53 protein-coding genes and 1 pseudogene (1 of these 54 running past the window's edge) are annotated in these 55,775 nt (G+C 43.2%); 10 read left to right on the top strand and 44 right to left on the bottom strand.

Annotation, left to right across the window (positions count from 1 at the left end; translation table 11 throughout):
- The coding region (locus M3180_RS10850; RefSeq protein ID WP_251667467.1) for a cadherin-like domain-containing protein at nucleotides 1-1,688 on the bottom strand (1,688 nt) is incomplete at its 3' end.
- Nucleotides 1,689-2,112: 424 nt separating this feature from the next.
- Here M3180_RS10850 and M3180_RS10845 point away from each other — a divergent pair.
- Nucleotides 2,113-2,352: pseudogene (locus M3180_RS10845) on the top strand (DNA cytosine methyltransferase); the annotation flags it as partial.
- Between the two features lie 413 nt (nucleotides 2,353-2,765).
- Here the strand turns inward: M3180_RS10845 and groL are convergent.
- The 16 genes from groL to M3180_RS10765 form a co-directional block, all read right to left on the bottom strand.
- On the bottom strand, nucleotides 2,766-4,394 hold the full coding sequence (groL, locus tag M3180_RS10840) for a chaperonin GroEL (protein WP_251667466.1): 1,629 nt from the start codon (nucleotides 4,392-4,394) through the stop codon (nucleotides 2,766-2,768).
- 64 nt (nucleotides 4,395-4,458) lie between these two features.
- Nucleotides 4,459-4,740, bottom strand: a complete 282-nt coding sequence (gene groES, locus M3180_RS10835) for a co-chaperone GroES (protein ID WP_251667465.1) — start codon at nucleotides 4,738-4,740, stop codon at nucleotides 4,459-4,461.
- A gap of 124 nt (nucleotides 4,741-4,864) precedes the next feature.
- Nucleotides 4,865-5,641, bottom strand: a complete 777-nt coding sequence (locus M3180_RS10830; RefSeq protein WP_251667464.1) for an ABC transporter ATP-binding protein — start codon at nucleotides 5,639-5,641, stop codon at nucleotides 4,865-4,867.
- Nucleotides 5,631-6,611 (bottom strand): FecCD family ABC transporter permease, encoded by a 981-nt coding sequence (locus M3180_RS10825; protein ID WP_251667463.1) that lies wholly within the window; start codon nucleotides 6,609-6,611, stop codon nucleotides 5,631-5,633. Before M3180_RS10825 ends, M3180_RS10830 begins: the two co-directional genes overlap by 11 nt.
- Nucleotides 6,612-6,623: 12 nt before the next feature.
- On the bottom strand, nucleotides 6,624-7,595 hold the full coding sequence (isdE, locus tag M3180_RS10820) for a heme ABC transporter substrate-binding protein IsdE (protein ID WP_251667462.1): 972 nt from the start codon (nucleotides 7,593-7,595) through the stop codon (nucleotides 6,624-6,626).
- An 82-nt stretch (nucleotides 7,596-7,677) separates the two neighbouring features.
- Entirely contained in the window at nucleotides 7,678-9,405 is a 1,728-nt protein-coding gene (locus M3180_RS10815) for an S-layer homology domain-containing protein (protein ID WP_251667461.1), read from the bottom strand.
- Nucleotides 9,406-9,450: 45 nt separating this feature from the next.
- Entirely contained in the window at nucleotides 9,451-10,644 is a 1,194-nt protein-coding gene (locus tag M3180_RS10810) for an NEAT domain-containing protein (RefSeq protein WP_251667460.1), read from the bottom strand.
- Between the two features lie 318 nt (nucleotides 10,645-10,962).
- Nucleotides 10,963-12,099 carry a zinc-dependent alcohol dehydrogenase gene (locus tag M3180_RS10805; RefSeq protein WP_251667459.1) on the bottom strand — a complete coding sequence of 379 codons (1,137 nt, stop codon included), beginning with the start codon at nucleotides 12,097-12,099 and terminating at the stop codon, nucleotides 10,963-10,965.
- Nucleotides 12,100-12,212: 113 nt separating this feature from the next.
- Complete coding sequence (locus M3180_RS10800) at nucleotides 12,213-13,220, bottom strand: HAAS signaling domain-containing protein (protein ID WP_251667458.1); 1,008 nt, start codon at nucleotides 13,218-13,220, stop codon at nucleotides 12,213-12,215.
- The gene (locus tag M3180_RS10795) at nucleotides 13,220-13,564 is read right to left on the bottom strand and encodes a PadR family transcriptional regulator (RefSeq protein WP_251667457.1); all 345 of its coding nucleotides are present in this window, start codon (nucleotides 13,562-13,564) and stop codon (nucleotides 13,220-13,222) included. The genes M3180_RS10800 and M3180_RS10795 overlap by 1 nt, the downstream gene beginning before the upstream one ends.
- 316 nt (nucleotides 13,565-13,880) lie before the next feature.
- Entirely contained in the window at nucleotides 13,881-14,696 is an 816-nt protein-coding gene (gene tatC, locus M3180_RS10790) for a twin-arginine translocase subunit TatC (RefSeq protein WP_251667456.1), read from the bottom strand.
- Nucleotides 14,697-14,754: 58 nt separating this feature from the next.
- The gene (gene tatA / locus M3180_RS10785; RefSeq protein ID WP_251667455.1) at nucleotides 14,755-14,988 is read right to left on the bottom strand and encodes a twin-arginine translocase TatA/TatE family subunit; all 234 of its coding nucleotides are present in this window, start codon (nucleotides 14,986-14,988) and stop codon (nucleotides 14,755-14,757) included.
- 33 nt (nucleotides 14,989-15,021) lie between these two features.
- Nucleotides 15,022-16,092: a molybdopterin-binding protein gene (locus M3180_RS10780; protein ID WP_251667454.1), complete on the bottom strand. Its 1,071-nt coding sequence runs from the start codon at nucleotides 16,090-16,092 to the stop codon at nucleotides 15,022-15,024.
- 15 nt (nucleotides 16,093-16,107) lie between these two features.
- A complete protein-coding gene (locus M3180_RS10775; RefSeq protein WP_251667453.1) occupies nucleotides 16,108-16,596 on the bottom strand; it encodes a MogA/MoaB family molybdenum cofactor biosynthesis protein in 489 nt (162 codons plus the stop codon).
- A gap of 29 nt (nucleotides 16,597-16,625) precedes the next feature.
- A complete protein-coding gene (moaC, locus tag M3180_RS10770; RefSeq protein ID WP_251667452.1) occupies nucleotides 16,626-17,099 on the bottom strand; it encodes a cyclic pyranopterin monophosphate synthase MoaC in 474 nt (157 codons plus the stop codon).
- A 21-nt stretch (nucleotides 17,100-17,120) separates the two neighbouring features.
- Nucleotides 17,121-17,702, bottom strand: coding sequence for a 5-formyltetrahydrofolate cyclo-ligase (locus M3180_RS10765; RefSeq protein ID WP_251667451.1), 582 nt, complete (start codon nucleotides 17,700-17,702; stop codon nucleotides 17,121-17,123).
- Between the two features lie 139 nt (nucleotides 17,703-17,841).
- Here M3180_RS10765 and M3180_RS10760 point away from each other — a divergent pair, with 139 nt between their 5' ends.
- Entirely contained in the window at nucleotides 17,842-19,782 is a 1,941-nt protein-coding gene (locus M3180_RS10760) for an ABC-F family ATP-binding cassette domain-containing protein (RefSeq protein WP_251667450.1), read from the top strand.
- Nucleotides 19,783-20,003: 221 nt separating this feature from the next.
- Here M3180_RS10760 and M3180_RS10755 read toward each other — a convergent pair whose 3' ends face one another.
- From M3180_RS10755 to yyaC, 10 genes are all read right to left on the bottom strand, one after another.
- Nucleotides 20,004-20,684 (bottom strand): response regulator transcription factor, encoded by a 681-nt coding sequence (locus M3180_RS10755; RefSeq protein WP_251667449.1) that lies wholly within the window; start codon nucleotides 20,682-20,684, stop codon nucleotides 20,004-20,006.
- A 788-nt stretch (nucleotides 20,685-21,472) separates the two neighbouring features.
- A complete protein-coding gene (gene tsaD, locus M3180_RS10750; RefSeq protein WP_251667448.1) occupies nucleotides 21,473-22,498 on the bottom strand; it encodes a tRNA (adenosine(37)-N6)-threonylcarbamoyltransferase complex transferase subunit TsaD in 1,026 nt (341 codons plus the stop codon).
- Complete coding sequence (gene rimI, locus M3180_RS10745; protein ID WP_251667484.1) at nucleotides 22,491-22,943, bottom strand: ribosomal protein S18-alanine N-acetyltransferase; 453 nt, start codon at nucleotides 22,941-22,943, stop codon at nucleotides 22,491-22,493. The genes tsaD and rimI overlap by 8 nt, the downstream gene beginning before the upstream one ends.
- Before the next feature lie 32 nt (nucleotides 22,944-22,975).
- Nucleotides 22,976-23,764, bottom strand: a complete 789-nt coding sequence (gene tsaB / locus M3180_RS10740; RefSeq protein WP_251667447.1) for a tRNA (adenosine(37)-N6)-threonylcarbamoyltransferase complex dimerization subunit type 1 TsaB — start codon at nucleotides 23,762-23,764, stop codon at nucleotides 22,976-22,978.
- Nucleotides 23,764-24,240 (bottom strand): tRNA (adenosine(37)-N6)-threonylcarbamoyltransferase complex ATPase subunit type 1 TsaE, encoded by a 477-nt coding sequence (tsaE, locus tag M3180_RS10735; protein ID WP_251667446.1) that lies wholly within the window; start codon nucleotides 24,238-24,240, stop codon nucleotides 23,764-23,766. The genes tsaB and tsaE overlap by 1 nt, the downstream gene beginning before the upstream one ends.
- Before the next feature lie 179 nt (nucleotides 24,241-24,419).
- A complete protein-coding gene (locus M3180_RS10730) occupies nucleotides 24,420-25,502 on the bottom strand; it encodes an HD-GYP domain-containing protein (protein WP_251667445.1) in 1,083 nt (360 codons plus the stop codon).
- Between the two features lie 76 nt (nucleotides 25,503-25,578).
- On the bottom strand, nucleotides 25,579-27,273 hold the full coding sequence (locus tag M3180_RS10725; RefSeq protein WP_251667444.1) for a histidine kinase N-terminal 7TM domain-containing diguanylate cyclase: 1,695 nt from the start codon (nucleotides 27,271-27,273) through the stop codon (nucleotides 25,579-25,581).
- An 87-nt stretch (nucleotides 27,274-27,360) separates the two neighbouring features.
- The gene (locus tag M3180_RS10720; protein ID WP_251667443.1) at nucleotides 27,361-28,563 is read right to left on the bottom strand and encodes a class I SAM-dependent methyltransferase; all 1,203 of its coding nucleotides are present in this window, start codon (nucleotides 28,561-28,563) and stop codon (nucleotides 27,361-27,363) included.
- A complete protein-coding gene (locus tag M3180_RS10715; RefSeq protein ID WP_251667442.1) occupies nucleotides 28,560-29,393 on the bottom strand; it encodes an alpha/beta fold hydrolase in 834 nt (277 codons plus the stop codon). The genes M3180_RS10720 and M3180_RS10715 overlap by 4 nt, the downstream gene beginning before the upstream one ends.
- A complete protein-coding gene (yyaC, locus tag M3180_RS10710) occupies nucleotides 29,390-29,947 on the bottom strand; it encodes a spore protease YyaC (protein ID WP_251667441.1) in 558 nt (185 codons plus the stop codon). The genes M3180_RS10715 and yyaC overlap by 4 nt, the downstream gene beginning before the upstream one ends.
- 133 nt (nucleotides 29,948-30,080) lie before the next feature.
- Between yyaC and M3180_RS10705 the strand changes: the two genes are divergently transcribed.
- Nucleotides 30,081-30,302: a DUF1128 family protein gene (locus M3180_RS10705; protein ID WP_251667440.1), complete on the top strand. Its 222-nt coding sequence runs from the start codon at nucleotides 30,081-30,083 to the stop codon at nucleotides 30,300-30,302.
- 83 nt (nucleotides 30,303-30,385) lie between these two features.
- Here M3180_RS10705 and M3180_RS10700 read toward each other — a convergent pair whose 3' ends face one another.
- The 4 genes from M3180_RS10700 to M3180_RS10685 form a co-directional block, all read right to left on the bottom strand.
- Nucleotides 30,386-30,823 carry a hypothetical protein gene (locus tag M3180_RS10700; protein ID WP_251667439.1) on the bottom strand — a complete coding sequence of 146 codons (438 nt, stop codon included), beginning with the start codon at nucleotides 30,821-30,823 and terminating at the stop codon, nucleotides 30,386-30,388.
- A gap of 117 nt (nucleotides 30,824-30,940) precedes the next feature.
- On the bottom strand, nucleotides 30,941-32,521 hold the full coding sequence (locus M3180_RS10695; RefSeq protein ID WP_251667438.1) for a UDP-glucose--hexose-1-phosphate uridylyltransferase: 1,581 nt from the start codon (nucleotides 32,519-32,521) through the stop codon (nucleotides 30,941-30,943).
- A 30-nt stretch (nucleotides 32,522-32,551) separates the two neighbouring features.
- Nucleotides 32,552-33,538 carry a UDP-glucose 4-epimerase GalE gene (gene galE / locus M3180_RS10690; protein ID WP_251667437.1) on the bottom strand — a complete coding sequence of 329 codons (987 nt, stop codon included), beginning with the start codon at nucleotides 33,536-33,538 and terminating at the stop codon, nucleotides 32,552-32,554.
- 514 nt (nucleotides 33,539-34,052) lie between these two features.
- Nucleotides 34,053-35,225, bottom strand: a complete 1,173-nt coding sequence (locus M3180_RS10685) for a galactokinase (RefSeq protein ID WP_251667436.1) — start codon at nucleotides 35,223-35,225, stop codon at nucleotides 34,053-34,055.
- 159 nt (nucleotides 35,226-35,384) lie between these two features.
- On the opposite strand from M3180_RS10685, the gene M3180_RS10680 reads away from it, so the two are divergent.
- Together M3180_RS10680 and M3180_RS10675 are read left to right on the top strand one after the other, a co-directional pair.
- A complete protein-coding gene (locus tag M3180_RS10680) occupies nucleotides 35,385-36,296 on the top strand; it encodes an AraC family transcriptional regulator (RefSeq protein ID WP_251667435.1) in 912 nt (303 codons plus the stop codon).
- 35 nt (nucleotides 36,297-36,331) lie between these two features.
- Nucleotides 36,332-37,573: an NAD(P)/FAD-dependent oxidoreductase gene (locus tag M3180_RS10675; protein ID WP_251667434.1), complete on the top strand. Its 1,242-nt coding sequence runs from the start codon at nucleotides 36,332-36,334 to the stop codon at nucleotides 37,571-37,573.
- Between the two features lie 55 nt (nucleotides 37,574-37,628).
- Here the strand turns inward: M3180_RS10675 and M3180_RS10670 are convergent, their stop codons facing one another.
- Nucleotides 37,629-38,153: a hypothetical protein gene (locus M3180_RS10670; RefSeq protein ID WP_251667433.1), complete on the bottom strand. Its 525-nt coding sequence runs from the start codon at nucleotides 38,151-38,153 to the stop codon at nucleotides 37,629-37,631.
- Between the two features lie 210 nt (nucleotides 38,154-38,363).
- On the opposite strand from M3180_RS10670, the gene M3180_RS10665 reads away from it, so the two are divergent.
- Nucleotides 38,364-39,545 (top strand): magnesium transporter CorA family protein, encoded by a 1,182-nt coding sequence (locus tag M3180_RS10665; RefSeq protein ID WP_251667432.1) that lies wholly within the window; start codon nucleotides 38,364-38,366, stop codon nucleotides 39,543-39,545.
- 351 nt (nucleotides 39,546-39,896) lie between these two features.
- Here the strand turns inward: M3180_RS10665 and M3180_RS10660 are convergent, their stop codons facing one another.
- Complete coding sequence (locus M3180_RS10660; RefSeq protein ID WP_349774478.1) at nucleotides 39,897-40,868, bottom strand: Gfo/Idh/MocA family protein; 972 nt, start codon at nucleotides 40,866-40,868, stop codon at nucleotides 39,897-39,899.
- A gap of 200 nt (nucleotides 40,869-41,068) precedes the next feature.
- On the opposite strand from M3180_RS10660, the gene M3180_RS10655 reads away from it, so the two are divergent.
- Nucleotides 41,069-41,887 carry a lipase family protein gene (locus M3180_RS10655; RefSeq protein WP_251667431.1) on the top strand — a complete coding sequence of 273 codons (819 nt, stop codon included), beginning with the start codon at nucleotides 41,069-41,071 and terminating at the stop codon, nucleotides 41,885-41,887.
- On the opposite strand, the gene trhA is transcribed toward M3180_RS10655, so the two are convergent.
- The 9 genes from trhA to M3180_RS10610 all read right to left on the bottom strand — a co-directional run bounded on the left by trhA (nucleotide 41,884) and on the right by M3180_RS10610 (nucleotide 49,476).
- Nucleotides 41,884-42,528, bottom strand: a complete 645-nt coding sequence (trhA, locus tag M3180_RS10650) for a PAQR family membrane homeostasis protein TrhA (protein WP_251667430.1) — start codon at nucleotides 42,526-42,528, stop codon at nucleotides 41,884-41,886. The two genes, M3180_RS10655 and trhA, sit on opposite strands and share 4 nt — an antisense overlap.
- A 32-nt stretch (nucleotides 42,529-42,560) precedes the next feature.
- The gene (locus M3180_RS10645) at nucleotides 42,561-43,274 is read right to left on the bottom strand and encodes a hypothetical protein (RefSeq protein WP_251667429.1); all 714 of its coding nucleotides are present in this window, start codon (nucleotides 43,272-43,274) and stop codon (nucleotides 42,561-42,563) included.
- 181 nt (nucleotides 43,275-43,455) lie between these two features.
- Nucleotides 43,456-43,647, bottom strand: a complete 192-nt coding sequence (locus M3180_RS10640) for a hypothetical protein (RefSeq protein ID WP_251667428.1) — start codon at nucleotides 43,645-43,647, stop codon at nucleotides 43,456-43,458.
- 92 nt (nucleotides 43,648-43,739) lie between these two features.
- Nucleotides 43,740-44,078: a LapA family protein gene (locus M3180_RS10635; RefSeq protein ID WP_251667427.1), complete on the bottom strand. Its 339-nt coding sequence runs from the start codon at nucleotides 44,076-44,078 to the stop codon at nucleotides 43,740-43,742.
- Between the two features lie 105 nt (nucleotides 44,079-44,183).
- Nucleotides 44,184-44,693 (bottom strand): VanZ family protein, encoded by a 510-nt coding sequence (locus tag M3180_RS10630; RefSeq protein ID WP_251667426.1) that lies wholly within the window; start codon nucleotides 44,691-44,693, stop codon nucleotides 44,184-44,186.
- Nucleotides 44,690-45,547, bottom strand: a complete 858-nt coding sequence (locus M3180_RS10625; protein ID WP_251667425.1) for a M15 family metallopeptidase — start codon at nucleotides 45,545-45,547, stop codon at nucleotides 44,690-44,692. The genes M3180_RS10630 and M3180_RS10625 overlap by 4 nt, the downstream gene beginning before the upstream one ends.
- Nucleotides 45,548-47,026: 1,479 nt before the next feature.
- Entirely contained in the window at nucleotides 47,027-48,160 is a 1,134-nt protein-coding gene (locus M3180_RS10620; protein ID WP_251667424.1) for a HAMP domain-containing sensor histidine kinase, read from the bottom strand.
- Complete coding sequence (locus tag M3180_RS10615; RefSeq protein ID WP_251667423.1) at nucleotides 48,153-48,836, bottom strand: response regulator transcription factor; 684 nt, start codon at nucleotides 48,834-48,836, stop codon at nucleotides 48,153-48,155. Before M3180_RS10615 ends, M3180_RS10620 begins: the two co-directional genes overlap by 8 nt.
- Before the next feature lie 79 nt (nucleotides 48,837-48,915).
- On the bottom strand, nucleotides 48,916-49,476 hold the full coding sequence (locus M3180_RS10610) for a hypothetical protein (RefSeq protein WP_251667422.1): 561 nt from the start codon (nucleotides 49,474-49,476) through the stop codon (nucleotides 48,916-48,918).
- A gap of 295 nt (nucleotides 49,477-49,771) precedes the next feature.
- Here M3180_RS10610 and M3180_RS10605 point away from each other — a divergent pair, with 295 nt between their 5' ends.
- On the top strand, nucleotides 49,772-50,740 hold the full coding sequence (locus tag M3180_RS10605) for an acetylxylan esterase (protein WP_251667421.1): 969 nt from the start codon (nucleotides 49,772-49,774) through the stop codon (nucleotides 50,738-50,740).
- Nucleotides 50,741-50,802: 62 nt separating this feature from the next.
- Here M3180_RS10605 and M3180_RS10600 read toward each other — a convergent pair whose 3' ends face one another.
- Nucleotides 50,803-52,302 (bottom strand): ABC transporter substrate-binding protein, encoded by a 1,500-nt coding sequence (locus M3180_RS10600; protein WP_251667420.1) that lies wholly within the window; start codon nucleotides 52,300-52,302, stop codon nucleotides 50,803-50,805.
- A 119-nt stretch (nucleotides 52,303-52,421) separates the two neighbouring features.
- Complete coding sequence (locus tag M3180_RS10595) at nucleotides 52,422-54,299, bottom strand: LTA synthase family protein (protein ID WP_251667419.1); 1,878 nt, start codon at nucleotides 54,297-54,299, stop codon at nucleotides 52,422-52,424.
- Nucleotides 54,300-54,484: 185 nt separating this feature from the next.
- Here M3180_RS10595 and M3180_RS10590 point away from each other — a divergent pair, with 185 nt between their 5' ends.
- Both M3180_RS10590 and M3180_RS10585 read left to right on the top strand, forming a co-directional pair.
- Nucleotides 54,485-55,168, top strand: a complete 684-nt coding sequence (locus tag M3180_RS10590; protein ID WP_251667418.1) for a DUF4190 domain-containing protein — start codon at nucleotides 54,485-54,487, stop codon at nucleotides 55,166-55,168.
- Between the two features lie 54 nt (nucleotides 55,169-55,222).
- On the top strand, nucleotides 55,223-55,775 hold the 5' portion of the coding sequence (locus M3180_RS10585; protein ID WP_251667417.1) for an exodeoxyribonuclease III. It continues 227 nt past the right edge of the window; the window shows 553 of its 780 coding nt (coding positions 1-553); it begins with the start codon at nucleotides 55,223-55,225; its stop codon lies beyond the right edge, outside the window.

Here is a 55,775-nt window from a genome sequence, read left to right as displayed (position 1 = left end):
ATTGTTGCATCTGCTGGTGCATCCTTCAGACGATATGTCAACGTATTTGCTGGTAAATCTGCATCCGTCGCACTTGCTGTAAATGTTAATGCTTCTCCTTCATTTACGGTCTTAGCTCCAATTGTATGTAACACTGGGGCAACATTTACCTTGTTGATCGTGACTTCGATCTCTTCCTCATCTTCTAGCTCTCCATCACTAACGATCACCGTAAATTTGATCGTGTCTGGACCATCCAATTCACCCGGTGTCCAACTGAATACACCGTCTGTTTCTCCGATTGTTGCATCTGCTGGTGCATCCTTCAGACGATATGTCAACGTATTTGCTGGTAAATCTGCATCCGTCGCACTTGCTGTAAATGTTAATGCTTCTCCTTCATTTACGGTCTTAGCTCCAATTGTATTTAACACTGGGGCAACATTTACTTCATTTACTTCAATCGTAATTTCCTCAATAGTTTTAACTAATCCATCTGAAACTTCAAATGTTACCACAAATGACCCCGGTCCTTGAGATTCTGATGGTGTCCACTGAAAAACACCATTTGAAAAGGTGGAACCTTCAGGAGCATTTTGAATGGAACAGATCAAAGACTGTACAGGTATATCCGTATCCGTAGCACTTAATACAATCTGTAACTCTGTAAGTTCATCAACCGTTTTATCCCCTATAGAAGCTAGTATAGGAGGTTTGTTTTTATCATTTACTTGAACGGTGTCCGATTTTTCTGTGTAGAGCTCCCCATCTGAAACTCTAGCCTTAAAGCTGTGACTCGTCAACACAAGTGCTTGATTCGTTGGTGTCGGTGTCGGCGTTGGTGTTGGTGTTGGTGTTGGTGTTGGTGTCGGTGTCGGTGTCGGTGTCGGTGTCGGTGTCGGTGTCGGTGTCGGTGTCGGCGTCGGCGTTGGTGTCGGCGTCGGCGTTGGTGTCGGCGTTGGTGTCGGCGTCGGCGTTGGTGTCGGCGTTGGTGTTGGTGTCGGCGTTGGTGTCGGCGTCGGCGTTGGTGTCGGCGTTGGTGTCGGCGTCGGCGTTGGTGTCGGCGTTGGTGTTGGTGTCGGCGTCGGCGTTGGTGTCGGCGTCGGCGTCGGCGTTGGTGTCGGCGATCCGAACTCAACCTCTAGCTTAAAGTCTTCAAGCAATAAAACGGATACATCTTCTACTTGTATATAAAATGAGATTTTATTCGCTTGATCTAATACAATATTAGCTTGATTTACAAGAGCTGAAACATCTATAGAGTATTTATCAATACCTGGTTCAACATTGGCACCTTTTACATGTTGATAGTAATCCCTTGGAACTAACTCAGTAAGATTTTGTAAACTCGATATAGTAATATTTGATAAATCATCTTCTATTAATCCTATCTTGAATTTGGCGTTTGGATTAATAGTCCCACAACTTTCTCCACCTAAAAATTTCAAAACAGCACTACTGATTGGTTTTGTATCATTAATTGTAAATTGTAAAGCTGCACGATCACTAATTCCATAACTTACTTCAAACATTAGTTGTTGTTCATATTCGTCATTTGTATTATACACTTCGTATAATTGATATGGATCGTACTTCGCATTCCACATATACTCTACAGTTTCAGCTTTTACATGACTAGAGTTCATTATAAATACAGATAACACCATTACAACTGCTAATATCAAATACAAATACTTTTTCGTTCTCAATTATTCTGAGCCTCCATTGATTTGAATGAAACATAATATAATACTTCTATAAGACCATCTGTCATATCAATATGCTACTATCTTTTCTATTAACGCTATGTAGATTATCCTCCTATCCTTACTCAAGTAAGCTAGGAACTACTATAAAGAAATAAGTATATCCTAAGCACATGATAGATATATCAGTCATAAATAAATCATACCAATAAATAAAAAAATGTAAATAAATAATAAAAATAATAATTGTAACGGATTAACCCCTCAAAATTGGACACATACTCACTCTTAGTCAATTAATCTCAATATTTCACTATACACGAATTTCTTTAATCTTAATGTTTTCTTGTTTACTACGTTCATAGAATTCAAGTGGTGAACGATCACCAATGCTGGAGTGAATTTTTCTTCCATTATAAAACGACATGTTACAGGAAGCGGAGGAGGAGGTACTCATATGTATCACTGGAAGGAACCTAGAGCACTTACAAACAGATAAAAAGCAAGCTTACAAAGTTTTCCTGATAATTTTGAGTTTAGTGGTTCTAAGGAAAACGTGCGTCAACAAATCGGCATGGCCGTTCCACCCACAGGAGCAAAAATAATCTTTGAAGCGGTATTAAAAAGTTATGCCCGAGTAAATTATGATTCTGTACCCTCAAAATGAAATATCAACGAATTATTAAATCAAGAAAAACTAGAATTAGTTAGTATTTAGAATATGATTTATACTAAACAAGTGCATATTAATAAGAAGCTTCTACTGTCCATTGGATTTTAGAAGCTTTTTTATATAGTTCAATAAATAACTTTTTCTAAACAAAAAACTACCACCTCTCTAAGATTTTTGAAATCATGAGAAGTGGTAGTTTCTATACATACTAATTGTGAATCACACTACTTCACAAAGTGAAAAGTGAGAACATAGTTTTTGGATGATTCAAGGGTTGATGTCAGACACCGTCAAAGCCCGAAAGCCTTGTCAGTCCTACCGCATGGAGCGTATCTCAGCTCCATCGGCATCCAACTCTCCCACAATAAGTGGTCCAGCATCATCGACTTACGTCAATGATGAGTTGGTTACATCATGCCGCCCATTCCGCCCATGCCGCCCATGTCAGGCATAGCAGGAGCTTTTGGTTCTGGCTTGTCAGCAACTACAGCTTCTGTCGTTAAGAACATAGCTGCAACAGATGCTGCGTTTTGAAGTGCAGAACGAGTTACTTTAGCAGGGTCAACGATACCCGCATCGAACATGTTTACCCACTCGCCAGTAGCAGCGTTGTAGCCAATACCTACTTTTTCATTTTTCAAGCGCTCAACGATAACAGAGCCTTCTTGACCAGCGTTAGCTGCAATGGTACGAACTGGCTCTTCAAGCGCACGAAGTACGATGTTAACACCAGTTTTTTCGTCGCCTTCTGCATCTACAGCAGCTACAGCACTATATACGTTCACAAGTGCAGTACCACCACCAGAAACGATACCTTCTTCTACTGCTGCACGAGTAGCGTTCAATGCGTCCTCGATGCGAAGCTTGCGCTCTTTCAATTCTGTTTCAGTAGCCGCACCAACTTTGATTACCGCTACACCGCCAGCAAGCTTAGCTAGGCGCTCTTGAAGCTTCTCTTTATCGAATTCGGAAGTTGTTTCTTCCAATTGAACACGGATTTGGTTCACGCGTGCTTGGATGTCATCCTTGTTACCAGCACCATCAACGACAATCGTGTTTTCTTTCGTAATACGAACTTGACGAGCAGAACCTAGAGAATCTACATCTGTAGATTTCAAGTCAAGACCTAGCTCTTCTGTAATCACTTGACCACCAGTTAGAGCTGCGATATCTTGAAGCATCGCTTTACGGCGGTCACCAAAGCCAGGAGCTTTAACCGCTACGCAAGTGAACGTACCGCGAAGCTTGTTCACAACTAGAGTTGCTTGAGCTTCACCTTCAACATCCTCAGCGATAATAAGAAGTTGTTTACCAGATTGAACAACTTTCTCAAGCACTGGAAGGATTTCTTGAATGTTCGTAATTTTTTTATCAGTGATCAAGATATATGGATTGTCTAGGACAGCTTCCATTTTATCTGTATCTGTAACCATGTATGGAGAGATGTAACCACGGTCGAATTGCATACCTTCAACAACTTCTAACTCAGTAACGAAGCCTTTAGACTCTTCTACTGTAATTACGCCGTCGTTGCCTACTTTTTGCATCGCTTCAGCAATCAATTGACCTACTTCTTCATCAGCAGAGGAAATAGCACCAACTTGTGCGATATCTTGGTTGGATTCAACCTTTTTAGAAATATTGCTAAGCTCAACAACTGCAGCTTTAACCGCTTTGTCGATTCCTTTACGGATAACCATTGGGTTAGCACCAGCCGTTACGTTTTTCAAGCCTTCGCGAATCATTGCTTGAGCTAGAACCGTAGCTGTTGTTGTACCGTCACCAGCGATATCGTTAGTTTTTGTAGCAACTTCTTTAACAAGCTGCGCACCCATGTTTTCGAATGCATCCTCAAGCTCAATTTCCTTCGCAATGGATACACCGTCATTAGTAATTAGCGGGCTACCGAATTTTTTCTCAAGAACGACGTTACGTCCTTTTGGTCCTAGTGTAACTTTAACAGCATCTGCAAGCTGATCTACACCGCGCAGCATCGCGCGACGAGCATCTTCACTAAATTTAATATCTTTAGCCATTATTTAGTTCCCTCCAATTAAGTATTTTTCAATTCATATGCATGTATATGTGTGAACGTCGATCCTATTCAAAGATCGCGTGGATGTCGCTTTCCTTCATGATCAAATATTCTTTGCCATCATATTTGATTTCTGTACCAGCATATTTAGAGAACAAAACGCGGTCGCCTGGTTTCACTTCCAATGCAACTCGAGCGCCGTCTTTTAACACTCCGCTACCTACAGCTACAACCTTACCCTCTTGTGGTTTTTCCTTTGCTGTATCTGGCAGCACGATACCACTAGCTGTTGTCACTTCTTGTGCGATTGGTTCAACCAATACACGTTCACCTAAAGGTTTAATCATTTGATAAAAGCCTCCTTATATGAATAGTTCTCCGAATTGTTAGCACTCGATAGTGCTTAGTGCTAACAATTCATATTTTACCTATTTTAATGGTTGATTTCAAGTATTTATACAAAAAAAATGCCTATGCTTTTACAGCGATAGGCACAATATACATTCCTGTTTCTTCATCTCTTCGGATAATCGCTTTCACATCGTACACTTGCTTCATTAATTCGACGGTCATAACGTCCTCTGGTGCACCCTCAGCTATGATAGAGCCATCTTTAACTACTTTTATCTCATCACTATAGCGTACAGCCTGATTAACATCGTGCAGCACCATTACAATCGTTAATCCATATGTCTCATTTAATTCCTTCACGAGTTCAAGCAGCTCAATCTGATAAAAGATATCTAGATACGTTGTCGGTTCATCAAGAAACAGCACCGACGTTTTCTGAGCCAATGCCATAGCGATCCAGGCACGCTGCTTCTGTCCGCCCGACAGCTCATGGAGTCGCTGACGACGCAGCTTAGCAAGCTTCGTTACTTCTAATGCCCAATCGATCGCCTCGCGATCCTCTTCCGTTTCTTGAGAGAACATATGACGGTATGGCAGTCGTCCATAAGCGACAAGTCGTTCTACCGTTAAGTCGTAAGGTGCTTCATTCTGCTGGTGGACGACGGCGAGCAGCTTAGCAAGCTCCTTCGCCTTCAGCTGTTGCAGCTGGCGACCCTCGACAATAATTTTTCCTGCCTGGGGTATGTAGTTGCGCGCCATGAGACCGAGCAAAGTTGATTTCCCACTGCCATTAGGACCGATGATCGTCGTAATCTTCCCTTTTTGAAATTCGGTCGTTATACCGTTGATGATCGGTGCACGATGCTTATAAGCAAAGCTAAGCTCCTTAATTTCCATGTACACGATCACTCCTCATCAGCATAAAGATTAAGAATGGGCCGCCGATTATCGTCATAATGACAGAGGCCGGAATTTCGGTTTGCGTAAGCAATGTCCTACCAACTGTATCTGCGATAAGGATAAGTAATCCGCCCATAATTGCCGAGAATGGAATAAGCAATCGATGATCGGTGCCAATAAGCTGCCTAGAAATATGCGGCACAAGCAAGCCTACAAAGGCGATAAGTCCCCCGATTGCTGTTGCTACGGAAGCAAGCAGCACCGCTACAAAGGAAACGATCACACGAGCACGCATCACATTCAGTCCAAGATTGCCAGCTGTTCGATCCTGAAGTGCAAGCAAATTACACCATGTGCTTAGTGCAAATGCAGCAATCAGTCCGATTACACCGTATAGGACGATCACCTTTACATCATCCCATGTTTTCAGCGCAAACATAGAGCTGGACGCTTGATTCGCCGTGCTCATTGCGATCCCCCCGCGAAAACCGAGGAGCTGATTCAACCCGGTAAACAATGCATTAATCGCAACACCAACCAATATTAGGCGCAGCGGCTGTAATCCAGAACGCCATGAGAAGGTATAGACAAGGAAGCACGCAATTAAACCACCGATAACCGAAAATAATGGCATCCAAAAAAATAGCATTGGCCATATCATGACCGTCAACACACTAACAAAGCCCGCTCCCGCTGAGATGCCTATGACCCCAGCATCCGCAAGCGGATTGCGCATAACCGACTGTAGCAGCACACCAGATACCGCAAGTGCAGCACCGCTCATTATCGCAACTATGATACGCGGAAATCTAAGATCACGGATCACATCTACATTATCGTTACCGCCAAAGAGCAAGCCAGAGATAAGCTCGGCCAAGCCCACCTTGATGCTGCCCGTTCTGATCGCGTACAAGGTAACACCGATTAATAGCACGATGGCAGCGATATAGGTCATCGTTTTTCTCATCGTTATTATGACCTACCCCTTCCGGTCGGGATATAGGAAGTCAGCCATAATGTCTAGCGCTTCATCTGCGGCCAAATTACCTGTTGTGCCAAAGAAATCCTCTGGCAAATCATAAACACGACCGTTTTTTACTGCATTAAAATGCTTCCATATATCATTGGATCGAAATTCCTCATCAAACATCTCAATAACTTCATCCGGCATGCCATGCGCCGCACGAAGTATGACGTCAGGATTACCTTGATGCAAATATTCTGTATTCGATGCGACAAATTCAACCGTAGAATCCGTCACAATGTTGTTTCCGCCAAGCTGCTTAACAAGATCTCCGATATAGGAGTTCTCTGTTGCCACTAAGTAGCTGCCTGGAATCCCCATCAATATTAAAACCGTTGGAGCTGGCTGTCCATCTACCTCAGCTTTAATATTTGAGATTTTCTCATCATAGCTTGCAATTAGCGCTTCTGCCTGCGACTGACGATCGAACATCTCGCCAAGCTTTCTAATTTCTTCCTTCATCGCATCCAGACTCGTAAAATCGAGATAGCTGGCGTCAATATTTACCCGCTCAAACAACTTTTCTAGATCATATTCTAATGTCGTTACCGACAACACATGTGTTGGCTTTAAGCTTTTTACAAGCTCCATATCAGGGCTCATCGGATTTCCAACCTCAACAGCCTCCTCGTAACGCTCGGGCAGCTCTTTAACCGTCGTTGGTACACCTACTACATCCAGCTCCAGCGCATCTAACACTTCCGTAATTGCTACCGTCGTTGAAACGATCCGGTGCTGAGGTGCTTCTGCTTGCTCTTCATCAAGCCCCTGCTCAGTGCTTGCTGTAACGGATTGATTCGTAGAGCTTGCACCGTTATTGTTGCTTGGCTGAGCAGATGAGCTACTCGTTCCATTGCTGCCACAGCCAGCAAGCAGCAGTAGTATGAGCAGCAAGCTGCTTGCAAAGGTAATTCTCTGTCTGACCATTATCCAATCCTCCTAAAAAACATGCGAGGACACTCGAAACCGAGGTCCTCTGTACGTTGTGGATCTATCGAATATTGATGATTTATTGCTGTTCTGCAGCTCGTAGAATAATCGAAACCGCCTGTGCACGAGTTGCTTTTTCATTTGCTCCGAAACGTTCTTGCGATAGGCCTTGGATAAGTCCGTGCTTCACTGCCGTTGCAACACGCTCCTTCGCATAGCTAGGAATGCTGTCAGCGTCGTTAAAGGTCAACGCCTCAGCTGCCTCTAGCTCTAGATCAAGCGCCTTCGTAATCATTACAGCCATCTCAGCACGCGTAAGGTGACCGTCGCTGCGGAAGCTGCCGTCTTGATAGCCTGTAATAACTTCTGCACTTACTGCAGCTTGAACAAAGGATTGCGCCCACTGTGGAATCGATTCTGCGTCAGTAAAGTCTAATGCTTGTGCAGATGCTGCTAGCTCAAGTCCTTCAACAAGCAGTTTTGTAAACTCAGCTCGTGTAATATATTGATCAGGCTTGAAGCTTCCATCTGGATAGCCACTAGCAATACCTGTAGCTACTGCATTAGTGATTGCATTTTTAGCCCAGTGGCTAGACAAATCCGTGAAGCTAAGCTCTGCTTTTGTTTGCTCGATTAGCGCTTTTGCTGCTGCTGCCAGCTCAGCATTAGAACGAAGATAGCTATTATTGCTGTTAGCTTCTGCGATTGCTGCCTTCAGTGACTCGGATGGCTCAGCAACGGTTTCTGCTGCTGCAATTGCCTTCAACAGCTTTGCCTTGCTAGCCTCTACGTCCTCACCGATGACAAGCTTAATATCATGTGATTGTGGCTCCTCAAATACACCTGGCACAAAGTAGGAAGCGGATGCTTCAAGCACCTCATTAATATTAGACAATGCGTAATCGAAGGTAAAGTACGTTACCTGCTGAGGACCTGTACGGCCATTAATCGTTGTCTCATACTCTGCAACCTTCGTACCTTCCTTACCTTCTACAAGCACTTTAACATCATAGCTTTGCTGAACATCTACACGTAGATATGCTGCGCCGTCCTTTTTATACGTTTTAGCGTTATCTAAATAATTGCCCATAACAGACAGCTTGCTTGGATCAGACTCGTTCACATAATGAACAGGAGTTGCGATCGGCTCTTCAGCAAAAGCTGTACGTAATTGTTCAACTGCTTTCTCAAGCTCCGCCTTCTCCGTTAAGTAGCTGTTCGCAGCTTCTGCTTTCGCAATTGCTGCTGCTAAACCTTTGGATGGCTCAGCGACTGCTTGCGCTTGCGGCAGTAGAACAGCTAGTTCCTTCAAAGCAGCTTCTACATCATTATTGATCATTATGTAGATATCGTGCGACTGTGGCTCTGTGAAAAAGCTTGGTACGAAGTAGGATGCCTCTGCCTCAATTGCTTTGGATGCATCGCTTAATGCATAATCAAGTGTAAAATAAGTCACCTGCTGCTCTTTACCGCTGCGGTCAATTACTGTCGTATCATATTGTGCTGCTTTTACGCCTTCCTTACCTTCTACTGTTATCTTTACGTCATACACTTGTTGTACATCGATACGTAAATATGTAACGCCATCCTTCTCATATACGTTCGGGTTCGCAATATAAGCGATCATTGATGATAGTGAAGATGGCTTTGAAGCATTAATAAAATGTACGATGCTTTTCTCAGCTTGCTGCTGCTCAATAGCTGTTACTGTCGCAGCTTCCTCCGCTAGTACATAGGCAGGTGCTGTACCTACAAGAAGTGCAGCAACAGTAAGAGATGTTATTGTTTTTACAAATTTGTTATTCATTTTAGCATCCTCCATAATCATTGATTAAGTTAATGGTTGTTACGCTTACGATTTCTTACGATTTCTGACGATCCATATAATAGATCCAACAACAAAAAGCACACCAATAATAATGATAATTGCGATGGTTACTTTACCACCTTGTTGATCCTCTTCGGAATGGAGTACTGCAGCTGACGTATTCTCTACGTCCACATCACTAGAAGCGAGCAATTGGGAAACGTCCTCTGCAGAAGCTGATTCCTCCACCAATTGTGATGCACCACTCTGTATCGGCTGTACCGCTTCCTCTGAAAGCAGCGTATCGCCTGCGTTCACGACCTCAGATGTAGTTTCCGTCTCTGGCGCGCTTGCATCATTCTTGGCTGAGCTATCTTTGCTCACTGTATCGCTGGAGCTTGTTATTGCGCTGCTATCATTTGCAGCACTACTACTACCGCTGCTACCACCGCCAATGTTACCGCTTTCTACACTAGTCGTTGCCTCTTTCCCAGCACTGCTGCTATTGCTTTTGCTTTCAGCCGCATCATTGCTGCTAGATTTGCTTGTATTGCTGTTAGCTGTAGTGCTGCCACCATCAGACGCTGCGGTAGATCCGCTAGTAGGCTTTTTCGTTGCGGCAGCATCCTGCTTAGAGGATTGAGAGCTGCTAGCGCGATCATCAGCGGACGTACTTCCCGCTGTAGCTTTCTCTTCCTTCGTTATCTTCGACGAATCGTTTGCACTTGAGGCTGGAGCTTCTGTTGCAGTAGGCTCGTCTAATTTAACTGTTGTAATCGTATCTGGATAAAAACGAAAACGTGTTTCATAGGAATGATAGTAATTTTGACTTGGAATATCGACGCTCATGGTAGCTACGAGATCCTCACTCAAGCTGCTAATCTTAAATTCCACCAGACGTGTATCCTTATCTGTATTACGCGAGATAACCTTCGTTTCGGTAAAGCTTGATCCTTGTTTAGTCGAAAACTCAGTGACCCAAGCGTCCTTATTAATGACAGTTCGCACGGAAATCTTGCTGTTTTTAATAATGAGCGTCGCTGGCTTATTCCAGTACCCGTTCGCTAGAGACGTCGAATCATCCTTAGGATCACCCTTTAAGATTTCGAAATCAATGGTGTATTCTCCATCCGCTAATTCTCCTGCTGCAAAGCTTTGCGGTGCATGTAAAAGCACAATTCCGATTAGAAAAAGAAGCGCGATCATCATTCGTGATGTTCTATTGGTTAGACTGTTCATATGCACCTCCAATTGATTATCATTCTCACTTATTACTAAAAAAATAAATGTCCTACACGAACATTAGTAAAGCTTTACTGATATTACAGTCATTCCACATAAAAGGATACATGATGGTAAATTAAACCGTCAACCATCATTTGCATGTTTTCGCCCATTCCATCGCCAACTTTCAACAATTCGACATATATTGCTGCTTAATCTGCACCTCAATATACTTAGCTACTCTTTAAAATGCTTCAAGCAGCTTCGCTCTAGGAGTATCGTATCCACTCCCGTGTAGCAGCTGCCTGAATGATGTTCAATATTGAAGTTTTGCTATGGTTTAAGTATAACCTTTATGCAATTATCTTTCTTTTCATCAAAAATTTCATAGGCATGCTGCGCATCAGCTAATGGGAGCCTGTGCGTAATAATATCGGTTGGATCTAGCTTATTTTCCTTTATCATTTGATATAAGGCAGGCATGTAATGGATAACCGGAGCCTGTCCCATTTTAAGAGTTACATTTCTTGCGAAGAAATCACCTAGTGGGAACATATTGTAGCGTGTGCCATATACGCCGACAAGCTGAACTGTACCGCCCTTTCTTACAGCTTGCGAAGCGATTTGAATAGCACCCATTGATCCCCCTTGAAGCTTTAATGCGGTTTCAACCATCTCCACCACAGTCTTTTTACCATCCATCCCAACACAATCAATGACAGCATCCGCACCGCCCTTTGTTATTTCTTTAATAAAGCTGCCGATGTTTTCTTCGTCCTCAAAGTTGTAGGTTTCCACCTGATTCGTTCTCTTCGCATGCTCCAAGCGGTAATTGATATAATCGACAGCAATTACACGCTTTGCTCCTTTCAGCCAAGCGATCTTTTGAGCGAGCAGGCCGACGGGACCGCAGCCGAGAATAACGACTGTGTCTCCCTCCTTAACTCCTGCATTGTCCACCCCCCAATACGCTGTTGGCAATATATCTGACAGAAACAGCAGCTGCTCATCACTCATTTCATTATCCTCCGGTACCTTGAAGGAGCTGAAATTCGCAAATGGCACGCGCAGCAGCTCGGCCTGTGCCCCTACATAATTCCCGAATGTTGGGGAATAGCCAAGAAAGCCTCCTGCTTCACCTTCTGGATTCGAATTATCGCACTGACTTTCCAGGTGATTTTGGCAGTAGAAGCATTGCCCACAGGACACATTAAACGGAATGACGACGCGATCCCCTTTTTTCAGCTTAACAACATCGCGGCCCACCTCTTCGACGATCCCGATTGGTTCATGTCCAATGACATAGTTTTTAGGCAAATTCGGAATCATGCCATGCACAAGATGCAAGTCCGAGCCACAGATTGCTGTACTCGTAAGTCGAACAATAATATCGTCCTGCTTTTCTATTTTCGGGTCCTCAACCTCTTTCACTTGAACATCTTTAATTCCTTGATACGTAACGGCCTTCATGAATGATATCGCTCCTTTTTATTTACTCGGAGCTATTATGTGTTGAAAGTCTTATTTCTATATAAAAAACTGAAGCCGGATTTTTATAAAATCGGCTTCAGTTCCATCGCTGTTTAAGCTGCTTTTTTTCTAGTTTTAAGAAATGCATCAATTGCATCCCATACTGTAATAACAACAACTATAGCCGCAAATACACGTACAATGATATCCCGTTGATTTACTACAGTAGAAAGAGATACTTCGAAAAACAGCTTATTATTGAAAAAGGCATCGCTGATCAACGCTGTATCATTAGCCATTACGATTAGCAAAATACTAATCAATACACTCGCAATTGTATGAACTGCCCATAGGCGAAGATTCCAATACTGTACAATATACTTCCATACAAAAAGTATCATTTGAAAGAGTGCCAAAAGCAAAATGAATGGCAAGTAAGCTTGCAAACGGTCAGTTTCAAGAAGAGAATAGATCGTGAAGCCTTCGCTATCTCTAATAAACACTCCGATTAGCTCAGGCTGAAAATATACAACAGCAGTAACAAGCATCGTAAAAATGATTGAGAAAATCGTACCTGTTCGAGGAATTTTTTTCGACTGTACAGGAATTGTAGGTAGATCGCTCACAGACCATGGGTCATCTGTCATCGAAACTCCTTCAATTTTCCCAGTTATCCCAAACCATTCTCGCTCAATGGCAACGAATGCAAACGTTACCCATAAAGCGGCTTGCAGTCCGCCTTGTACAGTCACCCATATTAGCTCACTAAACATCTCAGCATAGCTACTTGGACCATCCCCCTCAGTCAAAGGCGTAAACACCCAGCCCATAATCGTAACGGCTGCAACTACTGTCATTACAATACCTGCTACTAACTTTAACACCGTAAAATATTTACTGTATAGTGCTGGGCCGATTAAATAACGTTTCTTCGGTTGATACTCCTCTGCGATTTTCCACGGGTTACCAAGTTCCTCTAGCACAGCCTTAACGTCTTCCTCCGTGTAGTCATCGGGAAGCATATCTTCAATATTTCCACGTAGCTCTTTCCTGACATCTTCCTTCATATCTTCCGGTAGCTGCTCTGTTACAGCATAAACATAACGATCAATAAGCTCCATTAAACATTCTCCTCCATTAAAATGGCTGCTAGCTGCTGAGATAAGGTCTGCCATTCGCTTTTTAGCTTAGCGTATACTTCCTTGCCCTGCTCACTTAACATGTAGAACTTACGCGGACGGCTTTCAGTCGTATCCCATTCACTTTTCAGCAATTGCTGTTTTTCCAATCTTCGAAGGAGTGGATATAGAGTTCCAGCTTCAATAGGAGCGTTTTTTTCTTCTAATTTTTGAATTAAGGAATATCCGTATTCTGGTTGATGAAGCTGGCTGAGTACGAGCAAAACTAACGTTCCACGCTTCAGTTCCACCATTAATGAGTTAATCAGTTCTTCGGTAGAATCCATACCATCATCTCCTTGTTTTTACTATACTGTACGACACATACTATTGTCAATTACTTAACATTGGTGAAACTATATTAATTTTGTTTTTATGATTATGTAGTATTTCATAGCAAAAAAGCTTAACAAGCCGTAAGTACCAACTTTTTTTGGAATTCTCACTTCGCTTCACGCCTATTAGCATTCCACGGTCTGTGCTTTAGACTACATTGAACTTAAAGGTTAGAAGTTACAAGCTCATCACATGCCTAACATTTTGGCAACAGAAAAAATGCCCTACAGCACGCAGGGCATTAACGTTACCTAGCTATTCGTTTTTCTACTCTGACGTCTCGGCCTGTGTTTTCCACTCCGCATCCTTAACTAACTGCTTTTTATATACGGAGTTCGACATCCACACACTAATTTCATATAAGACGATTAACGGGATGATAACTAGAATATCCGAGATGAAGTCCGGAGGCGTAATCATGACACCAATCACCGACATAATAAAATACGCAAGTCGACGCATTTTCTTCAGTCTTATTGGATTAACAATTCTAATCGCAGTTAGAAACATAATGAGCAAAGGCAGTTCGAATAACAATGTAATCGGAATAATGATTCCAAACATAAATTCAAAGTACTGCACTACACCGAACGTTTCCTCTAAGCCTAGACTCTGAGAAACGGAGCGCGTAAAGTTGAACGCAAGTGGAAAAACGACGAAGTACGCGAAGGCTAGTCCCAGCAGCGCCATCATAAGCGCAAAGGGCACATACTTCAAGGTTGATCGCTGCTCGTGCGGGTGCAGTGCAGGCTTTACGAACAGCCATAGCTGAAACACAATAAAAGGAATCGTTATGACAAACGCCAGTACGAAGGCGATCTGCATATAAATACCGATTCCATCCCAAAAAGAAAAGGTATGTAAAACTAGCTTACCGCTTGCCGGCTTTTGATTGAGCAGAAACTGATAAGTAGGCTTAGCTATAACCAATCCACCGACTAGAGCCAGAACTAGCACGATTAACACATAGATGAGTCGTCTACGAAGCTCTGTTAAATGCTCAACGAGAGACATGAGTCCTTCCTCAGAGACTAGCTTGCCCGTCACAGAGCCGAGACGCTTTGCTTGACTTTCCAAGCTCATTTGCAGGACACCTCTCTTTTTCCTTCATGATGTGAATGCAAGAAAAAAGCGGGCCAGCTTAATCTGGTAACCGCTTGTTTGTACGATCTGCTTGTTGAACCGCTTGAGCCTCGATGGGTGCAGCCTCTTCTTTTTTCTTATCGTTGGAGTCGATCATCTCGTTCGCTCCAGCTTTGAATTCTTTCAGCGTTCTGCCAACTGCTCGGCCTAGCTCAGGAAGCTTGTTCGGACCAAATAGCAACAACGCAATAAGTACTAATAAAATAACTCCACCTACGCCAATTCCGCTCATATAAACCTACCTCCTTATATCTTAGAAGTTCATTTAGCAGCCGAGTAAGCCGCCATAACCCAACGCCACGATGTCCTCTTTCTCGATGCGCTCCCCAAGTAGTAGTCTTGGCAGCAGCACATCAAACGAAGTATAAGGATCATGCATCACGCAGCCTGGTAATCCTACAATCGGAATTCCTTCTATATATCCTACTAATAGCATCGAGCCAGGAAGCATTGGCGTTCCATAGCTAATGATCTCAGCACCTGCGGCAGCAATCGCTCCTGGTGTTCGATCATCAGGGTCTACTGACATTCCACCTGTAACCGCAATCATATCATAGCCGCTGTCTACAAGTGATCGGATTTCTCTTACGATGACATCACGATCATCCGGCGCAAACCGCTGCTCGGCCACAGTCGAACCAAGCTCTTCTAGCTTAGCTTTAACAGCAGGACCAAATTTATCCTTAATTCTGCCATTATACACTTCACTACCTGTAGTAAGCAAGCCTATTCGCTTACTTGGCAGAGGAATAACGGATATAGGAGCAGATCCATTGGCTTCTCGATATTGCTGAGCAAGCTGTTCAACTCGCTCTACCTTTTCCTTGGCGACAACAAGCGGGATAGCTCTCGTTGCAGCAAGCTGGCCATGAGCGGCTACGGCTTGGTTGTTTCGTATCGTTGCCAAAGCAATCTCGCCGATACGGTTAACCTCATCAACAATCTCTTTTGCAATTTTGGCAACGCCTATGACCGGAGCCTTTACGCTAACCTTTCCTTCATGCGGGTCATTCAGCAGCAGCTGTTCATCCATTAATGCTTTGGCCATACGTTTGGCCGCATCATCCTCATGCAAATCCTCATCACCAAGCTCCATGACATAGATATGCTCCTTACCGATATCAAGCAGCTTCGGAATATCTTCCTCTGTAATGAGATGACCCTTTTTAAATAATCTTCCTTTAAACTGTCCAGGAATAATTTGCGTTAGGTCATGAGCGAGTCTTAAACCAATCGCATCATAAATGGATACTTCCTTTAGTGTTGTCGCCTTTGATACATGCGGTTCTACATTTTGATCAATAGATGTAGCTTGTTCTTGCTGATGCTCAGTCATCGCTGTCGTGCTCCTTTAATGCTCTAATTCTATTCCCGACAAAATCGTCAGTGCATGCGGCAACTGATCCATAATCGCCAGCAAGCTTTCAGATACGCCCTTAGGACTACCCGGCAAATTAATAATTAATGTATTACCACGAATGCCACACACGCCACGTGACAGCATTGCTCTTCTTGTTTTGCTTAATGCACCCATACGCATCGCTTCAGCAATGCCTGGAACTTGGCGGTCAATGACCTTAAGCGTCGCCTCAGGAGTTACATCTCTTGCAGACAATCCCGTACCACCCGTTGTAATGACTAGGTTCGCTTCATAATATTCCGTCATCTCAATTAAAGCAGCCATGATCTCATCCTGCTCATCTGGCACCACTCGGTAGTCCACGATTAGACCACCCAGCTCATCCTCTACCAGTTCACGAATAACCTGTGCACTCACATCCTCACGTTCACCGCGTGCTCCTTTATCGCTAGCAGTTAGTATCGCTACCTTCCATTGCATCTCCCATATCCTCCGTTCACTCTATCTGTTTATTGTTCACGACGATAATCCCCATGTACTCCGCCCGTTTTCTCAAGTAATGCAGTTGGGCCAATGACCATATCCTTTTGCAATGCCTTGCACATATCATATATCGTTAGTGCAGTCGCAGAAACAGCAGTTAATGCCTCCATCTCTACTCCTGTTTTTCCTGTCGTTCTTACGGTTGCAGCTATATACAGCTCGTCCTCTCCATTATCTGTGAATGAAATGTCGACGCCTGTTAAGCTTAGTGGATGACACATCGGGATAAGCTCCGACGTTCGCTTTGCCGCCATAATTCCAGCAACTTGAGCCACGGCAAGGACATCCCCCTTGCTGATGCTGCCAGCCTTAATCTGCTGCAATGTATCTCGGTTCATCTTCACCATTGATGTTGCCGTTGCTTGTCGCTTCGTCACATCCTTTTCCGAGATATCAACAATTCTTGCTCTACCTTCTTCATTAAAATGAGTAAATGCCATTGTTTTCTACTTCCTTTCATTCTATGAAAACGTCTCAATTCCTTTATTCGAGACGACAAAGTTCAAAATAATATCATAATGATCTACAGGTATTTCTTCGACAAGCTGCTGTTCATGGGCAATGCCGATCCATGTCGTATGATCGCCAAACCGCTCATACAGCCTATCATAATATCCACCGCCATAGCCTAGTCGCTGCCCTTTACTATTAAAGGCAAGTCCAGGCACGATAACGGCCTCTGGAATTTCATTAGTAGGGTTAAGCTTTAAGTTATCCGGCTCCATAATTCCATAAGCTCCACTACGAAGTTGATCTTTATTGTATAATGGGTAAAGAATCATTGTATGTGTTGCTACATCACAGAGAGGAGCAAGGACATGAATATGGTGCTGCCAGCACCATTCAACATATGGCCATGTATTAAGCTCACTGCGAAAAGGAATATAGACGAGCACAGAACGAATGTGAAGCGCTTGGGTTAGCTCGATCAGATGTTGACAGGCCTGCTCAGACTGCTCCATGCCAACACTTGGCGACAGTTGATTGCGCACAGCCGATAGCTTCTGTCTAAGCATTTTTTTCTCTTGCGTTATCTCATTCAATGGCTTCCACCCTCGTTCATAGGAATTGATAATAGTGTACCATTGTTTTGCTAGTTTCGCCATTCAAACACGTGCTTATGATACACTATATAGTAGCTACACACGATCATGCACCACTACATTTTGATGGAGGTTAAGAATGCTTCTTCAAGTATCCAATCTAACAAAAAGCTTCGGAATTGATCCGATACTTTCCAATATTAATCTACAAATATTAGAGCGAGATAAAATAGGCCTCGTAGGTGTGAATGGTGCAGGCAAATCGACATTGCTCAAAATCATCGCTGGAGAAATAAGCTATGACAGCGGTGACATTCATAAAGCGAAGGAAACTAAACTTGGTTACTTGGCACAGAACAGCGGTCTGCAATCTGATCGCACCATAATCGAAGAAATGCTGCTCGTATTCTCAGATCTCATTCAGACTGAGCAAGAATTACGTGAACTAGAGCTTAAAATTGCCGATCCAAGCTTGCACAATGATGAAAAGAAATATCAAGACATTCTAGACCGCTATGCTAATCGTTCGGATTGGTTTAAGCAGAACGGCGGCTTCGAGATCAACACTAAAATCAACAGTGTCCTTCACGGCATGGGCTTTGGTGATTTCGATCATCACACCCCCATCGCTTCACTAAGTGGCGGACAAAAAACTAGACTAGCACTGGCTAAGATATTACTGCAGGCTCCGGATCTGCTTATGCTCGATGAGCCAACTAACCATTTAGATATTGAAACATTGACTTGGCTTGAAGGCTATCTACGCGCATATCCCGGTGCGATTCTTGTCGTATCCCATGACCGTTACTTCCTTGATGCCATGACTACGACAACGGTTGAAATCGAGCGCCATCAAGCTAAAAAATATACAGGCAATTACAGTCGATATTTGGAGCTAAAGTCGGCGGAGTACGAAATTGCGATGAAGCATTATGAGAAGCAGCAGGATGAAATTGCTCGAATGGAGCAATTTATTCAGAAAAATATCGTACGAGCATCAACGACAAAGCGCGCACAAAGTCGCAGAAAAGCGTTAGACAAAATGAATCGCGTCGATCGACCAATGGGAGATCTCAAGCGCGCTAGCTTCTCCTTCGAGGTTGAACGAATGAGCGGCAAGGATGTATTGAAGGTAAGTCATATGTCCGTTCAGTTTCCTAGCAGTACTGCTCCATTATTCACGGATGTCGATATTCAGCTGCAGCGTGGCGAAATGGTTGCTCTAATTGGTCCAAATGGGATCGGAAAATCTACGCTTCTTAAAGCAATCGTTGGTCAGCTTCAGCCGACGACAGGCGATATTACCTTCGGCTCTCATGTTAAGCTTGGCTACTACGACCAAGAGCATAATGTTCTCAATCCGAGTAACACGGTGCTCGAGGAGGTATGGGGCGCATATCCTCATATGGATGAGGTGCGGATACGTACTGTACTTGGTAACTTTCTGTTTAGCGGAGAGGATGTATTGAAGCGTGTTTCCTCCTTAAGCGGCGGGGAAAAAGCCCGAGTCTCATTGTCCAAGCTTATGCTTGCACAAGCTAATCTGCTCATTCTCGACGAGCCTACGAACCATCTGGACTTATTCAGTAAAGAAGTATTAGAAGCAGCACTGATCGATTACGAGGGTACTGTCCTCTTTATTTCACATGACCGATACTTTCTTAATAAAATGGCGGAGCGCATTGTCGAACTAACTCCGAACGGCGCTAACTATTTCCTGGGAAATTATGACGATATGCTGGAGAAAAAGCTCGAATGGGAAGAAGCACGACAGGAAGCTGCTCAAGCAGCGCAAGTGAGCGCGAAAAACCAGCAGCAGGAAGCGACAGCTGCTCCAGCACAATCGTATGAAGTCGAAAAACAACAAAAACGTGCGGAGCGCAATAAACAGCGCAAGCTGGAGTCACTTGAAGCAGAAATCGCTGAGCTAGAGGAAGGTGTTGCTCAGTGGGAAGAGAAGCTGACTGATCCCGAAATCTTTAATGATTACATTCGTATTCAAGAGATCCAAGAAGAGATTGCAGCTCGTAAAAAACAACTTGATACCTGCTACGAGCAATGGGAACAACTAATGAGCTAAATCGATACATGAACGAACGTATAGGCTTAATAGATAGCCGACCCTTCACTTATGCAGCATGTGCTGGTGCATAAGTGAAGGGTCGGCTATTGTATTTTATGGTATTGGGTACTTAGTATGTTTGATAATTAGTATATATTGCTTCTTATTCGCTTATTAGCTTTTTCTTACCGTCTTGCTCCCTGTCAAATGATTCTGAATCCCTATGTAATTCATGCTAGCTAACCGCTTACGTTCTGCTTCTGATCGAACGACGATTCATCAACAAGTTGATGCATCAGTGCGAAGCGCATCAGTTGAATGCGTGAGCGTACATTAACTTTATTATAAAGCTTCGTTATATGATACTCTACTGCCCTCTGGCTCCGATTATGGAGCTGCGCTAGTTCTCGATTAGAATAGCCATCTACAATGCCTTGCAGCAATTGTATATCCTCTTTATCAAACTTCAATTCTTCATGAAGCTCTTGATCTCTTACGGCTGCTAGAAAACCAGGAAGTCTTAGCTTATTAAGCAATGGTGTCGGCAGGAAGGAATATCCTCTCATCAGATTACTAAGAGCCGTTTCAATATCCTCTACACTGCAATCCTTCGTCAAGATCGTTTGTACCCCAGCCTCCATCATCGCATTATAATGAGTATCTAGCTCATAGCCAGAATACATGGCGATTTTAATATCTGGCTGAATAAGTTTAAGCTTTCTCGCGAGAGTTATTCCATCCATAGCAGGCATCATATAATCGCAAACAACAATATCGAAGCGCTGACCTTGAAATGCGTCGATTGCTTGCTTACCTGACATAACGTAAGCGACATGACAATTAAAGCTTCGCTCTAAAATTGACTTTGTGCCGTAGCCGACTGTCGGATGGTCATCAACGACCAAAATACTTCTAATCAACCATCTCACTCCTTTCATAATTAACTGCTTGTGACATCCGGACTTTTTCAAGTAATATCAAATTTAAGCAGCAAGAAATAAAGCGTTTTCACAATGCCTCATTATATTAATATGTTCACAGTGCGATTAATCTCGATACGATAGATCATATAAAAGAATAAAGAATAGAAGGATTGTGTAGAGTTGATACAGAGGATTACTTCGGTGGAAATTTCAGTGCAGCATAAGTAATGAAGAACTGAGAGACTAAACATCAATTGGTTGTGAATGTCATGGAAATTTGAGGATTCAGAGGATTATACAGGAATAATTCCATTATACAGTTAATATTTTATACGATAAATAGTTAATATCCTCAAAAGTTTTTACGGAAAATCGTATTTCATAACAAATAGACATATTAGTTATCAACAGACTTATTAACAATAGTGAATAAATTGTTAGTCAATTCTGTCATTAAAGCAGATAAAATGCCCCTTAAAATAAAGGTTTTTTCATAAATAGATGAATACACAAAGTTATGCACAAAATTTATCCACATTATCCACAGTTTTAACAGTCTTTCCGTGAAAAATCTATCCACTTTCATTAAATCGATTATAAATAAAACAATGCCTTTGTAGCAAGCTTTTATTGCCATTATCCACAACACTCTGTTCTTATGTGAATAACTATATTCACACTAACATTTCGAACTGTTAGTATTGTTCTTTAATTTCTAAAAGCAAAACTGCTTTAGAGCGTCTCATCGTACTAAACGACTTAACCATCTAAAGCAGTCTCATTGGTTATATTCTGATCGACCATGCTTCTAATGAGAGGCCAGGATCCGCCTTCATATCAAGTCCAGCAAATTCTCCATGCTTATACTTAACAGCAGCCGCAGCTCCGATCATCGCAGCATTATCTGTGCAAAGCTTTGGCGATGGAACGATTAGCTGCAGTCCTTCTTGCTGACAAGCAGCAGCAAGCTCCGTACGAAGCCCCTGGTTGGCAGCTACTCCTCCGCATAAAATAAGCTGCTTCACCTCATACTGCTTTGCAGCACGCAACGCTTTCGTTACGAGCACATCAATAACCGATTGCTGAAAGCCTTTAGCAAGCGCCGACTCATTTAACACTAATCCCTTCATCCGATGCTGATTAATAGCCGCGAGCACAGCTGATTTCAGCCCGCTGAAGCTAAAATCGTAGCTGTCCTGCTCTAGCCACGCTCGAGGAAGAACAATTTCCTCCTCGGCTTGCTGTGCCAGACGATCGATGTGTGGGCCACCAGGATAAGGTAGCTTCAGTGCTCTAGCCACCTTGTCATAGGCTTCGCCAACAGCGTCATCTCTTGTTCTGCCAATAATATGGAATACGCCCTCCTGTGGCAGTAAAACAAGCTCGGTATGTCCACCGGAAACAACGAGTGCCAATGCCGGAAAAACCATCGTGTGCTCTAGCCGGCTTGCATAGATATGGCCTGCAATATGGTGCGTCGCAATGAGCGGGATATCTAGTGCCAAAGCTAAGCTCTTTGCTGCAACATTGCCTACGAGCAACGCACCTACGAGACCTGGTCCTTCCGTTACAGCAATCGCTGACAAATCCTTCGCTTCGTAGCCTGACTCTTTAATTGCTGCTTCAATAATTCTCGTAATCGTCTCGACATGCTTACGGGATGCAATCTCAGGCACAACACCGCCAAACCGCTCATGGATATCAATCTGGCTTGATACGATGTTCGAGCATATATGCTTCCCGCCGCGAATAACGGCTGCACTCGTTTCGTCACAGCTTGTTTCTATCGCTAATATTAGTTCCTCACTCATCACTGGTGCCCGTCCTTCCTTGAGGCAAGTCCGCCCACATAATTACCGCATCCTCTTGATTGTCTGAATAATAGCCCGGCCTAATGCCAGCAGCCTCGAAGCCATAGCGTCTGTACAAGCGCTGAGCAATCTCATTGCTTGCTCTAACCTCTAGCGTCATGCGAACAGCTCCCAAAAACCGTGCTGTCTTTTGCAGCTCGTGCATAAGGCGCTTACCAAGCCCCTGTCCTCGATAAGGTGTTAGGATGGCGATGTTCGTTATATGGGCTTCATCAACAATGATCCACATCCCACCGTAACCAATCACTTTACCCTGATATTCCATGACCATGTATTGAGCAAACATATTGTTAGTCAATTCATTGATGAAAGCTTCCTCGGTCCACGGTGTTGTAAAGGAATCCTGCTCTATGCTCATAATGTCAGGGAGATCATCGAGTGTCATTCTACGGAATACAAAATCTTCAGCTAACACTTTTACTTACCCTCTCCCTGCTCCTTCGCGTTTTGTTTCACTTCAGCCTCTGTTAGCTGCGCGTAATTTGGTACGAGCTCATGTGCTTCCTTCATGAACGTACGCTCTTCAGCCAACCATTCGCCGCGGCCAAGCTCTGCTAGTGCTCGTCCATTCATTGGTTGGCTGCTAGACACCACTTGAATGCCGTGCGTCGCTGCAGAGGCTTGAAAGGTCACAATACTTTCTTCATGCTTATCTACATCACCGACAATCAGTACGGTTTCAATGCCTTGAGACTTCAATTCATCAAGCTTCAACGACCAATCCGTGCACCACTGCTCCATCATCACGATATGATCCTTATGCAGCCTTTGCCCGCTGCTATTCTCCTTCTCATCAACCAAGAAGGCAGCCGTATACACTTGTCCTCTTCTTGCATCCATAATCGGAATAATTAGCGCAGATCCCCGCTTAGGCTCAGCCATTACACCACTTATCGCAAGTGCTGCTAAGCTAGATATACCGATTAAGGGCTTTGCCGTCGTCCAGGCTAGCGTTTTGGCAGCTGTTACTGCAATTCGCACACCGGTGTAGGAGCCTGGCCCGATCCCTGTAACTATGCCATCAAGCTCAGTAAGCTTGAGCCCACCTTCTTTAAGCATCGCTTCGATATTCGTCATAATATGAATAGAGTGGTTACGCTCTGCCTCCGTTTGCACTTGGGCTAGCAGCTGCTGGCCACTTAATACTGCACCTGCCATTGTAGCAGTAGAAGTATCTATCGCCATTACGGTCGATTGCTTATTCATCAAGTTAAACTCCAATCCTGTATGTATTGCAGCAATTGCTCGTAACGTTCACCGAATGCTTCCATATGAACCATACGTTGCTGCTCGTCGATATACTCCAAACGTATCGCTAAAAATTGTTCAGGCATGAGCTCCTCGATGAGTGAGGCCCATTCGACAACCGTAACCCCATGACCGTAAAAATAATCATCAAGACCCAGCTCATCCGCTTCCTCTAGTGATAAGCGATACACATCCATGTGGTAAAATGGAAGATTCCCCTCATACTCCTTAATAATTGTAAAGGTAGGACTGCTTACAACCTCCTTCACACCGATAGCGGCAGCGAGTGCTTTGCTAAAGGTCGTTTTACCAGCACCTAAATCTCCATCTAGCGCTATGACAAGACCAGGCCAGCTCTGTGAGCCGATATATGCTGCTAATCGCTGTGTTTCTTCGAGCGAATCGATTGGCAACTGCCACTTGCTACTATTCATCCGTTTCACCACTTATCTATGTAAAATAATTACCCCTGCCATCCTAAAGTCTAAAGTATATTGTACCTTAATCGCTTAATGTTTCAAAGCGATAAGCTCTTCAGCTCCAATAAAAAAGATTACGTAAGCCGTAAGGCATCCGTAATCTTTTTATGACAGATATCGCTAAGCACAGCTGCTTACAGCTCCTTCACAATCGTAATGTGCAGTTCATCCTTAAGATCAAATTGATACGGCGTTTTAGGAACCGAGCCATCGGCTTCCTTCACAACACGTACGATCGGTCGATGCAAGGCTCGCTCGCTGTTCTCTACGACAACGACAGTCTGTCCTGTATTGAGCAGCAGCATGGTCGCAATCGGATATATGGATATATGACTGCAAAACAGCTTAATAAGCTCATGATCAAAATAAGTACCGCCTGCTGCAAACAAAAACTCGATCGCTTCACTTGTGCGATACCGCTTGCGGTATGGTCGCGGTGAAACTAAAGCATCGTACATATCGGCTAAACCAACAATCTGTGCATACAAATGAATATCATTACCCTTCAAGCCACGCGGATAGCCTGAACCATCAAATCGCTCATGATGCTGAAATGCACAATGTGCAGACACCAGTGAGATATCATGATGCTTACGTAATATATCGAAGCCTTCCTTCGGATGAGTTTCAAGCAAGGCTCTTTCTTCCTTCGTTAGTTCACCGCTCTGTTTAAGAATCTTATCCGGCATTTTCGTCATGCCGATATCGAATAGCAACGCGCCAATGCCGAGCTCCTCCAGCTGCATACGATTAAGTCCTTTCGCTAAGCCGATGATTCCTGCCAATACGGCAACATTAACGGAGTGTTGAAACAAATAAGAATCAACCGAATGGATACTCGTCAAATTCACGAGTATATTTTCCCTGGATGATAGATCACTCATAATACTTCCAAAAACATCCCTGAAATTTTTCCCGATATTCGGTGCAATGACTTTTCCTTTACTTAAATCATTATTCTTAAATGCATTCATCGCGATATACACTTCGTTCACTGCCGCATTACGGGTTGCATCCGAGATCGGCTCATCAGGTACAACACCTTCTGTCAATGGGTCTTCAATAAATACGTAGTCGATTCCCATGCTTCGCAAACGTCGAATATATCGTTCTGTAAGCTCCATCCCCGAACCAAGTAGAACATTACCGTTTTCCTGAAAAATAGTTTTAGCGATAATATCTCCAGAGCTTACTAGATCAATGTGCATTCTCTTCATATTTTACCCTGCCTTCTTTGTGATGCCGTTCATTAAGTAAAGGTCGTTACACACCACATCTTATGTGCAACGACCTTCAGCTAATTGCAGTACTGCGGTTAACAATTAAGTTTCTACCCTTGTATTTCGCTTCGTACAAAGCAGTATCTGCCAAATTCATAATTTCCTGTAGAAAAACCTTTGAATCCGTTACCTTAAACTGCTCATAATTATCAATCGTAACAATACCAACACTGATGGTTACAGAAATATGGTCTTCTGCATCCTCAATCCATACAAGCTGATTTTCTATCTCATTTTTGATCTGTTCCGCTTTTCTATGTGCCTCTAGTGCAGACAGCTCTGGCATATAAACAATAAATTCTTCCCCACCATAACGAGCAAGTCTGTCTTTGCTGCCTAGCAAGCTTTTCACCTTGCGAGCTGTATGTACGAGCACAGTATCCCCATTCAAATGACCATAAGCATCATTAATAAGCTTAAAATAGTCCAAATCGAATATGATGATGGTGAAAGGAAGCTGCTCCTTAATATTTTTAACGAGCTCTACTTCTAGAAATTGCATAAGATACCTACGATTATAACACTCTGTCAGTGCATCTGTAACTGCAATCTCTTCCAATTTTCGATTTGCTTCATATAAATCTTCTTGTGTCTTAATTAATTCATTGTTTCGCTGCTGCAAGAGAAGATTTTGTCGCTTTAGACTATCAGCGAGTCGATTAACCTCTGTCAAATCCTGCAGCGTGAACATATAACCCATCAGCCTAGCTCGCTTACCGACAATAGGATAGGATTGAACTAATAAGCTGCGTTCTTCCGGCTCTATAATTGTCCATTGAAACTCCAGCTTAATGAAAGGATCAACCTCACGCTGCTTCAGCTTCTTTTCGATGATGCTCCAGTTGTTCGCCGGAAGCTGCTCCTTTACTTTCTCAAGCTCAAAGCGCTCCCCAATTTTAAATGGAAGGATCTCATCGACAAATCGGTTCATTTCTACAATATGTTCATCACGATCTAAAACTAATATCCCAACCGAAATTGTATTCATCACATCGCGATGAGCGATAGAAATGATATCTAGCACATTCATGCGATTCACATTAATCGACATATATAATGCTGACAGCAGCATGCCTACCGATAATATCGGGATATAGGTTTCCATTAGCTGGAGATAGATGATGTTTAGAATAAGGTCTACACAGCCAAACCCAAGGATAATGCCGATGCCAATTAATGCAAATCTACAAACATAGCGTACCATACTATTTTGCTTGGAATGAAAGTAGCTCCTGATTAACAATAATATAGAGGTTGACACATAAATCATCAGCAAAGCGATGACAATGCCAAAAAATTTTCCATATATGAATGCTTTATCAGAGCTTAGATCTTGATTCAGTGTTAGAAAATAACCGTTAGGGTTCCATAATATAAATAGATTAGCAGCTATGTTCGGGAGGACTGCAAGCTTGAAGGAAGTACTTTTAAGAAAGGAGCTTCGGTTAATAATGTATAGTGTAAAGACTAACGATCCCACACCTAAGGATGATAATGCGACATAAGAGAGCTTTATGAACAAGAACCGATATTCAATGTGCGCGGTTGTGCCAGCTGCAAACTGTAATAATGCCCAGAACATGAATCCTAAATGCAGTGACAAATATACACGGTTTAATATGGATATCGTTTTTGTGAAAATCAAAAATATCAACGTACCAAGCAGGACCAAAAATATGCCAAAATCAATGATCATTGATAATCCCATATAACCACCCATTCATGTATCTATCACAGTTTAATATAGCAAACCATCCAGAAAACTACAATTAGTAATGCTTAAATATTTCCAATTCTATCTGTTTTTCAGCAGCTCTTCATCAAGCAGCTTCTCTAATGTGTGCTCAACACCTATCAAGCTCTTAAATGCGTGATACTGCTCCCATTTTGTTTGATTAAAGGTTAATGCTTTAGGTCTTACTGCTCGAATCATTAAATTTTTTGGTGTGTGCTCGGGGTCAATAAACTCTAGCATCTGCACTTTATAGCCAATTACCTCAAGCAGCTGTCCTCTCATTCCATCCGTTGCCAAGGCAGAGAATCTTTCCTTCAATAAGCCCTGAGTCAGCAATGGTGCTAACAGCTCACTTTTAACTTGCGGGAACAGCTCGTGCTGACAGCATGGTACAGACATAATGACGGCAGCTCCCCATGTAACGGCCTTGCTAATAGCAGCATCCGTCGCAGTATCGCAGGCATGTAGCGTAACGACCATATCAGCTTCTGAGAGCTCATTAAAGTCAGCGATATCTCCAACGATGAATTTAAGCTGATCATATTGCAGCTTTTGCGCCAAGCTGTTGCAAAAAGCGATCACATCCTGCTTTAGGTCTAGCCCAATGATGTCTACACTACGGTTTCGTTCAATCGTTAAGTAGTGATATAGTGCAAACGTCAAATACGATTTACCACAGCCAAAATCGATAATCTTGATCGTACGATCATTCGGCAATGCATCGACTACATCCTCAACCATTTCAAGGAAACGGTTAATTTGCTTGAATTTATCCTGCTTCTTCGCATGAACCTTTCCATCGGCTGTCATGATGCCAAGCTCGACTAAAAAAGCAATCGGCTTACCTTCCTCCAGCAATCTATGCTTTTGTCGATTATGCGTACGTGGAGCAATCTCTTTCACTTGCTCTACCTCTTTACGCTTAATCGTTAGCTGTCCCTTTTTATTCGTTAAAATATGAAGCTGGCAATGCTTTTGCTTAATGTTGGTTTGCTTATACTGATTGATCATAAGTTGCATAAGTTTTTCTGCTGTATCTGCGGGGGAAACGTTTTCATGCAGTACTTTATTAGCATAATATGATTCAAACTGGTAATATAGCCCTTGTTTCAATTGAACTGGGCGAACAATTATTTTCTTTGCTGTCAGCTCTTCATTTTTCGACTTCGGTGAACTTAATATAACCTGATAGAGTGAATCCTGCTCGATCCACTCTACCAGCTCCTGCTCTAGCTGCACTTCTGCGCTGCTTTTCGTATTCAATCTATGGTCTCTCCTTTAGTTGAGATAAATTTCTCGATAATAGCAGCAAGCTGCTGCGGTGCCTCAAGCATGCCCATATGACCTGCTTCTGCAATAATGTGACATTCGGTCGAAGCGTTGCGGCCTGCGAATGTGTTCTCCGAGCTTACAATGGCATCCTTTGCACCAGATATAAGCAAAACAGGCAGACTTGTCTCCTCAATGACTAATGTACGATCTGGTCTCTCCTTCATGCCTCTAGCATACCCAGACACAGCTGCGGCTGTTGTTGAATAGCCGATCGCTGAGGCGATCTCAATGAGCGCTGCCCTTTGTGGATGATCCGCAGCTATAAGCTTAGGGACTAAACCATCAACAAACGACTGTACACCCTGCTCCTGAACAGTGCGTATCGCTTGCTCCCGATTCTGCTTAGCCTGCTCCGAATCGGGCAATGCTGTAGAATGCAGCAGACCAAATGCTGATAAGAACGAAGGCTTCTGCTCTGCTACAGCTAGTGTAATATAACCACCTAGTGAATGACCAAGCATCACGGCACTCGAAACTGCTATTCCATCCAACCACTCTATCATAAACTGTGCTTGCTCCTGCAATGCATACGTGTCTTGTTCATATGAAGCAGAGGCTCCATGGCCGATTAGATCAGGAGTAATGACGCGGCAGCTACGCCCTAGCAGCGGAGTGAGTTCTTGAAAGTATGATGAGCTCCCACAATACCCATGCAGCAGCACTACGACCGGCAGCTGCTTGTCCGGGGCTGAATCATAATAAGCAATCGTTAGTCCATTTTTAAGTGTAAAGCTATTGTTGCTCATCGTTTGTGTTTTCATATCAAACCCTCCTTGTTCATTCCCCATACCTTTGAAAATTGTGTAGACAGCACTTCGACAAGCTCCATAACGACATACAGCGAAGCATTTTGTATTTTCCAGTATGCCTTTGGACCGATCTCGTTAACGACGGCAGCAATGCTATAATCGCCAACTGCCGGCAAGCCTTTACCAGTAGCTGCTCCTGGCAGCAATGGACCGTCATTCATAATAAACTGCCCAACCTGCTTTGGCTTCCCTAAGCAAGCGTCGATAGCGACAACATGCTTCGATTGCTGCTGAAGCGCTTGAACCTGCGCTTCAACTCGGTAAGCGTCACACGGAAAAGCGAGTGTGCCTATCACATTAGGAAATCCCATCCTCATTAACATACTACCCATCAATGGACCAAAGGAATCGCCCGTCGATTGATCTGTACCTATGCAAATAAAGACAATGTCCTCAGGAAGTGGACATTGTTCATAAATAGCTCTTAAAAAATGGAACAGCTCCGCTACGTTATGTTCGCATACTACAGCGTCACGCTTCTCGTGGAGCTTAGCTAATTCTTTCATCTAATGCTAGTTCCCTTCTAGTTTATACAGCGTCTATTGTATCGAATTTTAAAGCTTAGTTCAATTTGTTAGTGATTGGGCCGAAATTCGTGGTACAATGACCAATAACGTTATGTTAAGGAGCGATAATAGGATGAATTTGGAGCAAGCATCTGTAGATAACATGGTATTTATGATTGAGGCAATTAAATCTAAGCTTAAAATGGCTTCTGCAGCAGCAATGCAGGCATCAAGCTTTAATTTGAATAATTACGAGGATATTAAAGACATCTATGAGATCGTTGCATCGAAAGAGAACTTTAGTATTAGTGAAGTTGAAGCACTCGTATCCGAGCTAGGAAAGCTCCGTAAATAGTAAAAAGACTGTAGCGGTTGATCCTCCGTATTGTTATCGAATGGCGTACGTATCGAGGCTCATCATACTGCTACAGTCTTTTTTTATGCTAATTCTGTTTTATTGTCACTTTCACTCATGACTATGGATAGTTTTACACTGACATTTTTAGCTTCGCCCTTAAGAAAATAAGCAATCCGTTCTAATTTTTCAGCAAGCTCTGTTCCTGTAATCGTTGTGTTGAGTTGAAAATTGAAGTGATCGCTCAAGCTGTTAGACTGTTCATTGAAAGTTCGCCATACTCCATCCGCACCTAACCGCTGATTATCAGCCTGAGGATAAAATTTGTCAGACTTATTAACAACACGCTCATATATGCGTAACTTTTTTAATAGCATATAGTATTGAGCTGAGTGCTTAAAGTTCCACGCTTCTCTTATGTCCTTCAATGTATATTTCATTTTCCAGCGCTTGAGTTTTTCTACCTGCTCATCTGAATCAAGTTTCAAGAAATCTTCTAATGGCAGCATTTTTTCAACCATTACAGCCCCTCCACAATCGACATTTACTTATATTATTATATAGAAAATACCACAATCCATATTTAATTACAATAAAAAATTCCCATTTGTTGCTATCAAATGGGAATTTTTTGTCAATTAATTCAATTGTTCATGAAAGTTTAAAGAATATATAAATCGTTTAAATGCTTTTTGACCTTCTACCGTTCGTTTATAAACTCCTGCATCCTTCAGTACATCTAGGAATTTGGCACCAGTCTGCTCCTCAACAAGCTGCTGTGCAGCTTGCTCGGACAAGTCTGTTCCATGCAGCTCTGCTAGTGACGCAATCCACTCAGCATGCTTATAAAGTGGATGCTCCACAGCTTTTGCTGCTTCTATTCCATCAGTGCTTCCGCTGCTAAGAATCGATGCTATCTGTGCCAGCTCTTCCTTTAAGCGACCAGGAAGCACTGCTAATCCCATCACTTCAATTAATCCAATGTTTTCCTTTTTTATATGGTGCAAATGCTTATGCGGATGGAAGATTCCGTCTGGATGCTCTTCACTTGTACGATTGTTGCGAAGCACAAGATCAAGCTCAAATTCTCCGCTAGAAAGCAAGCGTGCAATCGGTGTAATCGTGTTATGAGGCACTTGTTCTCCATTTTGTTCAGAGAATGCGTAAATATCCGCTGCCGGATCGCTATATGCGCGCCATGCATCTAGAATAGCTGCAGCCAACGCTTTAAGCTCTTCCTTCGATTGGCTTTGCAGACGAATGACCGACATTGGCCATTTTACTATGCCAAGCTTAACAGCTGAGTAAGCCTCTGATGTGAAGCTTGCTTCCATTGCTGCTGTTTCCATAGGGAAAACATGCTTGCCTGCTTGGAAATGATCATGAGATAAAATAGAGCCTCCCACAATTGGCAGGTCGGCATTAGAGCCGATAAAATAATGCGGAAACTGCTCAACAAAATCAAGCAAGCGTGCCATCGAGCTATGGGTAACCGCCATCGGTTCGTGCGCACCCTTGAACACAATACTATGCTCGTTATAGTAAACATACGGCGAATATTGCAAGTGCCATTCCTCGTTCTGTAGCGTCAAAGGAATCGTGCGATGGTTCTGCCTTGCCGGATGGTTGACTCGACCAGCATAATTAACATTTTCAACGCAAAGCAAGCATTTTGGGTATTTAGCCGGCGGAAGCGTCTTTAACAATGCAATTTCCTTTGGGTCCTTTTCTGGCTTCGATAGGTTGATCGTCATTTGCAGATCACCGTACTCCGTAGCATGCAGCCAGTTCGGATTTTTTGCAATTCGATCCATTCGGATATAATTGCTGTCGATGCTAAGCTTATAGAACATATTCGTTGCTGCTTCTACGCCTTGTTCCTTCATAAGCTGGTTGAAGCTTGCAATAAGCTCTGAAGGTCGAGGTACGAATATCCCCATAATTTTGGCATCAAGCAAATCACGATATGTGAGTGTATTCTCAGGTATAAGTCCGATGCTGTAGCCGTAATCCAGCAGCTGCTCCAAAGGATCGATCGGAGATGTCAGCTGCTCTGCTGGAACCTCCCCATCAAAGGGCTCATCAAAGCTGAACAAATCCAGCAGTGCATTGGTTGCATAATGTTTGTCGGCAGCTTTAATTAGCTGCTGCTGTTCGGCGAATTGAACTAGGCGAGCAATTTGCAACTGCGCCTGCTCTGCTGCTCCTTGTGCTGTCATAATTAATTCCCCTTCCTTCTTGACGTAATATTACTTGCTGTAGCCGTTAGGGTGGTTAAGATGCCAGCTCCAAGCACTTGCAATAATTTCTTTCAAATTGCTGCGTGAAGGATTCCAGCCAAGCTCTTCACGTGCACGGCTTGACGATGCGATAAGTACCGCTGGATCTCCCGCACGACGTTGTTCCATAACAACTGGGATCTCACGACCAGTTACTTCACGTGCGATGTCGATTACCTCTTTTACAGAGAAGCCATTGCTGCTTCCAAGATTGTAAATGGCACTATCCTTGCCTGCACGCAAAGCATCAAGCGCAAGCACGTGTGCATCTGCCAGATCGCTTACATGAATGTAATCGCGGATACATGTACCATCCTCAGTAGCATAGTCATCACCAAACACAGAAATATGTGGACGCTTGCCTAGTGCTGCTTCAAGCACGATAGGAATAAGATGCGTTTCTGGATCATGCGCTTCACCAATTTTACCGCTCGCATGTGCACCCGCAGCGTTAAAGTAGCGAAGTGAAATATACTTCACTTCATGGGCAACATCGAACCAACCCATCATCTTCTCCATAGCGAGCTTCGTTTCACCATAAGCATTCGTAGGTGCTGTGCGATCATATTCGTCGATAGGCACATTTTCTGGCTCGCCGTACGTCGCTGCAGTCGAGGAGAAGACGATTTTCTTCACGCCATATTCATTCATTTTTTCAAGCAGGCAAAGCGTTCCGTACACGTTGTTGTGATAGTATTTGCCTGGCACCTTCATGCTTTCGCCAACAAGAGAGTTTGCTGCGAAATGAATAACCGCATCGATTTGATTTTCGCTGAACAGCTTATCAAGCGTCTCGCCATCTCTCAAATCCCCAACATACAGCTTGCCGCCTAAAAGCGCTTCTCGATGGCCTTGCTGTAAATTATCAATGACTACAATCTCCTCACCGCGTTCTTGCAAAGCAGCAACCGTGTGAGAACCGATATAACCTGCACCACCAGTAACTAAAACCGCCATGATAACATCTCCCTCAATTTTTTATATATAAAAACGTGTCTTACTATTCTTAATAGAGACTCGCGACTTGTAAGCGAGTCCCGCTTCGTAGTCATTACTCAAAAGGAACTTCAACTTCCAATAAAGGTTCAAAATGTGGGCTTTCAGGACGAAGTTGCATCGTCATCAAAGTCCGCAATTTTGAACTACATCTTCAAAAAAGGTTCAAATGCGGGCTTTCAGATCCGAGAAGCTTGGACGCTAGTAGAAAATGAGTAGCGCAGCGTACGTTAGTTGGTACGTGAGCAACGGAGTTTTCGCTTGCGTTCAAGATTCGATGTCGACTATGCTGCGTTAGCATAATCATCGATATCAAAGTCCGCAAGCGGGCTTTCAGGACCAAGAAGATGGGACGATACTAGAAACCGAGGAGCGCAGCGTACGTTATTGGTACGTGAGCACCGGAGGTTTCGGTAGCGTTCCATATTCGCCGTCGATTAAGCTACAACGCAACACATCGTCATCAAAGTCCGCTCTAGGAGAGCTGTTCTACGCCGTTTCCGATAGAGCACACATAAAACTCCGCCACCAACCCCGTTTTCTCTGTATACTCCTTACCAACCTGCTCCTTAAACTGCTCGATGGAATCCTCATGAACAAGAGATACAGTACAGCCTCCAAAGCCAGCTCCTGTCATACGCGCGCCTAATACGCCGTTAACTTTACGAGCTGCGTCAACCATAGCATCCAATTCAGCTCCAGTAACTTCGTACAAGTCACGCAGCGAATCATGTGATCCGTTCATTAATTGACCGAATTGCTCGAGATCATTTTGTTTTAGTGCGTCCATTGATTTCAACACACGATCAATTTCCTCAACGACATGCTGTGCGCGCTTAAGCACAACCTCATCCTTAATATGATGCTTTGAGGCGTTAAATTGATCTAGCGATAGCTGACCGAGCAACGTTAGCTCAGGATGAGCCTGACGTAGATCCTGTACTGCTTGCTCACATTGAGCACGACGTTCATTGTAAGCTGAATCAACTAGACCACGACGTTTGTTCGTATTACCGATAACAAGCTTGTAGCTGCCGGATTGGAATGGTACAAGATCATACTCCAACGTATCGCACATTAACAATATCGCATGATCCTTTTTGCCGTTTGCTACAGCAAATTGATCCATAATTCCGCATTTCACACCATTAAATTCGTTCTCTGATTTTTGTGCCATTAATGCGATCTTCACAGTATCCACTGGTTGCTTCTCAAGCGTAAGCAGCGCGAATGCAGTAACAACTTCGATCGATGCAGAGGAAGATAATCCAGCGCCGTTAGGAATTTCACCGTGGAACAACAGATCATATCCTGAGCTGAATACGACTCCCTGCTGATGAAGCTCATTTACGATCCCCTTAGGGTAGTTCATCCAATCATCGGCTTCGTCATAAACTACTTTTTTCACGCTCAGTACACTAGTGCTTGGGAAATTTGTAGAAGCTAGTCCTAGACCTTTATCCTCTCTTTTGCGAACCACTAGCGTCGTACCGAACGTCAATGCCGCCGGAAACACATAGCCTCCGTTATAATCTGTATGCTCTCCTATTAAGTTAACACGACCTGGTGCGTGGAACACATGAATGTCTTGCTCGGAAGCTCCAAAGCGTTTTACAAATTCATTTTTCAACTCTTGAATATTCGCCATGAATCGTACCATCCTTTACAACAATGTTATTGTAGATCTTGCTTTTATTATAGACATTAAACTTATTTAACTAAATGGTTACAAGTGAAATATGTATGGACTAATGTGACTTTACACATCATTTCAATACGGTACAATGTACATAAGGAGGGGTTATCAATGTTCCATACCTCATTCAATCGACCAGAGGAGCAGCCACCAGATAAGCAGGCTGTCTATAAACCAGAAAGCTATCGAGTTGCTTCTAATCCAAGCATGGAGCAAAACGGCAGCCTGCATGTACTGTTCGCAGGCGAAAGTCAGACACTTCCCAACCACCGGCTTGGTCCTAAAGTATATAGCTTTTACCTTATGCACATTGTTCTAAGTGGACGTGGCAGCTATGTGACGGAGCATGAGCGCTATCAACTCAAGGCAGGTGATACCTTCCTCATTCGCCCCAATCAGCTCATATCCTATGAATCGGACGCAAATGAACCGTGGCAATACCGATGGGTAGCGTTCACTGGCGATGTGGCTGATCAGCTCGTTGCACTTGCAGGGTTTCAGCCCACTTGTGAAGTTGTATCCTTAGATGATTATACCCATACAGCCTCCAGCTATCAGCAAATACTAGAAGCGTTTCGCGAAGGTCATGTGACTTCATCTATACGAGCATCAGGCTTGCTCCAGCTTATAATGTCAGACTACGGAAAGAAGCAGCTCCCAGAAGCTCAGCTGCTGCCAAGCTCATCTCGTGCAGAGCAGCAGCTTCATAAACAAATGGTGCACTATCTGACATCACAGTATACACATCCCGTCAGCATTGAGCATATGGCAGAAGCATTTGGCTATAATCGTGCCTATTTATCGAGATTGTTCAAGCAGAAGGTCGGCATGCCTCCGAGCACCTTCTTACTTAATTTGCGCCTTGATCATGCAAGACATTTGCTGAGAGAACGACCTGAGCTTACGATTGAACAGGTATCTGCCTCAGTAGGCATTCAAGATGCGCTTTACTTTTCTAAGCAATTCCGGAAAGCCTATCAGCAATCACCTACATCTTATCGAAAACAAGTATTAGAAGACTGATCACCAAGGCATACTAATTCCGAGGTGATTCCCTTATGAAAGAGCTTCATACAGGAGCTAATTACTGGAACACATATACGACAGGCGATACAGAGTGGCCTACTCTACGTGAGTCGCTCCGAACGAAAGTGTTAATTATTGGTGGCGGTATGTCTGGCCTACTTACTGCGTTTAAGCTGCATGAGCAAAATATCGAATGTGTTCTAGTTGAAGGGAAGGAAATATCGGAAGGTAGTTCACTGGCAAGCACAGGCTTGCTGCAATATTGTAGTGATCTTATGCTGCATGAGCTTCGTAAAATGATTGGTAGGCAAGAAGCTGATTTGTTTTATAGAAGCTGCTTCCGTGCAATTGATGAAGTTAGAAGAATCGCATCCCTGCTGCAGCAAGAAGTAGGAGATTGCCAGCTACAATCACGATCGAGCATGCAATATTGCTCGGATCTAAAGGATATTGATAAACTGCAAAAGGAATATGAAGCTTTGTCTAGCATTGATCTTCCTTGTGAGCTGTGGGATCAGTATATCATTGAGCAGCACTTTCCATTTTCGAAGCGGCTTGCCCTAGTCACGCATCAAGATGCTGAAATCAATCAGCATTTATTCGTCATCAGGCTCGCTCAATATTTAAGCCAACGAGGGATAAAGCTGTTTGAGCATTCTAGGGCATCGTCAATTCGGCAGCATAACAAAGGAGCTTTCTCTGTTCTTATCAATGATCAGTATACAATTGAAGCTGAATATATCATCCATGCCGTTGGCTACCATTCTGAGCAGCTACAGCTCACGGAATTAAATGTTAAGTCTAATCGTTCATATGTCGTTGTTACAGAGCCTATTGCTGATCTTAGCAGCTGGTATAATGGGATGCTGCTGTGGGAAACCGCAAGGCCATATTTGTATGCGCGAACCACCCCCGATTCCCGTGTAATCATCGGCGGTCTGGATGAAACCTCATCCAAGCTTGATCGAGACAAGCCTTCCAATAACAGACATATCGATAGGCTGCTCGCAAAGCTTAACGAGCTCTTCCCTTCCTTTCATGCTGCTGCCTATCAAAGCTGGAATGCGTACTTTTACGAACCACAGGATGGCTTACCTTATATTGGATTAGATCCTTCCAATTCAAAGCATGTGTACATTTTAGGCTATGGAGGCAACGGAACGATTTACAGCATGCTTGGCGCAATGCTTGCCGTGCCGATCGTGCTAGGCAATGAAAATACTGCCGAGCATGAGCTGCTCTCAATGCTTTCACTTTCCAGACTTTCTAGATAACTAAAAAATCCTTTGCCTTTACTCCCGTTAACAAGGAATAGAGGCAAAGGCTTCATTATTCATTAATCAACACTTCAGCTGCACCAGCATCTGGAACGTGCTGCTCTCGTTCGTCAGCAAAACCAAGGCTTAATTGATTGAACAAGCCTGAGTCATTCGCCTCCTCCTCTATGCAGACGACACATTGCCCAGCGCGAAGCGCAAGTAAACAACGATGAGCAGTCTCCTCTGTTAAGCCATATTCCATCAGTGACAGAACACCGTGCTCTTGTTCAAAATCCTGCTGAACAATACCCGGAATACCACCAAGTGGCACCTGTAGAGTAGTTTGTGGTGTGAAGAACGGCACAATAAATCCTTCATCTGCGCGTTCAATAAGGTCATCCTGTCCTCGATTGGCAGCGGCAATTTCACTTAACAAATCAATATGAATGGCTGTTTCTGCATTTAGCAGACGGCTATGCTCGACATTAGATACAATTACCCGCAGCTGATTAGCTGGAACTCCGCTGTTCTCCAAGGCCCTTAATCCTTCCGCACAATCATGCTCGCTATTATATAGCAGAACTTTTGTAATCATTTCTAAACCTCCTCATACATATAACCATTTCATTGTTGTTATTCCCCATTTGCTTATAGATCACTCACAAACGAAGGGAATTGTCGAATATTCAGAGATTAGTTCTAATCATGTATTATTTGACTGTTATAGTTGTGCCATGTTTTCGGTTACGCTATGATGTTAAGTAGATGTTTGTACGCACGTGATAAAAAGGAGGTTGCAGATCCGTTGATCCATCGAAATCTTCGTTATATGACGGGCTGGGAATGGCATGTTCTGCAGCTAAAGCATATTTCCGTTGCTACGCAGCGAAGGCAGCAGCAATCCAGTACCAGATCGATAGCGGCTTCCTTACAAGAATCAGATGAACGCTATATGAATGAGAAACAAGAGCTCATTCAAGCTTATCCTGAAGCTGCAGTTTGGATTAATGACAGCTATGAACGATTTACGAATAATATATTAATCAAAAAAATTGACGGTTACGGATCAGTTGTACAAGGGACGATTATTGTACAGCTGTCTAAGGATGTGACCGATACGACTCCCTTTCATTTTTGGCTTTCGGAAACAAAGCTTTTAACCATGCATCGAGACGCTCGGATCTCACTGCGTCTTCAACAATTCCATTTGCTTGAAGATTATGAGCGCTGCTCCAATGCACCTGAAGCCTTCTTTCTTATGCTAGGCACACTGCTTGAGAGCATACATATCGGCTTAGATCAGTTTGAAGAAAGATTAGGCGAGCTGGAACGTGACATGAAGGATCGTAATCGCAAGGATTTACTGGAGATCATTATTGAGCGTCGCTATGATTTGCTTCATTATAGTCATTTGTATTTACCGATACGCGAGCTAGAGGGTCTTGCAAAGGAAGCCTTTTTGGAGTTGTTAACAGCGAGCGAGGGCTATTCTCGCATTCAATACCGGCTGCAGCGAATTGATCATTTGCTAAAGCATTATGCTATTGAAATCGATACGCTTATCTCTGTAGATGATGCGTTATCTAATTTTCGTGGCAATGAAATTATCCGTACGCTTACGATTTTCACAGCCATTTGCTTGCCAGCAACCATTATTGGTGCGATCTGGGGCACAAACTTTATAGATCTGCCGTTTAAGCAAGAGCCGCTAGGCTTCCTCTATATGGTTGGGGCAATCCTGATATTAACTGGATTTATTTATTTCCTGCTTTGGCGGAAGGGCTGGACTGGCGATATTCTTGACACGCATTCAAAACGAAAAAATATAAAGCAGCATAAGCTCAATGAGATGATTTTAGATAAGCATGCCATGGAAGAGCAGCAGGCGCTACCTTCTCGGAAGCATAGAGGAAAACAAAAGCTTAAGCGAGAGGTTAAGCAGGAGCAGGTGGTGGACGGCCCGCTACCATCAAGAAAACGCAAATAGATAGAGGATGGTTCAAAAGCACGACTTTGATGACGAAGCTCGGCGCTGTAGCTTAATCGGCGGCGAATATGGGGTTCAACCGTGAACTCCATTGCTCACGTACCAACTAACGTACGCTGTGCTACTCGTTCTCTAGTTTTACCTCATCTTCTTGGTCCTGAAAGCCGAGCGTTTGAAACCTTCATTGGAATTGGGTAGGTTCAAAAGCACGACTTAGATGACGAAGCTCGGCGCTGTAGCCTAATCGGCGGAGAATAATCTCCATGTAAAAAACAAAAAGGTGGTACAGAAATTCTCTGTGCCACCTTTTGTTTATATGAGGGGTAAGTTCTTATTGATTCTACCTTGCACTTATAGCTTAATGACTTGTCCGCTTAGAGCGGATGCATTGGCTGCCATGGTTACTCGGTGTGTTTTACAAGCATCCTCATAGCTAGAGCGAATTAACGAGGTATCGCCTGTTTTTACCGCATGTAAAAATGCTTCCATTTGTTTCTCATACGGATTGCTTTTATTTTTATATTCAATCACCGTTGCAGCTGTAAAATCCTTTACTCCGCCATGACTAATTTCAAGCTTCCCTTCATTCGTGTAGAAATGAAGCCCTGCTTGTTCACCAGCAGGTATAATACAGGTGTTGCTAATCGTTGCAATCATTCCACCCTCAAGCTTCAACGTCACCGTACCTGCATCTGCAACGTTCGCATTTGCGTCCTGTGAGCTTAGAATCCCTTCGTGATAAGCAGCATATACCTCAGTTACTTCACCAGCAATATAGCGCAACAGATCGACGATATGCGTTGTCTGCTCAACAAATTGACCGCCTGAACGTTCTTGTCTGCGCCACCAAGTTCCTCCTGGCGCTCCGCCCATCCAGTAACCCAATGCTAGTGCAAGCTGCCTGTTAGCTAGCAGCTCCTGCGCTCGATCCGTTCCATCCATATATCTAAAATGATAGCCGACAGATGTAATAAGGCCTCTCGCCCTTATTGCCTCCAATAGCTGTTCAGGTAGCTCAGCTTCACTGTACAATGGTTTTTCCACTAGAAACGGTATACCGCGCTCGATGCATTGCTGCTCAAAGTTACCTCGTGCGAACGGTGGTGTGCATATATAAACCGCATCTAAGGAATGCGCATCCAGCATTTGCTGAACATCCCCATACCCCTTTGCATTTGGAAGCTTTGCTGCGAACGCTTCTGCCTTTTCCTGGGAGCTGGCAGTTACAGCTTGCAGCTCAACATCCTTATGCTGTGTCAACAGCTTTGCATGCATATCTCCAAACCAGCCTGTACCGATTAATCCAACTTTAAGTGTCATCATTTCCCCTCCGTATTGTCATTTTATCGATAAAGCTCATGCTGTATGTACGTACTTCATGCTCCCACTATTATAGCGAACACTTCAAAAAAATGTCTATGTCGCGCTGCACTTACTTTAATTCTTTCAACTCAGCAGTTACCCATTCAATAGTATCTACATACTATATAGTCTACTTACCACATATGATCGGAGGGGACATCATGGTGAACGGGCAATCTCAACGTATCATTCAGGAGCCAAATTATCAAAGCGCATTATTTCTTGCTGCGATATGCAGCCAAACGTACATTCAATTTGCCAATAAAGAAACGGGGGCATTCATTAAGCCGGATCAATATGAATTAGTTGGTTCGATAGTCACTTCTGAGCTCGGAATCGAAAATGATCGTTATGGATTTGTACTTGCCTCCGAGCAAAATGCAATTCTTGCGTTCCGCGGAAGCAGTACTTCGATGGATTGGGTGCATGATTTCATTGCTCAGCAGACAGAATATTTCCCAATAAAAAATGCCGGTTTAACCCATAAGGGCTTCACCGACATTTATTACAAGCTCCGGCCACAGGTCATGGAGCTGCTGAGCGAGCTAGATCCTTCTCTGCCGCTCTATATTACTGGACATAGCTTAGGTGGTGCCTTGGCAACTCTCGCTGCGCTTGATATCGCCACCTATATGCCGTTTCAAGGCCCAATCGTCTATACATTCGGCGCTCCACGAGTTGGCGATCCTGCCTTTGTCAAAGCATATAACTATACCGTTCCACTGCACTGGCGTTTTCAAAATAAGTACGATATTGTGCCTCATCTTCCAACGCTGGTCTATCATTCGCCTCAAACCGATGAGACCTACTTCTATCTTCATGTTAAAGGCGAGGTACAACGAAATTTCCGCCATGGATCCGTAGCATCCAATCACATCATGGATAGCTATTTTCACGATTTAGCCTCAGATATGCCAGATGTTGCGAACGCAATCTGCTCTAGCCCTCTCGGTTTTTGTCCAGGTGAAGCTGAGGATTAAGCTGGCAGCACGTACAGTAGTATTGAAAAGAAATGAACAATCGTGCCTGCCAGCACAAACAAATGCCATACTGCATGATGATAGGGAAAGCTGCGCCACATATAAAAAACGGTACCAACTGTATATAGCACGCCGCCAATGACAAGCAAAGTTAAGCCTTGAGGATCAAAATGATTTGCAAGCCTATTCCAAGCAAAAACGATGCACCATCCCATTAATATATACAGAATGGTCGATGTAAATAAAAACCGATTAGCGAACATTGATTTGAATACAATACCGCAGACGGTTAAGCCCCATACCACTCCGAACAGCACCCAGCCCAGTGTACCTTGTACGATATGAAACAATATTGGCGTATACGTGCCGGCAATAAAGATATAAATGCATGAATGATCAAGTGATTCAAATACCCGCTTAGCCTTGCCTTCTGGAAAGCTGTGTACGAGCGTGGAAGCCGTATACAGCAGCACCATGGATGTGCCGTAGATGGTAAAGCTTACAACATGCAGGGCGGTCCCCTTCATCACTGCAAATACAATAAGCAGAACAAGTGCAGCAATACTTAACAGCACACCGATTCCGTGTGTTATCGCATTTGCTATTTCTTCACCCTTCGTATAGGTGTGTGTATTAGCCACTCTTTCACTTCCTAACTAACAAACTATATTAATTAAGTAAGTGTAGCGGATAACAACCAATCATTCAAGCAACCGTCGATGCGCTGTAACGTCTTATCTAGATTGCAGCTGCTCAGTTCATCTGTAAACGGAGTGGTGTGCCTAAAGTAATCCGCATGGCCTCCTATTGTATTCACGCCAACGATCATTCCTGGTGCGTACTTTTTAGTATCCCATTGTGGCATTGGCAGCCGATCTTGGCGAATCGTCCATCCACCCCAGCTGCCCAGCTTCGTTATAGGATCTTTATATTTTCCGTCCTCATCGACCGAATGAATATAGCTCACATTTTGTTTGAGCGGGGGAATAATCCGTGTTTTCGGAGAACCAACTTGGATTACTTTTGTTTCAATCGGCAAGCGATCCTCATATATTTTTCTTGCGATTTGATACGCGGCTACCCCACCCCCACTATGCCCAATCAACAGCAGCTTTCTTGAATCGGTATATGGCTCGATTCTTTTCCATACCTTTCTTCCACCAATTCCAGCATTGTACGCATATGTTGATAGGTCAGCACGTACCTCCATCAATTGCAATAGTAAGTTTCGTTCCATCTCACCATATGGAAATAACATCTCGATATCTGGTGTAATGCCTTTTTCTTGAAGCTTGTGCTGCAAGCGCTGCTGCAATGTATGGAATGCGCTCGGACTCGTCTTTACACCAGCTAGTAAAAATACTTTTAATGATTGACTAGCTTGCATCTGTCTTCCTCCGAATGTGTTAGTATATAAGGTTGGTTTAAGCATAGTTACATTATGCTGGCTATAGCAAAAAATAATGCAAACAGACGACTAGAAAATAATTTCCTGTCGCCTAGAGAAACAAAAAAACGCCCATACAGGGCGTCTTATTGTGCTGCAAGAGGGCCATCCATACGTTTCATTAAACGCCCATTTTCTTGCGCTGATTGTTAACCTTTTTTGTATTTTGGCTTACTAATTTTTTTGTCCCTGTAGACTGATGCTGCTTTCCTTGCAATCCTTGCTGTTGCTGCTTACGTGCAGCTAAAAGCTGTTTTGCGCGTTCAGCCTGACTAATCGCTTTTTGTTCTTCTTGTTCAGATTGTTGTGACAATTACAACACCTACCTTTTAGGCAACTATGCCTTTATTGTACAATACTTATAGCCTTTAAATAAAGCGAACAATGTGGCAAACATTTAATTTTTTATTTTTCATTTTGCTGCTCGTCTGTATGTATTTCTAATTTTTCGTCCTCAGATACGACCATTGGACTTTCGATCACTTCCACTTCATCAGTTTGCTGCTTCTCCAGCTGCTTCTCTAACTGCTTCACTTTACGCTGCAATACAAAAACGCGGAACATCCCAAGCGAACCAACAGCTAGTCCACCAAATAAAGTAGATATCATAATAACGAGAATTAACGGCGTGCTCGTTGAGCCAAATAAGTAATTAACCTCTACGGCTTCTACATTAATAACAGCAAAGATGGCTATAATAAGCGCAAATAACAAGCCAACAATTAATGTCCACTGACTTTTCATATCAAATCCCTCCTGCTATTAGATTCTCACACATTAAGCAGTACGTAAAGTATCCCGCTTCAATATATTGTAAGCTATGCAGGCCAGATTCATACACTTAAGCATTTAGCGCAGTAAGCCAAATACTTTCTTAAAAGGGGCGACTAGCTTGACGACTCTTGTTCCAGCAGTGATAAGGATAGCACCGAGCAGCCCGCCTGCTGTATTGAGGATAAGATCATCAACATCGAATGAGCCCATCATAAATAGCAGCTGCATCGTTTCCAGAGACAGACTTATAATGAAGGAGACAAAAGCTGCATTCGCTAAGTGCTCCTTTTTAGATAATAGTGCAATGATGATTCCGGTCGGAGCAAAGATCGCAATATTGCCGTAGAGATTAAGCCACTGCATCAACGCTAAATTTCCAGATAAGCTTTGCTTAATGGTGTGCAGCGGAACAAAGTTTGCCATTTCTATTCGACCAGATAACAGTGCAGGACGTTCCAGCAGCAGCTTCACTTGTTGATAAATGACATCTAGCTGTGGCAGCGACATCTTAAATAATATAATGACAAGCAGCACGTAGAGATTTACCAGAAGGGCTATATATAGCAGCATTCTCCATGCCTTCATCTTAATCTCTCCCTTGTTGTTACAATGATACCACCCACATTATCACCAGAGATCTCATAATCTGCATGAGGTTCAATCTTAATCGTAAGCTGTGGTTCATAATTATAATGTGTAATGGTATAGGTTTCGTCGCCTGTATTAACCGTAAGCTGCCCCTCATCAGCTAAAAATTCAATATATTCCTCTAGCACAAGGTCACGCTCCTGCATAATTAAGCTGTGTGGAAGTCCTACATAACGGAAATGCCACGGCTCATAACCAATGCCTGTAATATGCTGCTTATGCTCTGGATACCGCAATATAAAGCCGTAGGCTGCCCCATGCTGCTGCAGCCATTTGCCTTCTGGTGCAACCTCCATCTTCGACATCGTTGAGCTAATATCAAGCGCTAGGCCGCTGTTATGCTCGCTGTAACCAGCAGGTAAAGCATACACACTGCCAACCTCCTCGTATAGCTGCGCTTGATGCTCCAGACTGCGATAACCGCTCGTAATTAAAAATTGATTGATATTGTCATCATGTGCTGCATTCATCATTTCATGAAATGCAGCTAGCATGTTTTGTGAAAGCTTTACCTCATCGCTGGACAGCGAATAGCCATGGTCTAAGGCTTGCTCTCGATTAATGGTGATAAGATCGCTAGCAATCCCCTTGGGGTCAAGCTGATTCTGTGCGTTAATAAGGAGCAGATTACCGATCTTCATCTGCTCCTCATCGATTTCAACAACAGTATATCCCCCATCCTTTTGCTCTTGGATAGTTTCAGATTTAATCTCCAGCTTATCCTTTTGAAGCTGCTGACCAACGATGACAATAATAATAAAAACTGCTAATATGAAAAACCACTTTTTCATTATTGAGTTGCTCTCCTTCTTTTACTAAAGTATCCACAGTATAGTGAAAACTCTTTAATAAAAAAGCGGGTTAATTCTTAAGAGTTTCTTAAAAGAACCGTTCAGCGCTTTGCTACATATCTCCAACGCTTAAACATTCCTACGGAATGAGGGGCGCTTTTGGTGATATGTAGCAAAAGCTGAAGCATTTTTTTGCACGCGTGTGCTGCGTCCTTCATGATTTTAGGGCTGAATCGGAGCAGCATTTGTATACCAGCGCTCCGCATTCAATGTCTCCATCGCTTAACATTCTCACGGAATGAGGGGCGCTGATGGGACATTGAGCGGAGCTGAAGCTGCTTCCTTACAAGTGTGTGCTACGTTCGCCATCGAATACGCTACAAAGAAACAGCATCGTCATCAAAGCCGGCTATTTGAACCGACCTATTCCAATGAGGGGTTCAAAAGTTCGGCTTTCAGGACCAAGAAGATGGGACGATACTAGAAACCGAGGAGCGCAGCGTACGTTAGTTAGTACGTGAGCACCGGAGGGTTCGGTAGCGTCACATATTCGCCGCCGATTAAGCTACCATGAAGCAACATCGTCATCAAAGTCGGGCTTTTTGAACTTCCGCTCGCTTCGCTGTATATCTCCAACGCTTAAACATTCCTACGGAATGAGGGGCGCTTTTGGTGATATGTAGCAAAAGCTGAAGCATTTTTTTGCACGCGTGTGCTACGTCCTTCATGATTTGAGGGTTTAATCGGAGCTGCATTAGTATGTCAGCGCTCAACATTCAATGTCTCCATCGCTTAACATTCTCACGGAATGAGGGGCGCTGATGGGACATTGAGCGGAGCTGAAGCTCTTTCCTTGCAAGCAAGTACTCCTCGCCTTTCGATTCACGTCGACTATGCTACAACGCAACACATCGTCATCAAAGCTGAACTTTTGAACCGACATCTTCCAATAAGGGTTCAAATGTTCGGCTTTCAGGACCAAGAAGATGAGGTAAAACTAGAGAACGAGTAGCGCAGCGTACATTCTTGGTACGTGAGCAACGGAGTTCTCGGTTGAACCTCATATTCGCCGTCGAATACGCTACAAAGAAGCAACATCGTCATCAAAGCTGAACTTTTGAACCGACATCTTCCAATAAGGGGTTCAAACGTTCGGCTTTCAGGACCAAGAAGCTTGACCGCTAGTTAGAAAATGAGGAGCGCAGCGTACGTATTTGGTACGTGAGCAACGGAATTTTCGCTAGCGTTCAAGATTCGCCGTCGAATACACTACAAAGAATCAACATCGTCATCAAAGTCGGATATTTGAACCGACATCTTCCAATAAGGGGTTCAAATGCTCGGCTTTCAGGACCAAGAAGATGGGACGATACTAGAAACCGAGGAGCGCAGCGTACGGTAGTTAGTACGTGAGCACCGGAGGTTTCGGTAGCGTCACATATTCGCCGCCGATTAAGCTACAAAGAATCAACATCGTCATCAAAGTCGTACATTTGAACCTACCCCTACAGGGAGGGTTATGGTAAAGCTTGTTCGTGTTACGTCACTCCCCACCCCAATCGAGCCCCCGTGCTGCTCGATGATGTTTTTCGCAATGTATAGGCCAAGGCCTGTACTATTGCCTTCCTGGTGTGTGCGGGATCGATCCCCTTTGTAAAACAGATCAAATAAATGCTTCATGTCTTCTTCCTCGATCATGGCACCATAATTCGTTACTTCGATTACTATGTTGTCCGCTTGACGTTCGACAGTTACGTCAATATATAAGCCATCGCTGCCGTAGCGTGCAGCATTGCTGAGTAAATTTTCAAACACGCGCGCGAGCAGCTCACCATCCGCATTTAGATTAAGATCACCGTCTAGCTGAATACGACCTTGTACATGATGCGCTTCGAACATTGGGGACATTTCTTCAACTAGCTGTGTTAGCAGTTCACCGATATCTATCGGCTCATGATGAAGGGTAATATGTCCATAGTTCATACGGGTGATCTCGAACAGCTGCTCAATTAAGCTTTCTAGCCGTTTCGATTTAGCATAGGCGATGGTTGTATAATGCTTGCTGCGCTCTTGGTCAAGCGTGTCATGCTGTAAAATATAGCTTAAATATCCGATGACCGAGGTAAGTGGTGTGCGCAAGTCATGAGCAAGATTCATGATAAGCTGGTCCTTGCTTTGCTCTGCGACATCTCCTCTGCGGGTTGCTTCCTGCAGCTTTTCTGCAGCTCGATTAATATCATCAGCAATTTGCTGCAGCTCATCATTCGTTGACAGCTCTACTTTATGTGTAAAATTACCGCTGGCTAAATGATGTATCCCCTCTGAAATATTATTAAAGTATTTCACGTATGGCCTTGTAATAAGGTAAAACATAATAATAGATTGTGGTATGAAGATCATTAAAAATACATTGAGATCACCGATCTCAGCCATCCAATGCCTCCAGCCTGCCAGCGGATCCTCCATATAGACATAGCTGCGGTAATATTGCCTCAATGCTAGATACAATAGGTAAGTCGTAGAAGCTGAGATCAGCATACTCAGTGCAAATGCGCCCAGCATTTTTGTCCGAAAGCTTCCTCTGCCAACGATCCTCTTCAGCCTATTATCCATTGAAGCTGTACCCCACTCCCCATACTGTTTTGATCCACTTATTTTTATCTTCACCTAGCTTCTTCCGCAATGTCCGGATATGTACCATCACTGTATTTGCCGAATCCATATAGGATTCGCCCCACACATGGACAAATATATTTTCAGAGCTAAACACTTTTTTCGGATGCTGAGCGAGCAAATGCAGGATATCAAATTCCTTGGGCGTTAGCTCAATTTCTCGGTCATATAGCTGAACTGTACGAGCATCAATATCAATACGTAGACCATTACGCTCGAGCACCGTGCTCTCTGTCGGATTAGGTTGAGCTAGCATCCGATATCTTCTCAGCTGGGCATTGACTCGAGCGACAAGCTCCATCGGATTAAAGGGCTTTGTTACATAATCATCCGCTCCAATAACAAGCCCCGTAATTTTATCCATATCTGTTGTTTTCGCACTAAGGAAAATAATAGGCATCGTGTAGTGCTCTCGTAATTTTTTCGTTACCTGATGCCCGTCCAGCTCTGGCATCATAATATCCATAATGATTAGACTTACAGGATGACTGCTTGCATAGTTAAGCGCTGAAAGACCATCTTGTTTAATCACAACCGAATAGCCCTCCTGCTCTAAATGCATCGCGATCAGCTTTGCGATATCCTCGTCATCCTCCGCTATCAGAATATTAACCATTTACTATTCACCTCAACCATGTATATACTCGCTAGTCTAAATAACATAAAAAAAAGCATCCTTTTTTGAGAAAGAATGCTTAGGCTGTACGAAATTGCTTTCTGCGACGCGAATTGTACAGCGTACCGATATAAGAATGAAGGCTGCCTTGATACATCAGCTCCATTTTAGCTGACATAAAATCAGCCGGTGTCGTAAGCGTAGGCAATTTATTAATAATATGCACATTTGCCTGCTGTAGAATACTATTAACAAATTGCGAGCAAAAATAATGATCCTTACGCTGCCAGTGGATACCAAAAAGTACAGCAAGGATACCTAGAAAGTTGTAATGGTATTTGTCTTCATCTCTCATAAAGCTATCAATTTGTTCTCGAATATTAGTATATGCCTGCTCGTCTATCTGCAACTTATAGAGTTTGCACGGCGAATTGTGAAATAAAGGTCCGCGAACATCCTCCTGAACAAATCCACCGATCCATGGATTCGCTTGATCCTTACGTCCAAAGCTGTATACCTCTTTGAGCTCCGTGTCAAATGCTATGGAGACGTGGCTATACTGTTCACCAGTACAAAACTGAATAGAACGGGCGAGCAATGTACCTGTATTTGTAAGTAAAATATAGATTTCCTTCTCCATACTAAATTTGACCTCCTGAATGAATCTTATGAACATAACAATATCTTATTCTGCAATCCACTGTAACCGCCCAAGGTATTAATTCAATACTAGACATAAGTCGGAATCAAGTATCCATCTTTTAACATTTCATATATGTATTCATATTACTTCATTTTTAGTAGACAGTAAATAGACCAAATATATGTATCTCATCCACTAATAGCTATAGCAATTTAGCATTGTATCGGTGCAATAAGTGTGGCACAATTTACTAGTATACTAGTTCAATTATATATGAAAGGAAGTACATGCTATGCCACAACCATATGATATGCCGCTTGAGCAGCTGCGACATTATAAACCAAGCTCTACCGCAGCACCCGACTTTGATTCCTTCTGGGAGGAAACACTAGCTGAAATGGCGCAGGTTCCACTTTCCTATGAAAGACATGAAATCGCTTACCCCGTAAAAGGATTAAAGGTTTATCGGATATACTACCAAGGCTTTAATGACGCACAAATTGAAGGTGTGTTAGCAATCCCTGAACAAAGCGATCCATTGCCGGGCATTGTTGAGTACCATGGCTATAATTGGGTCAATGATGGCGATGTTCATCATGCAGTGAACCTAGCGTTAAAGGGCTATGCTGTGCTGCGTATGTTCTGCCGTGGACAATTTGCTGGCTCCATTAACAATGTCGTTGCCAGCAACGGACATAACACAGGATGGATGACTCAAGGTATTCAGAACAAATATGAATATTACTACCGAGCTGTTTACATGGATGCTGTGCGTGCAATAGACGTACTTGCTGCGCAGCCTGAGGTTGATGCAACGCGTATCGCAGTTACTGGCGGCAGCCAAGGCGGAGCTATTACATTAGCGGCTGCAGCACTATCTGAAACTCCAGTATTGGCCGTTGCTGATTACCCTTACCTGTCCAACTTTGAGCGCGCTATTGATGTGACGCCTAATGGTCCATACTATGAGCTGAATGAATATTTCAGACGTAATTCCAGTTCGCCTCAGTTAGAAGTAAATGCGAAGCAAACGCTAAGTTATTTTGACATTATGAATCTTGCTCCTCGCATCACATGCTATACATGGTTAACTGTCGGTCTGGTCGATGATATTACACCACCGTCTACAATATTTGCTGCATATAACCATCTTACATGCGACAAAAACATTGAAGTCTACCGCTACTTTGGTCACGAGCAAGCTCCAGCTTCGGTTACCATTCGTTTACAGCTCTTTATGGATTACCTGCAAAGCAAATAACAGTAAAACGAGCTAGCTGTCAGAATACTATTCATGACGAGCTAGCTCGTTAACGTATATCCTTACTCCTCAACTACCTCTTCTTCAGCGATCTCTTCCGTTTCGACGACGTCCATAGGTAATACTTCCATGCCGCCACCTTCACCGTATTTATCTTCCCAGTACTTATCCATTTCTTCCTGAGACATCATTCCTTGTGCAAGAAGCTCATCACCTTTAATTTGCAAAGTAGATAATGCTTCAGCAACCGTCGTTTCACCACTGCTAACTTTCGCTAGCTCTGTCTGCATTAAGCTGTAGAACTCGAATTGGAAGATTTGTGGAACTTTATTATAATCCATCGTATTGTTGTACGTGGATGGACGTACTTTGTAGAATGCATCGTAGTTACGATCATCGTCTTTCTTCATATACGTGCTGCGAAGCGGCATATTGCCATATGTTACTTTAGATTTCACACGTGCATATTCGTCACCTGTAATATAGGAAATAAAATTCCAAGCTTGCTCGATATTCGTTGATTGGCTGTTAATAGCAAAAATACCTTGATAGTTAATATAGCTGGATTCTTCCGGGTTAGCTGAGCTTACCGGAGCCGTAACGATATCCCAGTTTTGAATTAAATCATCTGGGTTTTGAGCATAAGTTGATAGATTCTCAAGCTCTTGCATCAAGTAGTTTCCATCTAGACGCATAGCTAGTTTGCCAGAATAGAATGGATCACGCGCATAATAATCCATATTACTTATAGCACCTTCATTTTCCCACATGATGTTATCATAGAAAAGAGAATTAGAGTTCATTACAGAAATCGCTGTTTCTACTAACGAGTTCCATGCTGGAGTATCGATTGTCATTTGCAGTGTATCCGCATTGAACATTTGTAGGTTTTCACCTTGAGACAGAGTATTAACAATCTCGCTTAGCTCTTGTCCCCAGCCCATTTTCAAGCCGTAAACACGATCTGGATATTCCCCATCTGTAGGGAACATTTTAGCTAGATCAATGATTTGGGCCCAAGACATCTGATCGGTTGGGTACGGCACGCCGTATTCATCAAACAGGTCTTTATTATAGTAGATCACTTGACTATAGAAGCTCGTTGGAATTCCGTACAGCTTACCGTTACCAAGATTTTTCATAGAATCAATTAAGCCTGGAACAAGACCAGCTGCATTGTACTTCTCTTCATTGACAAAGTTTTCAATGTCATACAGCTTACCTTCATCTCCGAGAGAAGTTAGCTGAGATGGTTCAATCATAATGACATCCGGTTTTTCTTCTTCAATGAACTGCAAGTACGCTTCATTATAGTCAATTTCGCCATCATTCGTACGCTCATAAATTTTGCTCGTGTTAACAACTTCGATCTCAACATCTGGATTAACAGCACTGTATACCATTCCATACTCCGAAAAGAAGGAGCTCTCATCGTAATACATAACTTTCAGTGTTGACGGTTCGGTTTCACTGCCGCTGTTGCCTTTACTTCCAAAGCTGCATCCTGCAAGCAACGCCGCAGACATACAGACGGCAAGACTGGTCTTCATCCATTTTTTCATTGTGCGTTTACACCCCTCAAATTTTTTCACTCTGCATCTACTAACGTAGCACATCGGAAAAAGGTTGCAAGGTTTCCATCATTTTCTGAAATTTTTCTCAGAATTTTTATATTTAGAAGTTATTCTGCAGCTCTAATAGGATATAACGTCGTATATTGATCGGAAATTGACATTAATTCAATAATATAGTTGTATTCCTTCTCCAGCGCATCAGTTAGCGCGACAGGCTCGAACGTCGCTAGAGATACTGCCTTTCCATCCTTAAAGCCTTCTCCTGGAATAAAGAGTACCTCATCATTAAAAAAGCTACCGGTTGGCAAATAATATCTAGCACCGACAATATTCGTCGTAACATTAAGCAGATCAGATCCAAATATAATAAGCTCTGAACCTTTCTCCGTTATTCCTAGCAGGTTCAACACCGTCGGCAGCATATCCACCTGTCCGCCTACCTGCTCAACCACTTCTCCAGCAACATTAGGAGCATGAATGAAGAATGGAATGTTCATCCTTGTTATCGTCTCGTGATATGGAATACCTAGCTGCTCACTAACCCACTCGGGCGGATTATCCTTTGGCTGCAAGCCAAAGTGATCACCATATATGGCTACTACGCTTTTTTCCAGCAAGCCATGCTCATCTAGCTGTTTCATAAACTGCTCCAGCTGACGATCGACGTAGTGAATCGCTTGGAGGTAATGTCCAAGCTGAGTATCTTCAAGCTCAGTAGGCAGGTTTAACATTTGATATTGCTCTGGAATTTTAAAGGGATGATGACTAGATACGGTAACAAGATGTGCATAGAACGGTTGATCTCGTTGCTCCAGCTCCAGCATGTTCTGTAGAGCTACTTTAAACAGCTGTTCATCCGAAGCCCCCCAGCTGTTAAATTCATCATTCTTAAAGCTAGGCTTATCGAAATAATCAGTAAACCCTAATGCGGGATACATTTCATTACGGTTCCAAAAGGTAACGTCATTCACATGAAAGGTGTACGACTCATACCCATGCTGTGCAAGCAATCTTGGCAGGCTATACGCTTTTTTTCCAGTTAGCTGCTTGCTCGTTGACTGCAGCGCGCTAGGGTAGGCTCCCGTATTCATCATAAACTCAGCATCCGATGTATTGCCTTCAGCGATTTGCTGATAAATATGTGGGAAATACAGACTCTGCTCTGCTGCCAGCTGGTTAAGGTAAGGCGTTATCGTCTGACCGTTCACCTCAAGTCCAATAACGAAATTCTGCATCGCTTCGACTTGTATAGCGATTAAATTACTGCCAGCTGCAGCACCATTATACAGCAATTGATCCGGCTCGCTTTGGCTGTCTAGCCACGCTTGCACCTGTTTTCTTAGCTCGCTAATCTCCTCCTCAGACGGTTGAACAGCTTTCATTGCATTTGTCTGGTTGAATGCCAGCTGATAGGTGATGACACCAAGTCTTTTGGCTAATGCATGACTGTTCTCAATATGTCTGCTGCTATATAAGCTACATATAACGACCAGCAGGCATATAACTGCAGTAAGCATCGGATATATTCTAGGCCGCCATATGCTGCGACTGGAGATTGTCCATTGGATAGAGCGCTTTTCCTGCTTATCACGCCAAATGAGCAGCACAATCGCTACAATGACAAAATCAATAAAAAACAGTAGCATATATGGCTCAATGGATGAAGCGATGCTTTCCCGAATTTGTCCCACCTGATTGAGGTTGGATAATGTGTAGTATGTCGGCACATTTCCGTAATAACTATAATAAATAGCTACAGCGAACCATAGTATAGATATGGCAACTGCTGCAATGGTTTGCGTTACTTTGCGCCATGCCCCTGTCCATATACAAGCAGGTATTACCATAATAAGACCTACCGCAGCAGCATCTGAAACGATCCCGTACCATGAGTAATCATTTAACACCATGTGACGAAAAAGCAGCAGCTTGAGCATTAACGTTACGGTCCATACGAGTCCTAGATGTGCTCTTAATGCTTTCATTTACTCACTCCCTACTTCATTAAAGCTTCTCTTTACATGTTCTTAACAAATTGCATTATTAACCTTGATACAGCAGTTGTCAACTTTCTGTTATAACTTTCAAAAATTTGGTTGTTCATTGTTGATTACCATATTCTTTGTTATGATAGAAAACATAACTATGTATCTCTCAAGGAGGATTATGAATGAGCGAGCAATCAAATAACGGGGGACCATTTGACGATCAAGCGAATCCGTCCCAACCGAATTCGACTGCAGGTGAATCGAATCAACAGCAAGCTGGACAGGAACAACAGCCTCGTTATGAGCAGGATCCTAACCAGCAGCAATATAATCAACCTGGTCAAACACCGCAGGGTGCCCAGAATCCTTATTCGTATCAACAAGGACAGCAGCCGCAAGGCGGTTTTCAACAAGGGCAGCAAGTAAATTACGACCAAGCTCCCTATGGTCAAGGCGGATATACGCAGCAGCAACAACAGCAGCATTATCAGCAAGCGCCTTATGGTCAGCAGCAAGGGCAGTATAACCAAGGACAATACCAATATCCACCACAGCAGCCTGGCGGCTATCCATATCAACAGCCTGTTTATATGGCTAAAAAGACAAACACAAAATCCATCGTCTCTCTTATTCTTGGTATTGCGTCCATTATGCTTCCATACATCGGTTTCTTTATCGGTATTGCTGGTATTATCGTCAGTACCCTATCGCTTAAAGAACTAAAGCAACGACCAGAGGATGGTAAAGGACTTGCAATTAGCGGTCTTGTAACAAGTATTATTGGTACAGTTTTATACGGTATTATTCTATTAATCGTCGTCTTTGCTATCGCACTGTTTTCAGAATCGAATAACTACTATTATTAACAAAAAGAGTATGTTCAAAAAGTGTCTTTTTGAGCACGCATAAAGGAATATCGTATGAATAAAGAATTTAACTTTGTTTCCTGGAACGTAAATGGCTTGCGTGCTTGTGTCACGAAAGGCTTTCTCGAGCATTTTCATCGTTATGATGCAGACTTCTTCTGCTTACAAGAAATAAAGCTGCAGGAAGGACAAATTGAGCTTGATCTTGGTAGTGAATACAAGCAGTATTGGAACTACGCTCAGAAGAAGGGCTATTCTGGTACAGCGATTTTTACGAAGCACGAGCCGTTATCTGTCCACTATGGCATCGAGCAGAACGAAGAGCCTGAGGGACGTATCATTACGCTTGAATATGAGTCGTTCTACTTGATTACCGTTTACACACCAAATGCTAAGCGTGATCTTTCCCGATTACCATACCGATTAGAGTGGGAAGAGCGCTTTGCAGAGTATGTGACAGAGCTAAACAGCAATAAGCCAGTCATCATTTGTGGTGATCTAAACGTTGCGCATCTTGACATAGATGTGAAAAATGCAAAATCCAATATTGGCAACTCAGGCTTTACATTTGAGGAACGCGGCTGCATGACCTCCCTTCAGCAGAGAG

The organism is Paenibacillus camelliae (genome assembly GCF_023715345.1).
Taxonomy (GTDB): Bacteria; Bacillota; Bacilli; order Paenibacillales; family Paenibacillaceae; genus Pristimantibacillus; species Pristimantibacillus camelliae.
Note: the sequence above shows the minus strand (reverse complement) of the source record. Positions and strands in the feature narration are given on the sequence as shown.

What these genes read in the sequence shown, in the direction of transcription:
- groL (WP_251667466.1), bottom strand. Translation starts at nt 4,394, where the DNA reads ATGGCTAAAGATATTAAATTTAGTGAAGATGCTCGTCGCGCGATGCTG.
- groES (WP_251667465.1), bottom strand. Translation starts at nt 4,740, where the DNA reads ATGATTAAACCTTTAGGTGAACGTGTATTGGTTGAACCAATCGCACAA.
- M3180_RS10830 (WP_251667464.1), bottom strand. Translation starts at nt 5,641, where the DNA reads ATGGAAATTAAGGAGCTTAGCTTTGCTTATAAGCATCGTGCACCGATC.
- M3180_RS10825 (WP_251667463.1), bottom strand. Translation starts at nt 6,611, where the DNA reads ATGAGAAAAACGATGACCTATATCGCTGCCATCGTGCTATTAATCGGT.
- isdE (WP_251667462.1), bottom strand. Translation starts at nt 7,595, where the DNA reads ATGGTCAGACAGAGAATTACCTTTGCAAGCAGCTTGCTGCTCATACTA.
- M3180_RS10815 (WP_251667461.1), bottom strand. Translation starts at nt 9,405, where the DNA reads ATGAATAACAAATTTGTAAAAACAATAACATCTCTTACTGTTGCTGCA.
- M3180_RS10810 (WP_251667460.1), bottom strand. Translation starts at nt 10,644, where the DNA reads ATGAACAGTCTAACCAATAGAACATCACGAATGATGATCGCGCTTCTT.
- M3180_RS10805 (WP_251667459.1), bottom strand. Translation starts at nt 12,099, where the DNA reads ATGAAGGCCGTTACGTATCAAGGAATTAAAGATGTTCAAGTGAAAGAG.
- M3180_RS10800 (WP_251667458.1), bottom strand. Translation starts at nt 13,220, where the DNA reads ATGGAGCTTATTGATCGTTATGTTTATGCTGTAACAGAGCAGCTACCG.
- M3180_RS10795 (WP_251667457.1), bottom strand. Translation starts at nt 13,564, where the DNA reads ATGGATTCTACCGAAGAACTGATTAACTCATTAATGGTGGAACTGAAG.
- tatC (WP_251667456.1), bottom strand. Translation starts at nt 14,696, where the DNA reads ATGAGCTTGGAAAGTCAAGCAAAGCGTCTCGGCTCTGTGACGGGCAAG.
- tatA (WP_251667455.1), bottom strand. Translation starts at nt 14,988, where the DNA reads ATGAGCGGAATTGGCGTAGGTGGAGTTATTTTATTAGTACTTATTGCG.
- M3180_RS10780 (WP_251667454.1), bottom strand. Translation starts at nt 16,092, where the DNA reads ATGACTGAGCATCAGCAAGAACAAGCTACATCTATTGATCAAAATGTA.
- M3180_RS10775 (WP_251667453.1), bottom strand. Translation starts at nt 16,596, where the DNA reads ATGCAATGGAAGGTAGCGATACTAACTGCTAGCGATAAAGGAGCACGC.
- moaC (WP_251667452.1), bottom strand. Translation starts at nt 17,099, where the DNA reads ATGGCATTTACTCATTTTAATGAAGAAGGTAGAGCAAGAATTGTTGAT.
- M3180_RS10760 (WP_251667450.1), top strand. Translation starts at nt 17,842, where the DNA reads ATGCTTCTTCAAGTATCCAATCTAACAAAAAGCTTCGGAATTGATCCG.
- tsaD (WP_251667448.1), bottom strand. Translation starts at nt 22,498, where the DNA reads ATGAGTGAGGAACTAATATTAGCGATAGAAACAAGCTGTGACGAAACG.
- rimI (WP_251667484.1), bottom strand. Translation starts at nt 22,943, where the DNA reads ATGACACTCGATGATCTCCCTGACATTATGAGCATAGAGCAGGATTCC.
- tsaB (WP_251667447.1), bottom strand. Translation starts at nt 23,764, where the DNA reads ATGAATAAGCAATCGACCGTAATGGCGATAGATACTTCTACTGCTACA.
- tsaE (WP_251667446.1), bottom strand. Translation starts at nt 24,240, where the DNA reads ATGAATAGTAGCAAGTGGCAGTTGCCAATCGATTCGCTCGAAGAAACA.
- M3180_RS10730 (WP_251667445.1), bottom strand. Translation starts at nt 25,502, where the DNA reads ATGAAGAGAATGCACATTGATCTAGTAAGCTCTGGAGATATTATCGCT.
- M3180_RS10725 (WP_251667444.1), bottom strand. Translation starts at nt 27,273, where the DNA reads ATGGGATTATCAATGATCATTGATTTTGGCATATTTTTGGTCCTGCTT.
- M3180_RS10715 (WP_251667442.1), bottom strand. Translation starts at nt 29,393, where the DNA reads ATGAAAACACAAACGATGAGCAACAATAGCTTTACACTTAAAAATGGA.
- yyaC (WP_251667441.1), bottom strand. Translation starts at nt 29,947, where the DNA reads ATGAAAGAATTAGCTAAGCTCCACGAGAAGCGTGACGCTGTAGTATGC.
- M3180_RS10705 (WP_251667440.1), top strand. Translation starts at nt 30,081, where the DNA reads ATGAATTTGGAGCAAGCATCTGTAGATAACATGGTATTTATGATTGAG.
- M3180_RS10700 (WP_251667439.1), bottom strand. Translation starts at nt 30,823, where the DNA reads ATGGTTGAAAAAATGCTGCCATTAGAAGATTTCTTGAAACTTGATTCA.
- M3180_RS10695 (WP_251667438.1), bottom strand. Translation starts at nt 32,521, where the DNA reads ATGACAGCACAAGGAGCAGCAGAGCAGGCGCAGTTGCAAATTGCTCGC.
- galE (WP_251667437.1), bottom strand. Translation starts at nt 33,538, where the DNA reads ATGGCGGTTTTAGTTACTGGTGGTGCAGGTTATATCGGTTCTCACACG.
- M3180_RS10685 (WP_251667436.1), bottom strand. Translation starts at nt 35,225, where the DNA reads ATGGCGAATATTCAAGAGTTGAAAAATGAATTTGTAAAACGCTTTGGA.
- M3180_RS10680 (WP_251667435.1), top strand. Translation starts at nt 35,385, where the DNA reads ATGTTCCATACCTCATTCAATCGACCAGAGGAGCAGCCACCAGATAAG.
- M3180_RS10675 (WP_251667434.1), top strand. Translation starts at nt 36,332, where the DNA reads ATGAAAGAGCTTCATACAGGAGCTAATTACTGGAACACATATACGACA.
- M3180_RS10670 (WP_251667433.1), bottom strand. Translation starts at nt 38,153, where the DNA reads ATGATTACAAAAGTTCTGCTATATAATAGCGAGCATGATTGTGCGGAA.
- M3180_RS10660 (WP_349774478.1), bottom strand. Translation starts at nt 40,868, where the DNA reads ATGATGACACTTAAAGTTGGATTAATCGGTACAGGCTGGTTTGGAGAT.
- M3180_RS10655 (WP_251667431.1), top strand. Translation starts at nt 41,069, where the DNA reads ATGGTGAACGGGCAATCTCAACGTATCATTCAGGAGCCAAATTATCAA.
- M3180_RS10645 (WP_251667429.1), bottom strand. Translation starts at nt 43,274, where the DNA reads ATGCAAGCTAGTCAATCATTAAAAGTATTTTTACTAGCTGGTGTAAAG.
- M3180_RS10635 (WP_251667427.1), bottom strand. Translation starts at nt 44,078, where the DNA reads ATGAAAAGTCAGTGGACATTAATTGTTGGCTTGTTATTTGCGCTTATT.
- M3180_RS10630 (WP_251667426.1), bottom strand. Translation starts at nt 44,693, where the DNA reads ATGAAGGCATGGAGAATGCTGCTATATATAGCCCTTCTGGTAAATCTC.
- M3180_RS10625 (WP_251667425.1), bottom strand. Translation starts at nt 45,547, where the DNA reads ATGAAAAAGTGGTTTTTCATATTAGCAGTTTTTATTATTATTGTCATC.
- M3180_RS10620 (WP_251667424.1), bottom strand. Translation starts at nt 48,160, where the DNA reads ATGGATAATAGGCTGAAGAGGATCGTTGGCAGAGGAAGCTTTCGGACA.
- M3180_RS10615 (WP_251667423.1), bottom strand. Translation starts at nt 48,836, where the DNA reads ATGGTTAATATTCTGATAGCGGAGGATGACGAGGATATCGCAAAGCTG.
- M3180_RS10610 (WP_251667422.1), bottom strand. Translation starts at nt 49,476, where the DNA reads ATGGAGAAGGAAATCTATATTTTACTTACAAATACAGGTACATTGCTC.
- M3180_RS10605 (WP_251667421.1), top strand. Translation starts at nt 49,772, where the DNA reads ATGCCACAACCATATGATATGCCGCTTGAGCAGCTGCGACATTATAAA.
- M3180_RS10600 (WP_251667420.1), bottom strand. Translation starts at nt 52,302, where the DNA reads ATGAAAAAATGGATGAAGACCAGTCTTGCCGTCTGTATGTCTGCGGCG.
- M3180_RS10595 (WP_251667419.1), bottom strand. Translation starts at nt 54,299, where the DNA reads ATGAAAGCATTAAGAGCACATCTAGGACTCGTATGGACCGTAACGTTA.
- M3180_RS10590 (WP_251667418.1), top strand. Translation starts at nt 54,485, where the DNA reads ATGAGCGAGCAATCAAATAACGGGGGACCATTTGACGATCAAGCGAAT.